This window comes from Stenotrophomonas sp. AS012628 (assembly GCF_010608305.1).
Lineage (GTDB): Bacteria > Pseudomonadota > Gammaproteobacteria > Xanthomonadales > Xanthomonadaceae > Stenotrophomonas > Stenotrophomonas geniculata.
Genome location: NZ_VMBJ01000006.1, coordinates 1 through 57,050 on the forward strand (window position 1 = coordinate 1; position 57,050 = coordinate 57,050).

Annotated in this window: 52 protein-coding genes and 1 pseudogene (1 of these 53 running past the window's edge); 26 read left to right on the forward strand and 27 right to left on the reverse strand. The window is 66.8% G+C overall.

Going from position 1 to position 57,050, the window contains the following annotated elements; all coding sequences use genetic code 11:
• Positions 1-30: 30 nt before the first annotated feature.
• From G5A07_RS04595 to G5A07_RS04605, 3 genes are all read right to left on the reverse strand, one after another.
• Entirely contained in the window at positions 31-1,260 is a 1,230-nt protein-coding gene (locus G5A07_RS04595; RefSeq protein WP_029550672.1) for a DUF819 family protein, read from the reverse strand.
• Positions 1,261-1,401: 141 nt separating this feature from the next.
• Complete coding sequence (locus tag G5A07_RS04600) at positions 1,402-3,480, reverse strand: S9 family peptidase (protein WP_164190770.1); 2,079 nt, start codon at positions 3,478-3,480, stop codon at positions 1,402-1,404.
• A 232-nt stretch (positions 3,481-3,712) separates the two neighbouring features.
• Positions 3,713-5,677 carry an oligopeptide transporter, OPT family gene (locus G5A07_RS04605; RefSeq protein WP_010483387.1) on the reverse strand — a complete coding sequence of 655 codons (1,965 nt, stop codon included), beginning with the start codon at positions 5,675-5,677 and terminating at the stop codon, positions 3,713-3,715.
• Positions 5,678-5,877: 200 nt separating this feature from the next.
• Between G5A07_RS04605 and G5A07_RS04610 the strand changes: the two genes are divergently transcribed.
• Together G5A07_RS04610 and G5A07_RS04615 are read left to right on the forward strand one after the other, a co-directional pair.
• The gene (locus G5A07_RS04610) at positions 5,878-7,050 is read left to right on the forward strand and encodes a heparan-alpha-glucosaminide N-acetyltransferase domain-containing protein (protein WP_049455602.1); all 1,173 of its coding nucleotides are present in this window, start codon (positions 5,878-5,880) and stop codon (positions 7,048-7,050) included.
• Positions 7,051-7,057: 7 nt separating this feature from the next.
• On the forward strand, positions 7,058-8,812 hold the full coding sequence (locus tag G5A07_RS04615; RefSeq protein WP_019336990.1) for an oligopeptide:H+ symporter: 1,755 nt from the start codon (positions 7,058-7,060) through the stop codon (positions 8,810-8,812).
• A 57-nt stretch (positions 8,813-8,869) separates the two neighbouring features.
• Here the strand turns inward: G5A07_RS04615 and G5A07_RS04620 are convergent, their stop codons facing one another.
• Entirely contained in the window at positions 8,870-10,852 is a 1,983-nt protein-coding gene (locus G5A07_RS04620) for a S9 family peptidase (RefSeq protein WP_191862931.1), read from the reverse strand.
• Positions 10,853-11,019: 167 nt separating this feature from the next.
• On the reverse strand, positions 11,020-11,655 hold the full coding sequence (locus tag G5A07_RS04625) for a LysE family transporter (protein ID WP_005408523.1): 636 nt from the start codon (positions 11,653-11,655) through the stop codon (positions 11,020-11,022).
• Positions 11,656-11,793: 138 nt separating this feature from the next.
• Here G5A07_RS04625 and G5A07_RS04630 point away from each other — a divergent pair, with 138 nt between their 5' ends.
• From G5A07_RS04630 to G5A07_RS04690, 13 genes are all read left to right on the forward strand, one after another.
• Complete coding sequence (locus tag G5A07_RS04630; protein WP_008267669.1) at positions 11,794-12,699, forward strand: LysR family transcriptional regulator ArgP; 906 nt, start codon at positions 11,794-11,796, stop codon at positions 12,697-12,699.
• Between the two features lie 169 nt (positions 12,700-12,868).
• Positions 12,869-13,315: a GNAT family N-acetyltransferase gene (locus G5A07_RS04635; protein ID WP_019336987.1), complete on the forward strand. Its 447-nt coding sequence runs from the start codon at positions 12,869-12,871 to the stop codon at positions 13,313-13,315.
• 193 nt (positions 13,316-13,508) lie between these two features.
• Positions 13,509-15,203: a malate dehydrogenase (quinone) gene (mqo, locus tag G5A07_RS04640; protein WP_191862932.1), complete on the forward strand. Its 1,695-nt coding sequence runs from the start codon at positions 13,509-13,511 to the stop codon at positions 15,201-15,203.
• 327 nt (positions 15,204-15,530) lie between these two features.
• Positions 15,531-17,723, forward strand: a complete 2,193-nt coding sequence (locus tag G5A07_RS04645) for a TonB-dependent siderophore receptor (RefSeq protein ID WP_191862933.1) — start codon at positions 15,531-15,533, stop codon at positions 17,721-17,723.
• Between the two features lie 156 nt (positions 17,724-17,879).
• Entirely contained in the window at positions 17,880-19,523 is a 1,644-nt protein-coding gene (mdcA, locus tag G5A07_RS04650; protein WP_191862934.1) for a malonate decarboxylase subunit alpha, read from the forward strand.
• Positions 19,524-19,533: 10 nt separating this feature from the next.
• On the forward strand, positions 19,534-19,854 hold the full coding sequence (gene mdcC / locus G5A07_RS04655; protein ID WP_010483411.1) for a malonate decarboxylase acyl carrier protein: 321 nt from the start codon (positions 19,534-19,536) through the stop codon (positions 19,852-19,854).
• A gap of 5 nt (positions 19,855-19,859) precedes the next feature.
• A complete protein-coding gene (locus tag G5A07_RS04660) occupies positions 19,860-20,759 on the forward strand; it encodes a biotin-independent malonate decarboxylase subunit beta (protein WP_177178889.1) in 900 nt (299 codons plus the stop codon).
• Between the two features lie 2 nt (positions 20,760-20,761).
• Positions 20,762-21,466, forward strand: a complete 705-nt coding sequence (mdcE, locus tag G5A07_RS04665; protein ID WP_071305714.1) for a biotin-independent malonate decarboxylase subunit gamma — start codon at positions 20,762-20,764, stop codon at positions 21,464-21,466.
• A complete protein-coding gene (mdcG, locus tag G5A07_RS04670) occupies positions 21,459-22,109 on the forward strand; it encodes a malonate decarboxylase holo-[acyl-carrier-protein] synthase (RefSeq protein WP_191862935.1) in 651 nt (216 codons plus the stop codon). The genes mdcE and mdcG overlap by 8 nt, the downstream gene beginning before the upstream one ends.
• Positions 22,106-22,963, forward strand: coding sequence for a triphosphoribosyl-dephospho-CoA synthase MdcB (gene mdcB, locus G5A07_RS04675; protein ID WP_071305651.1), 858 nt, complete (start codon positions 22,106-22,108; stop codon positions 22,961-22,963). The genes mdcG and mdcB overlap by 4 nt, the downstream gene beginning before the upstream one ends.
• Positions 22,960-23,880 carry a malonate decarboxylase subunit epsilon gene (mdcH, locus tag G5A07_RS04680; protein ID WP_191862936.1) on the forward strand — a complete coding sequence of 307 codons (921 nt, stop codon included), beginning with the start codon at positions 22,960-22,962 and terminating at the stop codon, positions 23,878-23,880. The genes mdcB and mdcH overlap by 4 nt, the downstream gene beginning before the upstream one ends.
• A 117-nt stretch (positions 23,881-23,997) precedes the next feature.
• Positions 23,998-25,365, forward strand: coding sequence for an SLC13 family permease (locus G5A07_RS04685; protein WP_071305649.1), 1,368 nt, complete (start codon positions 23,998-24,000; stop codon positions 25,363-25,365).
• 105 nt (positions 25,366-25,470) lie between these two features.
• Complete coding sequence (locus G5A07_RS04690; protein ID WP_071305648.1) at positions 25,471-26,190, forward strand: GntR family transcriptional regulator; 720 nt, start codon at positions 25,471-25,473, stop codon at positions 26,188-26,190.
• Positions 26,191-26,326: 136 nt separating this feature from the next.
• Here G5A07_RS04690 and G5A07_RS04695 read toward each other — a convergent pair whose 3' ends face one another.
• Both G5A07_RS04695 and G5A07_RS04700 read right to left on the reverse strand, forming a co-directional pair.
• Positions 26,327-26,665, reverse strand: coding sequence for a hypothetical protein (locus G5A07_RS04695; RefSeq protein ID WP_071305647.1), 339 nt, complete (start codon positions 26,663-26,665; stop codon positions 26,327-26,329).
• A 25-nt stretch (positions 26,666-26,690) separates the two neighbouring features.
• On the reverse strand, positions 26,691-27,308 hold the full coding sequence (locus tag G5A07_RS04700; protein ID WP_071305646.1) for a hypothetical protein: 618 nt from the start codon (positions 27,306-27,308) through the stop codon (positions 26,691-26,693).
• Between G5A07_RS04700 and G5A07_RS04705 the strand changes: the two genes are divergently transcribed.
• The gene (locus G5A07_RS04705) at positions 27,307-28,254 is read left to right on the forward strand and encodes a nucleoside hydrolase (protein ID WP_191862937.1); all 948 of its coding nucleotides are present in this window, start codon (positions 27,307-27,309) and stop codon (positions 28,252-28,254) included. The two genes, G5A07_RS04700 and G5A07_RS04705, sit on opposite strands and share 2 nt — an antisense overlap.
• Positions 28,255-28,258: 4 nt before the next feature.
• On the opposite strand, the gene G5A07_RS04710 is transcribed toward G5A07_RS04705, so the two are convergent.
• The 5 genes from G5A07_RS04710 to G5A07_RS04730 all read right to left on the reverse strand — a co-directional run bounded on the left by G5A07_RS04710 (position 28,259) and on the right by G5A07_RS04730 (position 33,154).
• The gene (locus G5A07_RS04710) at positions 28,259-29,518 is read right to left on the reverse strand and encodes an MFS transporter (RefSeq protein WP_019336973.1); all 1,260 of its coding nucleotides are present in this window, start codon (positions 29,516-29,518) and stop codon (positions 28,259-28,261) included.
• Positions 29,519-29,702: 184 nt separating this feature from the next.
• Positions 29,703-31,016, reverse strand: a complete 1,314-nt coding sequence (locus G5A07_RS04715; protein ID WP_053442656.1) for a HAMP domain-containing sensor histidine kinase — start codon at positions 31,014-31,016, stop codon at positions 29,703-29,705.
• Positions 31,013-31,753 (reverse strand): response regulator transcription factor, encoded by a 741-nt coding sequence (locus G5A07_RS04720; protein WP_010483437.1) that lies wholly within the window; start codon positions 31,751-31,753, stop codon positions 31,013-31,015. Before G5A07_RS04720 ends, G5A07_RS04715 begins: the two co-directional genes overlap by 4 nt.
• Positions 31,754-31,810: 57 nt before the next feature.
• Positions 31,811-32,356, reverse strand: a complete 546-nt coding sequence (locus G5A07_RS04725; RefSeq protein WP_019336971.1) for a redoxin family protein — start codon at positions 32,354-32,356, stop codon at positions 31,811-31,813.
• Positions 32,357-32,359: 3 nt separating this feature from the next.
• On the reverse strand, positions 32,360-33,154 hold the full coding sequence (locus G5A07_RS04730) for an alpha/beta hydrolase (protein ID WP_010483441.1): 795 nt from the start codon (positions 33,152-33,154) through the stop codon (positions 32,360-32,362).
• Between the two features lie 294 nt (positions 33,155-33,448).
• Here G5A07_RS04730 and G5A07_RS04735 point away from each other — a divergent pair, with 294 nt between their 5' ends.
• The 5 genes and pseudogenes from G5A07_RS04735 (at position 33,449) to G5A07_RS04755 (ending at position 37,020) form a co-directional block, all read left to right on the forward strand.
• Positions 33,449-34,093, forward strand: a complete 645-nt coding sequence (locus tag G5A07_RS04735; RefSeq protein WP_019336970.1) for a DoxX family protein — start codon at positions 33,449-33,451, stop codon at positions 34,091-34,093.
• A gap of 99 nt (positions 34,094-34,192) precedes the next feature.
• The gene (locus G5A07_RS04740) at positions 34,193-34,669 is read left to right on the forward strand and encodes an EF-hand domain-containing protein (protein WP_019336969.1); all 477 of its coding nucleotides are present in this window, start codon (positions 34,193-34,195) and stop codon (positions 34,667-34,669) included.
• Positions 34,670-34,724: 55 nt separating this feature from the next.
• Positions 34,725-35,567 (forward strand): annotated as a pseudogene (locus tag G5A07_RS04745) (DUF692 domain-containing protein); the annotation flags it as partial.
• Positions 35,567-36,298: a putative DNA-binding domain-containing protein gene (locus G5A07_RS04750; RefSeq protein WP_316248767.1), complete on the forward strand. Its 732-nt coding sequence runs from the start codon at positions 35,567-35,569 to the stop codon at positions 36,296-36,298. The pseudogene G5A07_RS04745 and the gene G5A07_RS04750, both read left to right, overlap by 1 nt.
• 83 nt (positions 36,299-36,381) lie before the next feature.
• Positions 36,382-37,020 (forward strand): ferric reductase-like transmembrane domain-containing protein, encoded by a 639-nt coding sequence (locus G5A07_RS04755; RefSeq protein ID WP_126560824.1) that lies wholly within the window; start codon positions 36,382-36,384, stop codon positions 37,018-37,020.
• A gap of 136 nt (positions 37,021-37,156) precedes the next feature.
• Here the strand turns inward: G5A07_RS04755 and G5A07_RS04760 are convergent, their stop codons facing one another.
• The 10 genes from G5A07_RS04760 to G5A07_RS04805 all read right to left on the reverse strand — a co-directional run bounded on the left by G5A07_RS04760 (position 37,157) and on the right by G5A07_RS04805 (position 47,470).
• Positions 37,157-38,293: a metallophosphoesterase gene (locus G5A07_RS04760; protein ID WP_032952464.1), complete on the reverse strand. Its 1,137-nt coding sequence runs from the start codon at positions 38,291-38,293 to the stop codon at positions 37,157-37,159.
• A 121-nt stretch (positions 38,294-38,414) separates the two neighbouring features.
• Positions 38,415-39,956 (reverse strand): TerC family protein, encoded by a 1,542-nt coding sequence (locus tag G5A07_RS04765; protein ID WP_029379871.1) that lies wholly within the window; start codon positions 39,954-39,956, stop codon positions 38,415-38,417.
• 43 nt (positions 39,957-39,999) lie between these two features.
• Entirely contained in the window at positions 40,000-40,224 is a 225-nt protein-coding gene (locus G5A07_RS04770) for a helix-turn-helix transcriptional regulator (protein ID WP_191862939.1), read from the reverse strand.
• Entirely contained in the window at positions 40,224-40,691 is a 468-nt protein-coding gene (locus G5A07_RS04775; RefSeq protein WP_010483460.1) for a DUF2975 domain-containing protein, read from the reverse strand. Before G5A07_RS04775 ends, G5A07_RS04770 begins: the two co-directional genes overlap by 1 nt.
• Before the next feature lie 184 nt (positions 40,692-40,875).
• Positions 40,876-41,460 carry a hypothetical protein gene (locus G5A07_RS04780; RefSeq protein WP_049413497.1) on the reverse strand — a complete coding sequence of 195 codons (585 nt, stop codon included), beginning with the start codon at positions 41,458-41,460 and terminating at the stop codon, positions 40,876-40,878.
• A 94-nt stretch (positions 41,461-41,554) separates the two neighbouring features.
• Positions 41,555-41,986 (reverse strand): pyridoxamine 5'-phosphate oxidase family protein, encoded by a 432-nt coding sequence (locus G5A07_RS04785; RefSeq protein WP_029379872.1) that lies wholly within the window; start codon positions 41,984-41,986, stop codon positions 41,555-41,557.
• A 229-nt stretch (positions 41,987-42,215) separates the two neighbouring features.
• Entirely contained in the window at positions 42,216-43,958 is a 1,743-nt protein-coding gene (locus G5A07_RS04790) for a GGDEF domain-containing protein (RefSeq protein WP_043396815.1), read from the reverse strand.
• A 162-nt stretch (positions 43,959-44,120) separates the two neighbouring features.
• Positions 44,121-45,146, reverse strand: a complete 1,026-nt coding sequence (locus G5A07_RS04795; protein WP_019337057.1) for an AI-2E family transporter — start codon at positions 45,144-45,146, stop codon at positions 44,121-44,123.
• Positions 45,147-45,264: 118 nt separating this feature from the next.
• Positions 45,265-46,317 (reverse strand): sensor domain-containing diguanylate cyclase, encoded by a 1,053-nt coding sequence (locus tag G5A07_RS04800; RefSeq protein WP_049480136.1) that lies wholly within the window; start codon positions 46,315-46,317, stop codon positions 45,265-45,267.
• A gap of 145 nt (positions 46,318-46,462) precedes the next feature.
• Entirely contained in the window at positions 46,463-47,470 is a 1,008-nt protein-coding gene (locus tag G5A07_RS04805) for a LacI family DNA-binding transcriptional regulator (RefSeq protein WP_143994044.1), read from the reverse strand.
• Positions 47,471-47,565: 95 nt separating this feature from the next.
• On the opposite strand from G5A07_RS04805, the gene G5A07_RS04810 reads away from it, so the two are divergent.
• From G5A07_RS04810 to G5A07_RS04830, 5 genes are all read left to right on the forward strand, one after another.
• Complete coding sequence (locus G5A07_RS04810) at positions 47,566-48,618, forward strand: sugar phosphate isomerase/epimerase family protein (protein WP_010483474.1); 1,053 nt, start codon at positions 47,566-47,568, stop codon at positions 48,616-48,618.
• A gap of 27 nt (positions 48,619-48,645) precedes the next feature.
• Complete coding sequence (locus G5A07_RS04815) at positions 48,646-49,863, forward strand: MFS transporter (RefSeq protein WP_019337061.1); 1,218 nt, start codon at positions 48,646-48,648, stop codon at positions 49,861-49,863.
• Between the two features lie 12 nt (positions 49,864-49,875).
• Complete coding sequence (locus tag G5A07_RS04820; protein ID WP_191862940.1) at positions 49,876-51,000, forward strand: Gfo/Idh/MocA family oxidoreductase; 1,125 nt, start codon at positions 49,876-49,878, stop codon at positions 50,998-51,000.
• 19 nt (positions 51,001-51,019) lie between these two features.
• Positions 51,020-51,883, forward strand: a complete 864-nt coding sequence (locus G5A07_RS04825; RefSeq protein ID WP_049480139.1) for a sugar phosphate isomerase/epimerase — start codon at positions 51,020-51,022, stop codon at positions 51,881-51,883.
• A 70-nt stretch (positions 51,884-51,953) separates the two neighbouring features.
• On the forward strand, positions 51,954-52,208 hold the full coding sequence (locus G5A07_RS04830) for a cytochrome c (protein WP_049480174.1): 255 nt from the start codon (positions 51,954-51,956) through the stop codon (positions 52,206-52,208).
• A 10-nt stretch (positions 52,209-52,218) separates the two neighbouring features.
• Here the strand turns inward: G5A07_RS04830 and G5A07_RS04835 are convergent, their stop codons facing one another.
• The 5 genes from G5A07_RS04835 to G5A07_RS04855 form a co-directional block, all read right to left on the reverse strand.
• On the reverse strand, positions 52,219-52,977 hold the full coding sequence (locus G5A07_RS04835; protein ID WP_043396888.1) for a DUF1080 domain-containing protein: 759 nt from the start codon (positions 52,975-52,977) through the stop codon (positions 52,219-52,221).
• On the reverse strand, positions 52,977-53,552 hold the full coding sequence (locus G5A07_RS04840) for a gluconate 2-dehydrogenase subunit 3 family protein (RefSeq protein WP_191862941.1): 576 nt from the start codon (positions 53,550-53,552) through the stop codon (positions 52,977-52,979). Before G5A07_RS04840 ends, G5A07_RS04835 begins: the two co-directional genes overlap by 1 nt.
• A complete protein-coding gene (locus G5A07_RS04845; RefSeq protein ID WP_049413477.1) occupies positions 53,552-55,237 on the reverse strand; it encodes a GMC family oxidoreductase in 1,686 nt (561 codons plus the stop codon). Before G5A07_RS04845 ends, G5A07_RS04840 begins: the two co-directional genes overlap by 1 nt.
• A 27-nt stretch (positions 55,238-55,264) precedes the next feature.
• Positions 55,265-56,170: a TIM barrel protein gene (locus G5A07_RS04850; protein WP_071305641.1), complete on the reverse strand. Its 906-nt coding sequence runs from the start codon at positions 56,168-56,170 to the stop codon at positions 55,265-55,267.
• 211 nt (positions 56,171-56,381) lie between these two features.
• Positions 56,382-57,050: the 3' portion of an SDR family oxidoreductase gene (locus G5A07_RS04855; RefSeq protein WP_010483490.1), read on the reverse strand. 114 nt of this gene lie beyond the right edge of the window; 669 of the gene's 783 nt are visible here — the last part of the coding sequence; its start codon lies off the right edge, out of view; its stop codon occupies positions 56,382-56,384.

Genomic DNA, 57,050 nt, shown 5'->3' on the forward strand with positions numbered 1-57,050 from the left:
GCAGCCGAGCATGGGCTCGGCTCTACAGGATCAACCCTGCCCGGCCAGCGCGCGCAGGGTAATGCCGACGATGTAGGCCAGGTACGTGCCGGTCGCATAGCCCATCGTGCCCAGCAGCACGCCCACCGGCGCCAGCGCCGGATGGAACGCGGCCGCCACTACCGGCGCCGAGGCCGGGCCACCGATGTTCGATTGCGAACCGATCGCGAAATAGAAGAACGGCACCTTCAGCAGCTTGCCCAGGCACCACAGCAGCACGATGTGCACGGCAATCCAGATCAGGCCGAGCAGGAACAGCCACGGGCGATCCAGCAGCGCCAGCAGATCCATCTGCATGCCGATGCAGGCGATCAGGAAATACAGCAGCAGCGAGCCCAGCCGCGAGGCGCCCGCCCCTTCCAGGGTACGTGCACGGGTGAAGCTCAGGCTCAGGCCCAGCGAGGTCGACAGCACCACCACCCACACGAACGGCGCATCCAGGCTGAACTGCGAAGCCCAGCTGACGTTGGCCTTGAACCACGCCGCCAGCGGCGCGCCGATGGCGTGCGACAGGCCCACGCCACCGAAGGCCACCGCCACGATCAGCATCAGGTCGGTAAGGCTGGGAATGCGCTCGTGCTCGGCCTGGAAGCGCGCGATGCGCTCCTTCAGTTCATCGATGGCCGACGTATCGGCGCCGCTGCGTGCATCAATCTTCGCGGCGCGCCCGGCCAGGAAGATCAGTGCCGCCATCCATACATAACCCACGCCGACATCGACCACCGCGAACTGGCCGAAGGTGGTCGCGTTGACGTCGAACACTTCACGCATGGCCAGCATGTTGGCGCCGCCACCGATCCAGCTGCCCGCCAACGCGGCCATGCCGGCCCAGGTGTCACCGGCCACGGTTTCCGGATGCACCGCGCGCATCAGCAGGAAGGCCACCACCGCGCCGAGCATGATGCTGGCCGACGCGCCCAGGTACATCAGCACCAGCTTCGGGCCCAGCCGCAGGATGCCCTTGATGTCCACCGCCAGCGTCAGCAGGATCAGCGCCGCCGGCAGCAGGATGTCGCGTGCGATCGGGTTGTAGAGCTTGGTGTTCTGGCCATCGATGAGGCCGACGGTGTTGTAGATGCCGGGAATCAGGTAGCACAGCAGCAGCGCCGGCACGAACGTGTAGAAGCGCTTCCACAGGCCCTGCTCGCGCGAGGCGGTCCAGAACACGGCGCCGAGGGTGGCGGCGATCAAGCCGAAGACGACGATGTCGTTCTGGATCATGCAGGGGCTCTTGTAGAGCCGAGCCATGCTCGGCTGCTGTTGGCGAAGGTGTGCCGACCAACGGTCGGCACCCACCGGCGGGAACATCGGCACCCACCGTCGAAAACAAAAGCGCCGCCCCGAAGGGCGGCGCTGCAACCATCAGTTGCCGATGTGCTGCTTCAGCCAGGCATTGACGGTGTCATGCCACAGGATGCTGTTGTTCGGCTTCAACACCCAGTGGTTCTCGTCCGGGAAGTACAGGAACTTCGATTCGATGCCCTGGCGCTGTGCAGCGGTGAACGCAGCCAGGCCCTGCTCGACCGGAATGCGGAAGTCCTGCTGGCCGTGGATGACCAGGATCGGCTTCTTCCAGTCCGCCACGTGGTTGACCGGGTTGAACTTCTCGTAGTTCGCGGCCTTCTGGTACGGGGTACCGCCCTGCTCCCACTCGGTGAACCACAGCTCTTCGGTGGCGTAGCCCATCATGCGCTGGTCGAACACGCCGTCATGGTTGACCAGGCACTTGAACGGGCTGTTCCAGTTGCCGGCGATCCAGTTGACCATGAAGCCACCGTAGCTCGCGCCCAGCGCACAGGCCTTGTCACCGTTGAGGAAGGAATACTTCTTCAGCGCCGCGTCCCAGCCCTTCTGCAGGTCTTCCAGCGGGCGGTCGCCCCAGTGCTGGCTGATCGCATCGGTGAAGGCCTGGCCATAGCCGGTGGAACCGTGGAAATCGATCATCACCACCGCGTAGCCCTGGCCCGCGTAGGTCTGCGGGTTCCAGCGGTAGCTCCAGCCGTTGCCGAAGCTGCCCTGCGGACCGCCGTGGATCAGGAACGCGACCGGGTACGACTTGCCTTCCTGGTAGTTGTGCGGCTTGACCACGTAGCCGTGCACGGTGTCGTTGTTCCAGCCCTTGAACTCGAACTGTTCGTAGTCACCGAAGGTCACGTCCTTCAGTACGTCGCCAGCAGCCGGGGTCAGCGCGCGCAGTTCGCCGATGGCTTCGCCCGCGGCCGGCAGCAGGCCGACCAGTACCTGGTCGTTGCTCTTCAGGCTGTTGCGGGTGATGGCCACGCTGTTGCCGGCCACGTCGACAGCAGTAACGCTGCCATCGCCAACCAGCTTGGTGGCCTTGCCGCTGGCCACGTCGATCTGGAACAGCGGGTGTTCGCCGAGGTCATCGGCAGTGGTGTAGATGCTGGCACCGTCGGCGGACAGGGCGATGCCGCCAGCCGAACGATCCCACTGCGGGGCGATCTCGCGCGTCTTGCCGCTGGCAACGTCCATCGCCATCAGGCCAAAGCGATCGGCTTCGAAGCCCGGGCGCTTCATCGCACGGTAGAACAGGGTTTTGCCGTCGGCGCTGAACACCGGGCCGGCATCCCAGGCCGGGTTGGACGCGGTCAGGTTGACCGGTGCCTGCTTGCCCGCGGCGTCGAAGCGGTACAGGTCGAAGTTGGTCGACCACGGCTCCTGCTTGCCGGCCACACGGATGCTGGCCACCACGCTGGCACCATCCGGCGACCACGCGAAATCATCGTTGCCACCGAACGGCTTGGACGGCGCGTCGCCATCGATGGTCGCGCTCAGTGCAGAAGCGCCCTTGACCGCGCCGGCCTTGGCCGACGGCAGCGGCGCCACGAACAGGGTATTGCGGCGGCCGTCGTTCCAGGTATCCCAGTGGCGCACGAACAGCGAATCGAAGACCTTGCCGCTGGCCTTGGCGCCGGCCACGTCCTTCAGCTTCTTCTCGGTGCACGCCAGATCCGAGGCGCAAGCCTGGAACACGCCAGCGCTGAACAACACGCGGTCGTCCTGCGGCGACACGTGGTAGCTGTCCACGTCCACCGGGAAGTCGGTCAGCTGGCGCGGAGCACCGCCGCTGATCGGCTGCGCGTACAGCTGCTGGCTGCCGTTCTTGGCGCTGAGGAAGTACACGGTCTGGCCATCGGCCGACAGCGAAGCGGAATTGACACTCCAGCCAGCCGGGGTGATCTGCTTCGGCGGCGCCGCATCGCGGGTGCGCAGGTTGCGTGCGAACAGCGCGGTGGAGGCCTTCAGGTTGGCGTCGACGCTGCGCTTGGCGAACACCACGGTGCCGCCGTCAGCGGTCAGTACCGGCGCGGAGACGCGGTCCATGGCCACCATGTCGCGGACTTCCAGGCCACGGGCAGCGGCAACGCTGGGCAGGGCGGCCAGCAGGCTCAGTGGCAGCAGGGCATGACGCAGTTTCATCGGGGTCTCCGCAGGACGGCAAAAAACCGATGTTAGGCCCGTGCGGCCGGGGCTGCCAAGGCCATCGGTCATGCCTGCGGGCGGCAATCGCCAGAAACAGCAAACCGCGCCGTAGCGCGGTTTGTGGGGACACGGGGGTCGGATCCGATTCCGGCGGAATCGGCTCTGATCCCAGACGCTGTCAGCGTGGGGTCAGAGCCCTTCCCTCCGGGAAGGGATCCGACCCCCTGCATTACGCCTTGGCGTACTTGCCAGTGCGGTAGATCAGCCAGCCGACCAGGAACAGCACGGCCAGGCCGATCCACTGTGCGCCCGGCAGGTGGAACGGCACGGCCAGCACGTCTGCGCGGCTGCTGACCACGATCGGAATCGCGATGGCGATGCCCATCAGCGCCTCGCCGGTGATCAGGCCGGCAGCGAACAGCACGCCCGGCTTGTGCACGCGGTCGCGGCCTTCTTCGTCATCGGCGCGCACCTTGTGGAAGCGCTCCACCAGGTGGGCAATCAGGCCACCGAGGAAGATCGGCACCATCAGTTCCAGCGGCAGGTAGATACCGATGGCGGCGGCCAGCACCGGCACGCGGAAGCGTGCGTTGCGCGACTTCAACCAGCTGTCGAAGGCGATGATGGCGGCGCCGACCACGGCACCGATGCCGATGAAGGTCCACGGCAGTTCGCCACCGAACAGGCCCTTGGCCACCGAGGCCATCAGGTTGGCCTGCGGTGCAGCCAGCGCGTTCGGGTGCAGCTCGGACTTCACGCCGATGCCGTAGGCGGTTGCCAGCAGGTTCAGCACCGGGGCCATGATCAGTGCGCACGAGAACGCGCCGATACCCAGCATCAACTGCTGCTTCCACGGGGTGGCGCCGACGATGTAGCCGGCCTTGAGGTCCTGCAGGTTGTCACCGCCGACCGCCGCAGCGCAGCACACCACCGCGCCGATCATGATCGCAGCCACCGCACCCAGCGGCGCACCGCCGGCACCGACCGGCTTGAGGCCATCGGCGCCCAGCAGCACCACCAGCACGGCCGAGGCGAACAGGATGGTGGAGATGGTGATGCCCGAGACCGGGTTGTTGGACGAACCGATCAGGCCGGCCAGGTAGGCCGAGACCGACACGAACAGGAAGCCGGCGACGATCATGATGAGGGTCATCGGGATCGACACGTGCCACTGGCCGACGATGGCCTGGTACAGGGCCAGCAGCGGCAGCACGAAGACCACCAGGGCCACCAGCATCCACTTCATCGGCAGGTCGCGCTCGGTGTGCGCCAGCACCGGGCCGCCGCTCTTGCGGGCGGCTGCAAAGCCGCTCTTGACGCCGTTGAGCAGCGACTTGCGCAGCGAGATCAGGGTCCAGATGCCACCGATCAGCATCGCGCCGACGCCCAGGTAGCGCATCTTCGCGCCCCAGATGGCGAACGCGGCTTCGGTGGACGAAGCGGTGGCGACCGACGCGGCCAGTGCCGGATCGGTGTTCATGAAGAACGCCTGGTAGATCGGAATGGCGATGTGCCAGGTCAGGATCGAGCCGGACACCACCACGATGCCGACGTTGAGGCCGACGATGTAGCCCACGCCCAGCAGTGCCGGCGACAGGTTGGTGCCGATGAAGGCGGTGACCTTGGAGCTGCCGACGTAGGCCGAAGTGGCCCAGGCATCGGGAATCAGGCGCATGCCGCTTTCCGCGGCCAACTTGACGAAGGCGCCGATCACCGCCGACAGGCCGAGGATCTTCAGGCCCGGGCCCGGGTTCTCACCGGCCTTGAGCACTTCGGCCGCCGCCTTGCCCTCCGGGAACGGAAGCGGGTCTTCGACGATCATCGAACGGCGCAGCGGCACCGAGAACAGCACACCCAGCAGGCCGCCAAGGCCGGCGATGCCCAGCACCCACCAGTACTTGAAGTCCGGCCAGTAGCCCATGATCACCAGCGCCGGAATGGTGAAGATCACACCGGCGGCGATTGACGAGCCGGCCGAGGCGCCGGTCTGCACGATGTTGTTTTCGAGGATGGAGCCACCGCCCAGCAGGCGCAGCACGCCCATGGAAATCACCGCGGCGGGAATGGCGGTGGCGATGGTCAGGCCTGCGAACAGACCGAGGTAGGCGTTTGCGGCCGACAGCACCACCGCCAGCACGATGGCCAGGGCCACTGCGCGGAAGGTGAGCTGCTTGGGCGCAGCGTCGTGGTTCATGGAAGCCCCTGCTGGCAAAAAATCCCTGCCACGCTAGCGTTCAGGACAGATCAAGTCCAGCGTGCCAAAGGATGGGGGCGTGTGCTGCAGCGCAATGGGCCAGTACGTGGACCGGCAATCGACCGACCCGGCAAAGTCCGGTTGGGCACACAGTAAATGATATGTTATATCTTAATGCTACCTTGTTGTTACTGCATCGCATGCCCCCTTCCCCCTCCCCTCGCCTGGCCTCCATCGACCAGCTGCGCGGCACCGTGATGCTGTTGATGTTGCTGGACCACGTGCGCGAGACCTTCTTCCTGCAGCACCAGGTGAGCGACCCGATGGACGCGGCGACGGTCTCCCCTGCGCTGTTCGCCTGCCGTCTGCTGGCCCACCTGTGCGCGCCCGTGTTCGTCCTGTTGACCGGTCTTTCGGCCTGGCTGTACGGCCAGCGCCAGGCGGATCCGCGCCGGGCCACGTCCGCCTTCCTGCTCAAGCGCGGCCTGTTCCTGGTCGTGCTGGAACTGACCCTGGTGAACTTCGCCTGGACCTTCCAGCTGCCGCCGGACACGCTGTACCTGCAGGTGATCTGGGCCATCGGCCTGAGCATGATCGCGCTGGGCGGCCTGTTGTGGCTGCCCCGTCCCGTCCTGCTGGTGGCCGCGGTCGCGGTGGTGGCCGGGCACAACGTGTTGGATGGTGTGCGGACGGAAGGCAACGGGCCGCTGCCGGTGCTGTGGAAAGTGCTGCATCAGCGCGACTGGATCGAGGCCGGTGCGCTGCGCCTGCGCACGTCCTATCCGCTGCTGCCCTGGATCGGGGTGATTGCGCTGGGCTACCTGATGGGGCCGTGGTTCGGTCGCGAGCGCGCGCCAGAGCAGCGCCAGCGATGGCTGCTGTGGGCAGGCATCGGCGCACTGGCCCTGTTCGCACTGCTGCGATTCGCCAACCAGTACGGGGATGCACCGTGGCAGTACCAAAGCAGCACGCTGCGCACATGGATGAGCGTGTTCAACATCACCAAGTACCCGCCGTCGCTGCAGTTCCTGCTGTTGACCCTGGGCGTGGGGCTGTTGCTGCTGCGCCTGTACGAATGGCCACCCCTGGCGCGTGCGCTGCGCCCGCTGGCCGATATCGGCGCCGCGCCGATGTTCTTCTACCTGCTGCACCTGTATGTGCTGAAGGGGCTGTACCTGGCCGCGCTGGCAATCTGGGGACCGACGCACGGTGACCTGTACGCGCTGGATTCGGTGGCCGGCCTGCTGCTGGTGGCCTGTGCGCTGGCGGTGGTGCTGTACCCGCCGACGCGGGCCTTCGCGCGGTTCAAGGCGCGAAGGCGTGACCTGGCTTGGCTGCGCTACCCGGTGCGTGCCTGCGGCACGCGCCTATAATTCCGCGATGAATTCCACTGCTATCGCTTCCGACGACTTCCTGGGCCATCCCAAGGGCGTCTACGTCTGCTTCTTCACTGAAATGTGGGAGCGCTTCTCCTTCTACGGCATGAAGGCGCTGCTGCTGCTGTACCTGACCAAATACCACCTGTTCGGCGACAAGGCCGGCCTGGACCTGCTCGGTGCCTACGGCGGCCTGGTGTACTGCATCCCGGTATTCGGCGGCATGCTGGCCGACCGCTGGCTGGGCATGCGCCGGGCGGTGCTGTTCGGCGGTATCCTGCTGGTGCTCGGCCACCTTGGCATGGCCTTCGAAGGCCACGCCGCGTACCGGGTGAACGGCGAAGTGGTGCGCGACACCTCGGCACTGGCGGTGACCTACCTGTCGCTGGCACTGATCATCATGGGCGTCGGCTTCCTCAAGCCGAACATCTCCACCATCGTCGGCAAGCTGTACGCCAAGGACGATCCGCGCCGCGATTCGGGCTTCTCGCTGTTCTACGCCGGCATCAACCTCGGCGCGCTGTTCTCCTCGCTGGTGTGCGGCTTCCTCGGCGAGGCCTATGGCTGGAAGTACGGTTTCGGAGCAGCCGGTATCGGCATGCTGGCCGGCCTGGCGATGTTCCTGTGGGGCCAGAAGTACCTGCAGGGCCATGCCGAACCGCCGCAACCGGCGGCACTGAAGCAGAAGGTGCTGGGCCTGCCGCGCGAATGGCTCATCTATCTGTGCGCGGTGCTCGGTGTGCTGCCGGTGGCGTGGCTGATGTGGGCCGCCGGCAATGGCGCATTCGCGCTGGGCGGTGAAATCAGCCTGGCGCTGATGCTGATGCTGGTGGTGCTGGGCGGCGTGCTGGTCTGGTTCGCCTGGTTCACCGGCAGCAAGTGCACGCCGGTGCAGCGCCAGCAGATGATCGCGCTGATGGTGCTGATCTTCATGGCGCTGGTGTTCTTCACGATGTACGAGCAGTCCTACGGCTCGTGGGTGACCTTCACCGACCGCCTGCTGACCAAGGACATCGTGCCCTCGCTGGTGATCACCGGCGGTACGCCGCTGCCGTGGTCGATCATCTCGCTGCTGCTGGCACCGCTGGGCTTCGTGGTCAGCGCGCGCCTGTCCGAACGGCGCCCGGGTTCGGCTGCGCCGCGCACGTTCTTCGCCGCCATCGTCGTGCTGATGCTGGTGCTGCTGGTGCGCGACTGCCTGGTGATCCCGCAGACCGCAGGCTCGCTGACCTACCTGGGCGGCCTGTTCCTGGTGCTGCTGGCACCGGCCTTCGCCGCACTGTGGACGTGGATGGACCGCCGCGGCTGGGAACCGGGCAAGCCGGTCAAATCGGCCTGGGGTCTGGTGATCGGCGCGCTGTCGTTCGTGCCGCTGGCACTGGCCGCACAGCAGGTCGGCGCTACCGGCGAGATGGCCAGTGTGTGGTGGCTGGTGCTGGCCTACTTCCTGCTGGCCAGTGGCGAGATGTGCCTGTCGCCGGTCGGCCTGTCGGCGGTCACCCAGTTGGCCGTGCCGCGGGTGATGAGCCTGATGATGGGCACCTGGTTCCTGGCCACCGCATTCTCGGAGACGCTGGCCGCGCTGTTCGGCAAGCTGGCCGCGATCGAGGTGCCGGAAGGCGAATCGCTGGACATGGTGGCCGCCGCCGGCGCCTATGCGCACCTGTTCTGGCTGCTGATGTGGATCGGCCTGGGCTGTGCGCTGGCCGCCTTCATTGCCGCGCCGCTGCTGAAGAAGATGATGCACGGGGTCAAGTAAGCCCGCTGCAGGCGAAATCCGGGGCGGCGGATCGATCATCCGCCGCCCCCGGCTTGTTCAGGGCGCGCTGCTCTTTTCCGCCGGCGTGGCCTGCGCGGCCACCTGTCCCCCCAGGCTGCGCGAGAGGAAGGCCAGCAACCTGCTGTAGTACGTGCGTTGATTGGCAGGAGAATAGAAACCATGCCCTTCGTTCTTGACGAACAGGGTTTCCACCGGCGAGCCGGCCTTCTTCAACGCAGCTTCCATGCGTTCACTGTGCACGATCGGCGCACGCTGGTCCTGCCCTCCTGCGGCCAGGAATACCGGTACCCGCACCTGCGCGGCCAGATTCACCGGGGAACGCTCTGCCAGATCCTTGGGCGATCCCAGCCAGTTGCGCAGATAGGCCAGGCCTGACTCATCACTCTGGATGTCTCCACGGGCGTACATCAACGGCAGGTCGTAGATGCCGACGTAGCCTGCCGCGCACTGGTAGAGGCCCGGCTCGCGCACCGCCCCCATCATTGCCGCATAGGCCCCGTAACTGGCCCCGTAGATGCAGATGCGGTTCTTGTCGGCCACGCCCTGTTCGATCGCCCAGCGCGTGGCATCGGTGACGTCATCCTGCATCGACAGTCCCCATTGCTTGCGCGCGGCCTGCATGTGGGCCCGGCCATAACCGGAAGAGCCGCGGAAATTCACCTGCAATACCGCGTAACCTGCCGCCGCCAGCATCTGCGCCTCGGCGTCATAGGCGCCGTCGTCGGCAACACCGATCGGACCTCCGTGCGGCACCACCACCATCGGCAGCGCACGGGCCTCGCGGCCGTGCGGGACGGTAAGGAAGCCATGCAGCGGACGCCCATCGCGCGCCTTCAGGCTGATCGGACGCACCTCCGCCGCCAGCGCGGGGTCGATCCAGTCGCTGCGGCTGATCAGGTGCCGTGCACTCTTGCCAACCGTGTCATAGAGATAGAAATCGCCCGGATTGCTGCCTGACCAGGTTTCCACCAGCACCGTCCTGCCATCGCGCGTGCTGGAGGTGATGTAGGCCGCTCCGCCCAGGCCCGCTTCGAGGCTGCGGTAAAGGCGGGCTTCGTTCGAGGCGTCATCGAAGAATGCCGTTCGCGGCGCACTGCCAAGGAACAGTGCCCCGACCGGCACGCGGCTGCCGGGGCGCCGGATGATGCGCGCCGGGTCGGCGCTCTCATCGCGCAGCACGGTGCGTCGTTCATTGCTCTGGGGGTCCCAGCTGACAATGGCATCGGGTCCGTCTGCCTGCTCGACCTGCAGGTACGCCAGGCGACCGTCGGCCGAGAAGCCGAGGGGCAGCTCGATGCGCTTGCTCAGGGATTCATCGTTGAGCAGGATCCAGTCGCTGTTGCTGCCTGTGCGGTAGTAGAGCTTCTGCGTGCCATCGGTAACGACAGCGCGCGCGAAACGCACCTTACCCTGCTCATCGATCGTGAAGTCCGCATCGGGGATGGGAGCCCGTGCCACCGCGTTGCGGCGACCGGTGATCACATCCATGCGCTCGACCTGGGCATGCGAACTGCCGACCAGCGGGATCACCGTCACCAGTGCGTTGCGATCGTCATCCTTGAGTTCGTCGCTGAGGTACGCGGCCACCAGGCCTGCCGGTTTGACCTTGATGTTGGTGCCCAGGCTCTGGTCGGCAACCCGGTAACCCACCAGCAGCTCGCCGCCCTTGCCGTTGGCATTGATACCGAACAGTTCGCCGGTCGGCGTCGGCCGGTCCAGCACGCCGAACTTCTGTGCCATGCCCACCAGCAGCCGCTCGTTGCTGACCCAGTCGAAGGTGTGGGCGTGATCGTTGCGGGGCGGGCGGAAGCTGCCGACCATCTTCATGTCGGCAATGCGATAGATCGCCAAGGCGGTTCCCGCCTCCAGCGGAACCGTCGCGGCGATGTACTCGCCCCCCGGCGAAATCTTGATGTCGGTAAACGACTCCTGCCGCAGATAGCGATCCAGGTCCAGCGCTGCGGCCGATGCCCCACCCACAACCGCTCCCAACAGTACAGCCAGCACAATCCTGCGCATCCTTCCCCCATGGAAAACCGGACACCCTGTCCGGATGCACGATTCTAGGCACGTGACCGATTGCCGCGCCACATCGGCAGAAAAAACGACGGCACCGTTGCCGGTGCCGTCGTTACCACTACCTTGGAGAGAGAGTCAGGACGTGGGTTCGGGGGGCGTGCGCCGGGTCAGTGGACCCCGCGCACCGCCAACGTGAGGGCCAGGATGCTGAGGATCACGGCAATGGTGCCGTCGAGCACGCGCCAGGTACTGGGCTTGGTGAACAGCGGCGCCAGCAGGCGTGCACCCAGGCCCTGCGCGGTCAACCACAGGCAGCTGGCGGTGACCACGCCAGCGGCGAAGGCCATGCGGGCGTTGCCGAAGTTCTCGGCGATCGAACCGATCACCATCATGTCCAGCCAGAAGTGCGGGTTGATCAGCGAGAAGCCGACCGCAGCCATCAGCACCGCGCGGCGGCTGCCGTCGTCACTGTCGGCCTCGCCCATGCCACCGCCACCGGCGATCGCACGGCGTGCCGACTTCATTGCGTACCAGGCCAGGAACGCGACACCCGTCCACAGCACGGCGGTGGTCAGCCACGGCAGTGCCGAGGTGAGCGTGCGCAGGCCGGCCACGCTGGCGAAGATGAAGATCGCATCGATGGCCGCACAGGTGGCAACCACCGGCACGATGTGCTTGCGCAGGATGCCCTGGCGCAGAATGAAGGCGCTCTGGGCCCCGACCACGGCGAACAGGCCGATGCCGGTAGCTGCACCAGAGAACCAGGCACCGAGGCCGGTGCTGGCGGAGATGACCGAGAACATGGGATTCACTGCCTTTACTTGCTTGGGGGGACGGTGCCTCGCGAAGGCGGACAGCACCGGAACGGGCGCCATTGTCGCGCCGCAACATGAAAAAGACGAGCTAAACTTCCTAAACCAACATTAGCGGAACTTAATTCGATGCGTATCGACCATGCCCAGCTGCGCGCCCTGGCCGCGGTGATCCGCGAAGGCAGCTTCGACCGCGCCGCACAGTCGTTGAATGTCACGCCCTCGGCCATCTCGCAGCGGGTCAAGGCGCTGGAGGACCGGGTCGGCCGCCTGCTGGTCAAGCGCGGCACTCCGGCCACCGCCACCGCCGAGGGCCAGGTGCTGGTGCAGCTGGCCGAGCAGACCGCCCTGCTCGAACACGATGCCCTGCACCGTATGGGCCTGGCCGACGAGGACCTGCCCCAGGCAAGCATCCCGGTGGCGGTGAACCACGACAGCCTGGAGACCTGGTTCCCGCAGGCCGCCTCGCAGTTTGCGCAGAGCACCGGCACCACACTGGACCTGCGCGTGGAAGACCAGGACCACACCGTCGAACTGCTGCGCCAGGGCACGGTGCTGGGCGCGGTGACCACCCTGGATGAGCCGGTGCAGGGCTGCCAGATCCACGCGCTGGGCAGCATCCGCTACGCGGCGACCTGTACCCCCGAGTTCCGCGAGCGCCATTTCGCCAAGGGCGTAACCGCGCAGGCGCTGGCGCAGGCCCCGGTGCTGGTATTCAACCGCAAGGACGACATGCAGTCGCGCTTCGCCCGGCGCATGGCGGGCGACGACCTGCCCAGCACCGCGCCGACCTGGTGGATTCCGTCCACCCGCGCCTTCGTGCAGGCCAACCTGGGCGGCATGGGCTGGACCATGAACCCCCTGCCCTTGGTCAAGCGGCATCTGGACGCCGGGCGACTGGTCTACGTGCGCCAGCGCGCGTGGGAAGACGTGCCGCTGTACTGGCAGCATTGGAAGGGCGACGTGCAGACCATGGCCCTGCTGACCCGCGCGGTGCTGGACGCCTCCTCCGCGCTGATCCGGCGCAAGCGCTGAAAAGGGGACGGAGGGGATTAAGTCGTTCAAGAACCAAACGACATATCGGGCAAAGACGACTTAATCCCCTCCGTCCCCTTTTTGCTCCATCCAATCTCCACGCAACCTCCACACCGGGTCCATGCGTGATGCGGATACTGGTCGGCCGATCACTGCAAGGATGCCCTGCATGCCTGTATTCGTCCGCGATGCGCGCCCCGAAGATGCCGCCGCCTGCATCGACCTGCGCGGGCGCACCCGCGAGAACGCCTTCAGTGCCGCCCAACTGGCGGAACTGGGCATCACCGAGGACAGCTGGGCGGCCGGCATCGCCCAAGGCGATTCGATCGGCCGCGTCGCCTGGGAGGGCGAGCGCATGGCCGGTTACTGCTTCGCCGACCGCGACAGCGGCGAGGTGCTGGTGCTGGCCCTGCTGCCGGACTACGAAGGCCGCGGCATCGGCCGCCAACTGCTGCAGGACGTGGTGAGCCTGACCCGCGATGCCGGCCACCGGCGGCTGTTCCTGGCCTGCTCGGCCGACCCGCGATCGCGCTCGCACGGCTTCTACCGCCGCCTGGGCTGGCGCCCGACCGGCGAGATCGACGACGCCGGAGACGAGATTCTGGAGCTGGTCTGATTGAAGGCGTCGCCAGGCATGACCTGGCGCTATGGGTGACGGGGCCGCGAAAGGTCGGATGCTGCGTTGCATCAAAAAAGGACCGGAACCGGTTAGAATCGCGCCAGGATGTTGCAAGGCGTTGTTTCTTCACGCCCTTTCCCTGCTTCATGCGCATCCTGACCTCCTCCCCTCCGCCAACGATCCCGCCCCCATGAAGAAATTTGGCAAGGCCCTGCTCGCCCTGCTCGTGCTGCTGTTGCTGGCCGCCGCGCTGTTCCTGTACTGGCCGCTGACCCAGCGCTCGGTGCCCGCCGCCAGCAACGACAAGCCCGTCGACGTTGTGCTGGTCGGCGCCGGCATCATGAGCATCACCCTGGCCACCTACCTGCAGGAACTGCAGCCGGACTGGAACATCCAGGTCTACGAACGCCTCGACGGCGTCGCCGGTGAAAGCTCCGATGGCTGGAACAACGCCGGCACCGGCCACTCGGCGTTCGCCGAACTGAACTACACCCCGGAACTGCCCGACGGCAGCATCGAGACCAAGCGCGCGGTCGGCATCGCCGAATCGTTCGAGGTCTCGCGCCAGTTCTGGTCGCACCAGGTCAAGCAAGGCCGGCTGAGCCAGCCCAGCGACTTCATCAACCCGACCCCGCACATGAGCTTCGTCTGGGGCGATGACAACATCGCCTACCTGCACAAGCGCCAGCAGGCCCTGGTGAAGAATCCGCTGTTCTACGGCATGCAGTACTCGGAAGATCCGGCGCAGATCAAGCAGTGGGCCCCGCTGCTGATGGAAGGCCGTGACCCGAAGCAGAAGGTTGCCGCGACCTGGATGCCGCTCGGCACCGACGTCAACTTCGGCGTGATCACCCGCCAGCTGACCACCGGCCTGCAGCGCAGCCCGAACTTCAGCCTGCATCTGAACCATGAAGTGAGCGCGCTGCGGCAGAACGCCGACAAGAGCTGGAACGTGACGGTGAAGGACCTCAAGGCCGGCACCGAATCCACCACCCACGCCCGCTTCGTGTTCATCGGTGCCGGTGGCGCCGCGCTCAAGCTGCTGCAGATGTCCGGCATTCCGGAATCGAAGGACTACGCCGGCTTCCCGGTCGGTGGCCAGTTCCTCGCCTTCCAGGGCCAGGACGTGACCTCGCGCCATGGCGTGAAGGCCTACGGCATGGCCGAGACCGGTTCGCCGCCGATGTCGGTGCCGCACCTGGATGCGCGCAAGCTGGACGGCAAGCCGGTGGTGCTGTTCGGGCCGTTCGCGCTGTACAGCACCAAGTTCCTCAAGCACGGCTCGTGGTGGGACCTGTATTCCTCGGTCACCCACAACAACGTCGGCCCGATGCTGGAAGTGGGCAAGGACAACCTGGACCTGGTGCAGTACCTGATGGGCCAGGCACGCCTGAACGATGCCGACCGCCAGGCCGAGCTGGTCAAGTACTTCCCCAATGCCAAGCCGGGTGACTGGAAGCTGATCACCGCCGGCCAGCGCGTGCAGATCATCAAGCGCGATCCGCTGAAGGGCCCGGTGCTGCAGTTCGGTACCGAGATCGTGACCGACAAGGACCACACCCTCGCGGCCCTGCTCGGCGCCTCGCCGGGTGCGTCGACCTCGCCGCCGATCATGCTGGACCTGATGGCCAAGGCCTTCCCGGACCAGATGAAGGCCGGTTGGGAAGCGCGCCTGCGCGAGATCGTGCCGTCGTACGGGCGTAAGCTCAACGACAGCGCCGCGCTGGTCAACGAGATCCGCACGCTGACCAGCCAGACCCTGCACCTTCCCTACCTGGAAGTGCCGGTGGATGCCAACGCGGCAGCACCTGCACCGGCCGCAATTCCGGCTCCGGCGCCGGCCAAGGAAAAGCGAAACGCCAACGAGGAACTGCAGGCGCTGTAAGCCTGCGCGTTCCTTGCGATGCAGACGGACGGCCACCTTCGGGTGGCCGTTCGTTTTTTGGGGCGGCTCCCTGCTGTAGAGCCGAGCCCATGCTCGGCTCCAGCAAAAAAGCAGCCGAGCATGGGCTCGGCTCTACAGAAGGCGATGCCTGGTGCCGGAAAGCCGATGCACGATGACGCGAATTGTAATGTTGTTAAGAATTATTTACATTTGCGTCCTACGCAGTGACCGCGCCCCTCCCAGATGGACCTGATGTGCCCGAAGCCGCCGCCCCGGGTACTGGACGACTGCTGCCGCCCTTCCCCGCTTCCAAGCCTCGAGCCCACCATGTCCCTGACCCTGCGTAACCGCCTGCCCCGCCGCGCGCTGCTGCCGGCTGCCCTGCTTTCGTCGTTGTCCCTGCTGGCCGCGCCCAGCGCGTTCGCCGCCGCCGATGGTGCTGCCGATGCCAAGACCCTGGACCGGGTCAGTGTGCGTGCCGAGCAGTCCGCTCCGCCATCCAGCACCACCCGCCTGCCGATCACCCTGCAGGAAACCCCGCAGTCGGCCACGGCGATCAGCCTCAAGCGCCTGCAGGACGAATCACTGTTCAGCATCAACGATGTGATGCGCAACGTCACCGGCGTCAGCGTGTCCTTCTATGACACCCAGCGCCCGCTGTACTACGCGCGTGGCTTTGCCATCACCGACTTCCAGGTCGATGGCATTCCCACCTACAGCGGCTCCACCAACCAGGAATACGACACCGCCTTCTACGACCGCATCGAAGTGATCCGCGGCGCCAACGGCCTGCTCAGCGGCGCCGGCGTGCCGTCGGCCACGGTCAACCTGCTGCGCAAGCGTCCGGGCAAGGAATTCGACGCATCGTTCTCGGTCAGTGCCGGCAGTTGGGACTACCGCCGAATGGAAGCCGACGTGACCGCACCGCTGACCGCCGACGGCCGTTTCCGCAGCCGCGTGGTCGCCGCCTACACCGATCGGGGCCTGTATTACGACCGCTACGACGAGAACAAGATGGCCGGCATGGCGGTGCTGGAAGGCGACGTCACCAACAGCACCACGATCACCCTCGGTTACCAGAGCCAGGACAACAACCCCACCGGTTCAACCTGGGGCACCGTGCCGTTCTTCGACAACCAGGGCAACTTCGCCCACCTGCCGCGTTCGACCAACCTGTCGCCGAAGTGGAGCTACTGGAAGCGCGAGAGCAACACCGCGTTCGCCAACCTGGAACAGCGCTTCGGTGACAACTGGCTGCTGAAGATCAACACCGCCTACACCCGTGGCAACGTGCAGAACGTGCGCCTGTACGGCACCGGCAACCCGGACCCGGTGACCGGCTCGGGCATCTTCCTGCGCGCGGCCGCCGGCGATTCCAAGGACACCCGTCGCAATGTCGATGCCTACCTGTCCGGCAGCTTCGACCTGTTCGGTCGCGAGCACGACCTCACCGTTGGCGCGCAGTGGTCGGACCTGGAAGGCACGACGAATACCCTCGCGCTGAACTACCCGACCGACTGGGCGCGCTGTGGCAGCGAACGCTGCTACTACATCCCCAATGTGTACAGCTGGAACGGCGACATCTCCGAAGTGACCTACCGCCGCACCGGCGCGCGCCGCGTGGCCAAGACCACGCAGAGTGGTGTCTACCTGGCCACCCGTCTGCGCCTGGCCGATCCGCTGTCGCTGATTGCAGGCGCGCGCCTGAGCCGCTGGGAAACCCTCAGCCGCTCGTACAACGCCGCAGGCGCCTACACCGGCACCAGCGGTGCGTACAAGGTGAGCGATGAAGTCACCCCCTACGTGGGCCTGGTCTACGACATCACCCCGAACGTGTCGGCCTATGCCAGCTACACCGAGATCTTCAACCCGCAGAACTTCAAGGACCGCAACGAGAACCTGCTGGCACCGGTGCAGGGCTCGAACCTGGAAGCAGGCATCAAGACCCAGTGGCTGGATGGCCGCCTGACCGCCAATGCCGCCGTGTTCGAGGCCAAGCAGGACAACTACGCGGTGCGCGACATGGGCGTGCCGGAGGGTTCGCTCAGCGATGGCACCTCCGCCTACGTCGGCGTCAACGGCACCAAGGCGCGCGGCTGGGAGATGGACGTCAACGGCGAGATCCTGCCGGGCTGGACGGTCAATGCCGGCTACACCCACGTCAAGGTCACCCGCGCGGCTACCGACCTGCTGTACGCCAATCCGCCGAAGGATCTGTTGCAGCTCAACACCCAGCTGCAGCTGCGCGGCGCCCTGGAACGCCTGAGCGTTGGCGGCGGCCTGCAGTGGCAGAGCAAGGTGCAGGGCTACAACATCGCCTACCCGCTGGGCGGCACGGTCACGGTGAACCAGCCGGCCTACATGCTGGTGCACTTCAATGCCAACTACCGCATCAGCGACAGCTGGACCGCAACGCTGAGCGTGCGCAACGCACTGGACAAGACCTACTGGGCGAATCTGGACTACAACAACTACGGCGAACCGCGCTTCGTGTCGGCCAGCCTGCGCTGGAAGTTCTGAGCCACCCGCAAACCGGTGGGTGCTGACGGTTGGTCGGCACACCGCAATCCTGGATGGGCCCGCCTTCGCGCGGGCCCTTCTTTTTGCTGCACTGCAGGTTGCACCCCTCGTCGTAATTATGCCGTAATTACATCGACACCAATCGGAAGCCGGTCGATGAACCCGAGCTGGGATACGTTGGAACGCAGCCGCCAGGCCCGCCTGGAACGTGCCGCGCCGTGGGCCCGGGGACGCGAGGTCGCCGCCACCGATGTGGGCGAGCTGCTGCACGCACTGCTGGAGCCAGGCGACAAAGTCTGCCTGGAGGGCAACAACCAGAAGCAGGCCGACTTCCTCGCCCAGGCCCTGGCCGACCTCGACCCGGCACGGGTGCACGACCTGCACATGGTGCAGTCGGTGCTGTCGCTGCCCTCGCACCTGGATGTATTCGAGCGTGGTATCGCTTCGAAACTGGACTTCTCGTTCTCTGGCCCGCAGTCGGTGCGGTTGGCCAACCTGGTGGCTGAAGGGCGCATCCAGATCGGTGCCATCCACACCTACCTGGAACTGTTCGGCCGCTACTTCATCGACCTGACCCCGCGCGTGGCCCTGGTCGCCGCGCAGGCCGCAGACCGCCACGGCAACCTCTACACCGGCCCGAACACCGAAGACACGCCGGTGATCGTCGAAGCCACCGCCTTCGGTGGCGGCATCGTCATTGCCCAGGTCAACGAAATCGTCGACACCCTCCCCCGCGTCGACATTCCCGCTGACTGGGTCAACTTCGTGGTACAGGCACCGAAGCCGAACCATATCGAACCGCTGTTCACCCGCGACCCGGCGCAGATCTCCGAGATCCAGGTGTTGATGGCGATGATGGCCATCAAGGGCATCTATGCCGAGTACGGCGTCAACCGCCTCAACCATGGCATCGGCTTCGATACGGCGGCCATCGAACTGCTGCTCCCCACCTACGCCGAATCGCTCGGCCTGAAGGAAAAGATCTGCCAGCACTGGGCACTGAACCCGCATCCGGCGCTGATTCCGGCCATTGAATCGGGCTTCGTGAAGTCGGTGCACTCATTCGGTTCGGAACTGGGCATGGAGAAATACATCGCTGCGCGAGGCGATGTGTTCTTCACCGGCGCCGATGGCTCGATGCGTTCCAACCGCGCGTTCTCGCAGACCGCCGGCCTGTATGCCTGCGACATGTTCATCGGTTCCACACTGCAGATAGACCTGCAGGGCAACAGCTCCACCGCCACCCGCGACCGCATCGCCGGGTTTGGCGGTGCACCGAACATGGGCTCGGATGCGCGCGGTCGTCGCCACGCCAGCGATGCCTGGATCAAGGCCGGGCAGCAGGCCGCGCGCCCGGGCGAGATGCCGCGCGGGCGCAAGCTGGTGGTGCAGATGGTGGAGACCTTCCGCGAGCACATGGCGCCGGCCTTCGTCGAACGCCTCGATGCGTGGGAACTGGCCGAACGCGCGGACATGCCACTGCCGCCGGTGATGATCTACGGCGACGATGTCAGCCATGTACTGACCGAGGAAGGCATCGCCAACCTGCTGCTGTGCCGCACGCCGGAGGAGCGCGAACAGGCGATCCGTGGCGTGGCCGGCTATACCGCCGTGGGCATGGGCCGCGACCGCGCGATGGTGGAGAACCTGCGCGACCGCGGCGTGATCCGCCGTCCCGATGACCTGGGCATCTCCGTGCGCGATGCCAGCCGTGACCTGCTGGCGGCGCGTTCGGTGAAGGACCTGGTGCGCTGGTCCGGCGGACTGTACGACCCGCCCAAGCGCTTCCGCAACTGGTAAAGGGCTGAGCATGGAAACCCTCGACTATCGATTCGAAGGACACACTGCGGTGCAGTTTCCGCGCGATGCGGTGCTGGTCGGCGTACTGGCCTCGGGCAACCTGGAAATCCTGCTGGAGCCGGCGGCGCAGGACGGCGCGATGACGGTACGCATCATCACCGCCGCACAGGGCTTCGGGAACGTGTGGCAAGCGGTGATCAGCGACTTCGCAGAGCGTCATCCGCTGCGCGATGTACGCATCTCGATCAACGATGCGGGTGCAACTCCGGCGGTGGTCAGCCTGCGACTGGACCAGGCCGTGGAAACCCTGCTGGCCGGAGGCACGCCATGAGCCACGTGCAACGCCACAGCTATTACGAAGCCGATGCACGCGAACGCATCGCCGGCCTGGTCGATGCCGGTTCGTTCCGCGAATTCCTCGGCCCCGCACGGCGCGTGATGAGCCCGCACCTGGCCCAGCTCGACCAGCCGGCTGCCTTCGACGATGGCATCGTCGTCGGCGAAGCCACGCTGCAGGGAAGACGCGTGCTGCTGGCCGCACAGCAGGGTGAATTCATGGGCGGCGGCGTGGGCGAGGTGCATGGCGCCAAGTTGACCGGGCTGCTGCGCCGTGCGGCGGCAACCCGCCCTGACGGTGTGCTGCTCCTGCTCGACACCGGCGGCGTGCGCCTGCACGAAGCCAATGCAGGGCTCATCGCCATTTCCGAGATCATGCGCGCCACCCTGGACGCGCGTGCAGCGGGCGTGCCGGTGATCGCGCTGATCGGCAGCGGTAACGGCGCCTTCGGCGGCATGGGCATCGTGGCCCGCTGCTGCAGCACGGTCATCATGTCCGAAGAAGGACGCCTGTCGCTGTCCGGGCCGGAAGTGATCGAGACCGTGCGTGGCGTGGAAGAGTTCGATTCCCGCGACCGCGCACTGGTCTGGCGCGTGACCGGTGGCAAGCACCGCTACCTGATCGACCAGGCACAGGTGCTGGTGCCCGATGCGATCGGCGCGTTTGCGCAGGCGGCCTTTGATGCGCTGCAGCCAGACACCGCAAGCACCGACACCGACGCGGCGCTGGCCGCGTTGCAGGCACGCCACGCCGCATTGAAAGCGCGCGTGGACGCATGGGGCGACTGCAACGATGGCCTGCAGATCTGGGCACGCCAGGGCATAGCGGACCCAGAACGCCTGGCGCTGCTGGAAACCGATGCCTTCCTTGCTGCCACCGCTCACCGGAGCCTGCCATGAGCATGCCATTGACTACACTGCTGGACGCGCTGTTCCCGCGTGGCCACGCAATCGCGGTGAACGATTCGGTACTGACCGGAACGGCAACCACCGACGACGGCGAAGTGACGGTGATCGGCACCACCGACAAGATCGAAGTGGGCGTGGACCATGCCCTGGTGCTGGCCGACACCGTGCTGGCCAGCACCGCTGCACATCCGCAGCGTCCGATCGTGATGCTGGTCGATACCGCAGGCCAGCGGCTGGCGCGCCGCGACGAACTGCTGGGCATCAACGGCTACTTCGCCCACCTCGCACAGACCCTGGACCTGGCCCGCCGTCGTGGTTCGCGCCTGGTCACGCTGGTCTATGGCGAATCGGTCAGCGGTGGCTTCCTGTCGTTCGGGCTGATGGCCGACCACATCCATGCCCTTCCCGATGCGCAGGTGCGGGTGATGGACCTGCGCGCGATGGCACGGGTGACCAAGCAGCCGCTGGAAAAACTGCAGGCACTGAGCCTGACCTCGCCGGTGTTCGCGCCGGGCGTGGAGAACTATGTAGCGATGGGCGCAGTGCAATCGCTGTGGGATGGCGACCTGGCGCGTCACCTGCTGGATGCACTGCGCGCACCCGCCGACGGTGACCATCGCGCGGCGCTGGGCGCCGAACGCGGTGGCCGCACATTGGCTGCGCAGGTGGCCGCTGCCGTGAGCCAGGGCAATGCCTGAGCGGCCTGCCCGGCACACGCTGGTCTGGCTGTCGGCCGATGCCGATTGGCGGGCCGACGTGCCCACGCACGAGCCGCGCCTTGCCGCATGGCTGGCGCAGGGCTTGCCTGCGGTGGTGGCGCGTCGTGCAGCGGATGATCCCGATCCGCGCCTGCGACTGGGCATTCCATTGCCACCGGCCGAAGGCAAGCAGCGCCTGTCGTTGCGCGTACCGCTGCACGACGTCGCTCGCATGCACGCGCCGCCGGCATTGAGTGAGCTGCTGGCAGCGGGCGACGCCGTTGTTCCGCAGGCGTGGCAGGAATCACTTCACGACCTGCAGTCACTGGCCCCGGCCCGGGTGTTCGGCGCCTTCGCCTGGCAATGGCTGACCGCCCTGCCCTACGTGCATGAGCGTTCGGACATCGACCTGCTATGGCAGGTGACCGATGCCGCGCAGGCCGAGGCGCTGACAGCGCAGTTGCTGGCATGGGAGACCCGCCATCCGCATCGTCTCGATGGCGAGCTGTGCCTGCCCGATGGCGGCGCGGTGAACTGGCGCGAACTTGCCGGCCGCAGTCGCCAGGTGCTGGTGAAACGTCTGGACGGAGCCGCATTGGAGGCGCGCGATGCGCTGTTCGCCCCGTGCGAGGCGATCGCATGATTGCCGCCCGCAAGCAGATTCCTGCACTCGGTATGGTGGTCGACAGCGCACGCCTGGGACGGCTGGCCATTGCCAGCCTGCACACCGAGCTGGCCTGCGCCCCGAAACCGGGCCTGATCACGCCGTTCAACAGCGGCAGCCATGACGACATGGATGCCAGCACCTTCCTGCGCAGCCTGTTTGCCCTGCGCCACTACTTCACTGCGGTGGCCAGGGCCGGTGCCGCGGGTGCCCCCTTCACGGTGCTGCGCGATCACGGCATTGCGGCCGAAACGGCCATGCTGGCCGCCACCGGCGGCATCAACACCCATCGCGGTGCGATCTTCAGCCTTGGCCTGCTGGTGGCTGCCGCTGCAGAGCGCAGGCGCGTGCATGGCCATGCAGTACCCGCCGCGCAGGTGTGTCTGGCGGTCCAGCAGTGGAAGGACGCGCTCATCGCGGCGCCACTGGACCCGCACAGCCCGGGACAGCGCGCGCGCGCACGCCATGGGGTCAGCGGTGTGCGCGAGCAGGCTGCCGCCGGCTACCCGGTGCTGCGCGAGCTGGCCCTGCCCACCCTGCGCCACGCGCTGGACAGCGGCCTGCCGCGCGATGCCGCGCTGTGCCACACGCTGATGCAGCTGGTGGCACAGGTGGACGATCTGAACCTGCTGCACCGTGGTGGCGCCGAGGGCCTGTGTTGGGCGCAGCAACAAGCGAGCGCATTCCTTTCCTCGGGTGGCGCCTTCGCGCCGGACTGGCGCATGCGCCTGCAGTCCATGGGCGATGCCTTCGTGATGCGCCGGCTCAGCCCGGGCGGCAGTGCCGATCTGCTGGCCTGCGCGTGGTTCCTGCTGCAGCAGGAGGATGCATGAGCCTGGCCCTGCTCTGCCCCGGACAAGGTGCGCAGCATCCGGCGATGTTCGACCGCGTGCGTGGCATCGCCGCTGCACGCGCGGTACTGGATGCGGCGGGCGATGTGCTGGAACGCAACGTGTTCGCTGCCGCAGCCGCCGACGACCGCTTCGACAACGCGCAGGCGCAACCGCTGCTGTGCGCCGCCAGCATTGCGCAATGGCATGTAATGCGCGACACCCTGCCGAGCCCGATCGTGCTGGCCGGGTACAGCATCGGCGAACTGGCAGCACACGCCATCGCCGGCAGTTTCGATGCCACCACCTGCCTTTCGCTGTCGGCCCAGCGCGCGCGTTTGATGGATGCTGCCAGTCCCGCCGGTGCGGGCATGCAGGCGATCCTCGGCCTGGATCGACAGACGCTGCAGCCACTGTGTGACACACACGGCGCGTATGTAGCCATCGCCAACGGCGCAGATCATTTCATCGTTGGCGGCACGCAACAGGCACTGAATGCGCTGGCCGCTGCCACGCATGTGCAGGGCGCGGAGGTGCGCCTGCTGCCGGTGCATGTGCCGGCGCACACGCCCCTGCTGTCGGCGGCAGTCGAGCTGTTTGCCGCAGCGCTGCAGGCGACCACACTGCATGCTCCTCGCCTGCCACTGCTGGCCGGCATCGATGCACGGCCAGTACGCGACACTGCGACGACGGTGCATACGCTGTCCGCGCAGCTGGCGCAGACCATCGAATGGGCGCAGGTGATGCGCCAGGCCTTCGAGCGCGGCGCGCGTGTGTTCCTGCAGCTGGGCCCGGGCAACGCGCTGGCACGCATGATCGCGCCGGCCTATCCGTGCTGCGAGGTGCGCGCGATCGAGGAATTCCAGAGCCTGGACGGCGCGGCGGCGTGGGTCCGCAGCGCGCTGCAGCGGCTGCAGTAACGGGTTTGAGCAGTAGCGGGTTTGAGCAGTACGTAACGCGCAGTACGTAACAGGCCATACCCCGGGATGGCGGGCTTCCATCCGTGCAGTACGCGAATCAGGTGTCTGGGAGGGCGCATGACTCCACAAATTGCAACGATCATCGGTCTGGTGATCATGTTCATCGTCGCCACCGCGATGCCGATCAACATGGGTGCCGTCGCCTTCGCGCTGGCCTTCATCGTCGGCGGTCTCTGGGTCGACATGGGAGGCAAGGAAGTCCTCGCCGGCTTCCCGGGTGACCTGTTCCTGACCCTGGTCGGCATCACCTACCTGTTCGCCATCGCGCAGAAGAACGGCACCATCGACCTGCTGGTGCACTGGGCGGTGAAAGCGGTACGCGGCCATATCGTGGCCATTCCGTGGGTGATGTTCGTGATCACCGCCGTGCTGACCGCCTTCGGCGCGCTCGGCCCGGCCGCGGTGGCGATCATCGGACCAGTCGCGCTGCGCTTTGCCAAGCAGTACAACATCAACCCGCTGATGATGGGCCTGCTGGTGATCCACGGCGCGCAGGCCGGCGGCTTCTCGCCGATCAGCGTGTACGGCAGCATCACCAACGGCGTGGTGCAGAAGGCCGGGCTGGAAGTCACCGAAATGGCGGTGTTCCTGACCAGCCTCGGCTTCAACTTCATGATGGCCACGATCTGCTTCTTCGCCTTCGGCGGCATCGCGCTGCTGCGTCGCGGTTCGATCACTGCGGCAGGCACGGTCGGCACCGCGGAACTGGCGATGGCCGGTGGTCCGCAGGCCTCGTCGCGGCAGTTCGCCATTGAAGGCCACGGTGCGCTGGTCGCGGCCGGTGGTGGCACCCTGTCCAACGATCCGGTGGCACTGGATGCGGTGGGCCTGACCCGCGAACGGCTGTTCACCCTGATCGGCCTGCTCGGCCTGGGCGTGGCCGCGCTGATCTACAACCTCAACGTCGGCCTGGTCTCGATCACCGTTGCGGTGGTGCTGGCACTGCTGTCGCCGCAGAGCCAGAAGGGTGCGGTGGATGGCATCAGCTGGTCCACCGTGCTGCTGATCTGCGGCGTGGTCACCTACATCGGCGTGCTGGAACATGCCGGTGCGGTGGACTTCATCGGCCACGGTGTCTCCAGCATCGGCATCCCGCTGCTGGGCGCGCTGTTGGTCTGCTACGTGGGCGGCATCGTCTCCGCGTTCGCCTCGTCGGCAGCAGTGCTGGGTGCCACCATTCCGCTGGCGGTGCCGTTCCTGATGCAAGGCCATCTCAGCGCCGCCGGCGTGATCTGCGCGTTGGCCGTGTCCTCCACCATCGTCGATGTCAGTCCGTTCTCGACCAACGGCGCACTGGTGGTGGCCTCTGCCGCGAAGGAAGAACGCGAAACGCTGTTCCGCCGCTTCCTGGTCTACAGCGGCCTGGTGGTGGCATTCGGCCCGCTGCTGGCCTGGCTGGTGTTCGTGGTGCCGGGCTGGATGTAACCAGCCAACGGTAGCGCCGGCCGCTGGCCGGCAACCCATGATCGCTGGATGGCTTCATGAGGTTGCCGGCCAGCGGCCGGCACTACCTGGCGTTACACTTTGTGCATGGCCATCGCTCCCGCTCCGCGTACTCCGAAGAAGCGCGCTCCTCTGTACGAAGAGGTGGCCGAACACGTGCGCGAGCGGATCTACGACTACCGCCTGCCACCGGGCGAGTGGATCGACGAACCGGCGCTGTGCGAGGAACTGGGCATCAGCCGCACGCCGCTGCGCGAGGCGCTGAAGCTGCTTGCTGCCGAAGGCCTGGTGCAGATCGATGCGGGTCGTGGCAGCAGGGTCACGCGACTGACGCTGGAAGACCTCAACCAGCTGTTCCCGGTGATGGCGATGCTGGAAGGCCGCTGTGCGCATGAAGCGGTCAAGCACATCGACGACGCCGGCGTGCAGCAACTGGAAGACCTGCACGCGGCAATGGAAACGGCGGCCGCAGACGGCAACATCGCCGAGTACTACCGCAACAACTACCTCATCCACGAAACGGTGCAGCATTACGCCGGCAACCCGTGGCTGATCCGCATCACCCACGACCTGCACCGCATCCTGAAGATGCATCGCGGTCGCCAGCTGCTGGCCCCGGGGCGCACCGCGCAGTCGCTGGCCGAACACCGGGAACTGATGGAGTGCTTCCGCCAGCGCGATGCGGCCGGCGCCGAACGCACGATGGAGCGGCATCTGCTCAGCCAGGGCCAGGCCTTGGCCGCGTACGTGGCGAGCGGCGGATTGTTGAACGTGCCTGCGCCGTTGCCGACCGAAGGCGGAAGCTGAGTTCATGGGGTTGCCGGCCAGCGGCCGGCACTACCAGGGCGAGGCCAGGTCACGGTAGTGCCGGCCGCTGGCCGGCAACCTCGATAGGTCACGTCCGGGTAGTGCCGGCCGCTGGCCGGCAACCTGGAAGGTCTCCTCAATCGCCGCCGCCGCAACTGCCGCCGTCACCGCCTCCACCGCTGTCGCCGCTGCCGCAGTCCGAGCTGCTGTAGCTGTGGTGGCTGTTGCTGTCTCCGGAATAGCCGCCGGAGAAATCGGCGGGCCCACTGCCACTACCATCGGCGCGCGCTGGTGAGCCATCGGCAGTAGCCATTGCCATGCACACGATGGCGCCGACCAGCGGCAGCAGCCACACCACCAGCAGCTGCCCGGCGCGGCTGCTGACGGGAAGGTCGTCGCGCCCCAGCACCACGAAGCTGGCCACGAGGTTCAGCCCCAGCACCAGGGCAATCAGGACGAGGGTCACAGCCAGCATGGCGCAGCTCCTTGCATTGGGATCTTCAGGGTGACGCCATCAGCGCCTGGATCCGGCCGCGTTCCTGCAGCGGCCACTGGAAATCGATCGGGTATACGGGTTGGTGACGATCACGCTTGAGCAGGAAGATCCATTCCCGCCCCATTTCGCGATCGCGGGCCGCCGCCAGCGAATCGTGCCACATGCTCCACAAGGGCACCCGCAGAGTCCCGGGCAGCCCCCCGTTCTCCGGTCGCATGACCTCATTGACCTGAAGCACCAGATGGATCTGGTTGTCCAGACCCGGCCCGGTGAGCGCCTTGACGTCGGTCACTGGCCGGCCAGCACCGTCGACCATCTCCACCGCCAGCACCTTGGCTACAACGATTTCCTCGGCCTCTGCCACCAGCGCCTGCAATGGTCTCGGCGCCGCGGACGTTGCCGACGCCGGTGATGCTCCAGCCAGATACCCCAACGCCAGCCCCCCGACAAGCAACAGCGGTCGTAACGTCATCGGCTCTTTCTCCGTCCCTGGGCCCGCAGACGATACCACCACCGCCAGTTCGCCCTGCCTGTCATGAAGATGGGACAATGTAGGGCGCGCCGGCCTGCCCTCAGGGCCGCCGGCCCCCCGCACCACACGGAAGAAGAAGAACAACAACATGCTGAAAGTCATTTTCGATACCGACCCGGGCGTCGACGACGCCCTGGCCCTGCTGTACCTGCACAAGCACCCGCAGATCGACCTGATCGGCGTCACCACCACCTTCGGCAATGCCTCGGTGGAGTCGACCACGCACAATGCGCTGTACCTGAAGCAGGCCTGGGGCTTTGCCGCCCCGGTCGCGCGCGGTGCCGGTGGCCCGCTGCAGCCGGAAGCCACCCCGGAAGCCTGGCCGGTGCACATCCACGGCCACAACGGCCTGGGCAACCACCCGGTGCCGGCCGAACTGGACGTGACCGCCGACGCGCGCCCCGCCCACCAGCTGATCATCGACCTGGTCCGCGCCCATCCGGGCGAGGTGACCCTGGTCGCCGTGGGCCGCATGACCAACCTGGCCCTGGCCCTGCAGCAGGCACCGGACATCGCCGGCCTGGTGCGCGGCGTGGTGCTCATGGGCGGCGCCTTCCACGTCAACGGCAACATCACCCCGGCCGCCGAGGCCAACATCTGGGGCGATGCCGAAGCAGCCGATGTGGTGTTCACCACCGATTGGCCGGTCACCGCGATCGGCCTGGACGTGACCACCCGCGTGGAAATGGACCGTGACGGCCTGGATAAGCTGGCCGCACTCGGCGGCGCCGACGCCGAGCTGGTCCGTGCACTGTCGCAGGACTACGTGGACTTCTACCTGCAGGCCGGCCACAAGGGCATGGTCGTGCACGACTGCTGCGCCTGCATTGCCCTGACCCGTCCGGAGCTGTTCCAGTTCGAGCGTGCCAGCGTGCGCGTGGCCACCGACGGCGTTGCCCGTGGCATGACCATTCCGAAGCCGGAAGGCATGGGCTTCGGCCCCAGCGTGTGGGATGGCCACGTGCTGCAGTCCGTCGCCATCGGCGTGGATGCGGCCGCGGTACTGGCCGACATCGAGCAGACCCTGAAGGTCTGATCGGCTAGCGTCTGGCCCTGCCTGGGACGGTCTCGGGCAGGGTCCACAGCACCGGAAGCACCAGCACTGCCACCAGCGCGATCATCGCGCCCGGTGCCGCCGCCCAGCCGCTGCGTTCCACCCACCATTGCGCCAGCCAAGGCGTCGCGCCGCCGAACACCGCGGTGGCCATGGTCACACCCAGTGCCAACCCGCTGACCCGGCCTTCGCCCGGGAACTGCTCGGCCGTGGCCGGGGCCGCGACCGCACTGACACCACCGGCCACGCAGGCCAGCAGCACGGCGGCCAGCGCGATGCCCAGCGCCGTCGCCTGCGCCATCCACGCGAACAGGGACAGCGGCAGCAGCGCTGCCAGCACGGTCAGGCCCAGCAGCACCGGCCGTCGTCCGACGCGGTCGGACAATGCGCCGCACAGTGGCGTGATCGCGATCACCGCCACTGCCGCAATCGTCGACAGCCACAGCGCATCGGCTTCGTCATGACCCTGCGCATGCAGGAACGACGGCACGTAGGTGATGCCCACGTAGTAGGTGATCGAGCCCAGCGCCGAGATCGCGAAGGTGCGCGCCACTGCTGCGGGATGGTTGCGGAGCACATGCCGCAGCGGCGTGGCGGGAATGCTGCCCTCGCGCTGCTGGCGCTCGAACTCAGGCGATTCACGCATGCCCGACCGCGCAACCAGGATCACCAGTGCCAGCGCGGCACCGAAGAAGAACGGAATGCGCCAGCCCCAGCTGTCCAGCTGCGCGATGGGTAGCAGCGCGACCGTGAGCGCGGAAATCGCCACCGCCAGCAGCGCCCCCACTTCGCTGGCTGCCGACGCCAGCGAGGTCACCAGGCCTCGTCGCCGCACGGGTGCGCTTTCCAGCAGGTAGGCCACCACGCCGGTGTATTCGCCGCCCACCGAAAACGCCATCACGCAGCGCAGTACCAGCAGCAGCACGCCCGCCGTGGTGCCTGCGGTGGCCGCGGTTGGCAGCAGCGCAGTGGCCAGCATTGCCGCCGCCATCAACGCCATCGAAGCCAGCAGCATCCAGCGCCGGCCCAGGCGGTCGCCCAGGTGGCCGAAGCACAGCGCGCCCAGCGGACGCATCAGGTAGGACACCGCGAAGCCAGCCAAGGTCACCAGCAACGCCTGCTCGCCACCGCCGAAGAACACCCGCGACAGCACCGTGGCGAAGTACAGGTACAGGGTGAAGTCGTACCACTCCACCACCGTGGACAGGCCCGCCACCCACATCGAGCGCTGCCGCGCCGCAGTCATTGCGTGTTCGCCTTCAACAGCCTCGGTCCCGGTTGGGCAGGTTCCGCGCAGCGTGGCATGGACGGGGTGAAATGCCGGTCATCGGCTGTCGACTGCGTGCATGCACTGGGTTTCATGACCGGTGAAGCGCTCACCGCCAGGGCCGAAGCAGAAGCATCCTTGCTGGAACACAAGGCCGGGCAACTCAGCCCGGCAGCTGCAGTTCCGCCCGCAGCCCGCCACCCTCGCGGTTGTGCAACCTCAGCGAACCACCCAGCGACTGCGCCAGCTGCACCGCGATGGCCAGTCCCAGACCGGTCCCTCCGGTATCGCGGTTGCGCGAGCTCTCCAGCCGGTGGAACGGTGCCAGCACTGCCTGCAGCTGGTCCTCGGGAATGCCGGGGCCACGGTCGGAAATGCTGATCCACACCCTTCCGGCCGTATCGCGGCCCGCCTCGATCTCGGCGGCGCCGGCGTAGCGCAATGCGTTGTCGACCAGATTGCCGACCACGCGGCGCAGCGGCTGCGGCCAGGTCTGCACGACCAGTCCAGCGGGCGCACCGCCAGTGACCGGCTTGCCCATGTCCTCGTAGTCGCCGACCACACTGGCGAGGAACGCGCCCAGGTCCATCGACACCGGCGCGCCAGCGGCAACGTGGCTGCTGCGCGCATAGGCCACGCCCTCACGCACCAGCTGCCCAAGGTGATCGAGGTCGGCCAGCAGGCGCTGCTGGGTGCTGTCTTCAGGCAGGGTCTCCACCCGAAGCTTCATGCGCGTGATGGGGGTCTGCAGGTCATGCGAGATCGCGGCCAGGATCTGCAGCCGCTCGCTGACATGGCCACGGATCCGCGCCTGCAGTGCATTGAGCGCGGCTGCGGCCGTGCCCACTTCGGCGGGGCCGTCTTCGGGCAGCATCGGTGCGTCCTTGCCAGGCTGCAGTTGCTCGACGGCGTGCGAGAGCTGCCGCAGCGGGCGCAATGCCAGCCGCACCGCCAGCCAGGCGCATACCAGCAGCAGGGCCAGCTGCACCAGCAGCACGGCCGGCAGCCAGCGCGCCAGCGGCAGGCCCGACGGTGTGACTTCGATGGTCAACGGTGAACCGTCGTGCAGGCGCAGCTCCACTTCAAAACGTTCCGGCAGCCGTGCCACCTGCCGCGCCTGCAGCGGATAGCGGTGTTCCAGACTGTCATCGATGATGGCGGTGACCTGGCGCGCACGATCGGTTTCCAACGCCGGGCCGGCCTGTGCCGGGCGCAACAGGTAACGGTACGTGCGCCGCTCCAACCGCGGCACCCAGGCCTGGCGCTGGTCGGCCGGCAGGTGTTCCAGCAGGGCCACGCTCACTGCTGCATCCTCGTCCAGGTTGCGCAGCATCATGCTGCGGGTGGACTGGTAGCGTTCGTAGAACAACAGGCCGAAGGACAGCGCATGGGCCAGGATCAAACCGCCCAGCAGCACCAGCAGCAGGCGCGCCGACAGCGTGCGCGGCCACGGCAGGCGGCGCGCGCGGGCGTTCATTCCTCCGGCCCCAGCAGCTGCACCGGCACGCTGAACACGTAGCCTTCGCTGCGCACGGTCTTGATGTAGGTGGGCTCACGCGCGTCATCGCCCAGGCGCTGGCGCACGCGGCTGACCAGGAGATCGATGGAACGATCGAACAGTTCTGCATCACGGCCCTGGGTAAGGCTGAGCAGCTGGTCGCGGCTGAGCACACGGTTGGCGTGGTCGAGAAACACGCGCAGCAGTCGGAATTCCGCACCGCTGAGCGGATAGGCGGTGTCCTGCGCATCCAGCAGATGGCGGGCAGTGGTATCCAAGCGCCAGTCGCCGAAGGCCAACTGGCGGCCGGCTTCACTCACCTGCAGGTTCGGCGGCAGCATCTGCGTGCGCCGGATCACCGCATTGATGCGCGCCAGCAGTTCGCGTGAGGAGAACGGCTTGGTCACGTAGTCATCGGCGCCCATTTCAAGGCCGATGATGCGGTCGGTTTCGTCGTCGCGGGCGGTCAGCAGCACCACCGGCACCGCGCGATGCTTGCCGGCACGCAGGTTGCGGCACAGGCTCAACCCGTCCTCGCCGGGCATCATCACGTCCAGCACCACCAGGTCCACCGCGTGGGTGTCCATCAGCGCGCGCATCGCACGGCCGCCATCGGCCTGGCTGACGCGCAGGCCGTTGCGCTGCAGGTAGTCGGCCAGCATCTGGCGGATCTCGCTGTCATCGTCGACGACAAGGATGTGCGGTACGTGGTTCATTGCGTTCTCGATGAAGACGGAGGTCAAGGCCGCGCGGCGCGGCCATGGTAGCGCGGCTCAGGGGCTGGCCAGCAGGCGCTGGATCTCGCTTTCGGTACGTGCGTAATCGCCTTCACCGTAGTGGCGGTAGACCACCCTGCCCTGCCGGTCGACCAGGTAAAGCGCCGGCCAGAAGCGGTTGCCCCAGGCGTTCCAGATCCGGTACTGGTTGTCCTGCACCACCGGCCAGGTGATATCCAGCCGCGCGATGGCCTTGCGCACATTGCCGGGCAGGCCTTCGTAGGCGAACTCCGGAGTATGCACGCCGATCACCTGCAGGCCCTGCCGCGCGTAACGTGCATGCCACTGGTGCACATGCGGTGCCACGTTGAGGCAGTTGCTGCAGGCGTAGGTCCAGAACTCGACCAGCACCACCTGCCCACGCAGTTGATTCAACGCGAGCGGTGGGCTGTTGTGCCAGGGCCCGCCGCCATCGAACCCGGCAGCAGGAGCGGCCTGCGCCGGATGCGCACCGGCCTCCGGGCTGGGCAAGGCCATCAGCAGCGCCGCCCCACCCAGCAGGCCCAGCAGCAACGGCAGTACATACACACGCAGCGCGCCCATCGTTCAGCCTCCCTGCTCGGCCAGCGGCAGTTCGGCCGGCTTCACGCCTGCGGCCTCCAGAATGCTGTCAGCCACCTGAGCCGGGTGCGAGAGCAGCGACACATGGCTGCTGCCGATCGATTGCAGCTGCGCGCCAATGCGCTTTGCGGTGGCCGCCTGCAGTTGCGGCGACAACATGCGGTCGTCACGGCTGAGCACGTACCAGCTCGGCTTGCTGCGCCATGCGGCCACAGTGACGGACTCACCCAGCGCGCTGGCCTTCAATGGCACCTGCGTGCTGTACAACAGTGCAGCGGTCTTCTTCATCACATCCGGTGCGAAGTCCTGGGCGATGGCGTCGGCTGGCAGGGTCAGGTAGCCGTCCTTCTCCTGCAGGCGCGTCAGGCCCGGGCCGACCGGATAGCCCTCGCCCTGCTGTGCCGATGACTGCCCGGCATCCGGTGCGAATGCGGCCACGTACACCAGCGCCTGCACCTTGGGATCGTTGCCCGCTTCGGTGATGACCGTGCCGCCCCAACTGTGGCCGACCAGCACGACCTTGCCCGGTGCGGCGGCAATCGCGCGACGGGTGGCGGCCACATCGTCGGCCAGCGAGGTGAGCGGGTTCTGCACGGCCACCGCAGGCAGTTTCCAGTCATGCAGGGTGGTGATGACCTTGTTCCAGCTGGAGCCATCGGCGAAGGCACCGTGGACCAGGATGACGGTGGGCGCGGCGCCGGCATCGGCCTCGGCGGCGAATGCCGGCGTCGCGACGCCGGCAAGGGCGAGGGCAGCGGCGAGCAGGGTGGTGCGGATCATGGGTGGCACTCCGGTGTTGGGAATGGCCATTTCCGCCTGGGGGTGTATCGGCGCTGTTTCGCTGCGAGGCAGAGTTGTACCGGACTGTAGGGCGGCGGCGGATTTCTACAGTTGGATACATTCGGCCGCTGGGCATGGCCCGGCGAACGCCCGACGCGGCGTCTTTGTATCTGACTGTACGAACCCCCTGACACAGCCACAGTCGCTGACAAAACCCCGGGCAACAGCACACGTTGCCGATACCTGCGTGGCTCGAAATGGCCTCCATCGACCACTGGCCCGCAGGACACTCCCATGATCAGCTCCGCTTCTTCCGTGTATACACCCCGCCTGGACGCCGTCGGCCGCTGGCTCTCGCCATTGGCGCTGCGCGTCCTGCTGGCCTGGGAGTTCTTTGAATCGGGCCGCGAGAAGCTGGGCGGACAGAACTGGTTCGCCGACCTGGAAGGGCGTTTCCCGTTCCCGTTCTCCACCCTGCCTGCATCACTCAACTGGCAGCTGGCCACCTGGCTGGAACTCGTGGGCGCGGTGATGCTGCTGCTAGGCCTGGCCACGCGCTCGGTGGCCTACATCTTCTGGGTGCTGACCCTTGTTGCCATCGCTGCCGTGCACTGGCCGGACCAATGGAACAGCCTGGGTGAGCTGTGGCAGGGCTACGCAATCACCGACCAGGGCTACGGCAACTTCAAGCTGCCGCTGCTGTTCCTGGCCATGCTGCTGCCGCTGATCCTCAACGGCGGCGGTGCACTCAGCCTGGACCGCCTGCTGGCCGGCCCGCAGCGCGCCGCGGCGGGCAACGACGGCCTCGGCTGGGGCGTGAGCCTGATCGCCCTGCTGCTGCCGGTCGCCGCGCTGCTGCCCGGTATCGGTTTCGGTGGCGCACTACTCGGCGGCGCCCTGCTGCTGGGTTACCGACTGCGCCGTCGCCGCAACGCCTGATCCGCTTCACCCCTTCCCGCGCTTCTTCCCTTAGCTTCCGTCGCCTTCAAGCGGCGTCCATCCCGCACGCCCTGCGTGCCCATCCAAGGAGTCATCACCATGTCCGTCTCGACCAAGAACACCGCTGCTTCCTGTCTGCCGCGCATCGGCGCCATCGGCATCGCCCTGGCCGGTGGCCTGCTGCTGGCCGGCCAGGCGGCCGCGATCCAGCCACTGGCCATCGGTGCCGTGACCATGAGCGCCGCCGCCGAAGGCAAGTGCGGTGAAGGCAAGTGCGGCGCCAACAAGGCCGCCACTGGCAAGCCTGCCGCCAAGGCCAAGGTGGCCGAAGGCCAGTGTGGCGAAGGCAAGTGCGGCGACGCTTCGTTTGCCCGCACCGACCGTGACCACGACGGCCGGGTCTCGCGTGCCGAGTTCAACGCCGTGGCGGCCAAGCGCGCCGCTGAATTCGACCGCATCGACACCGACCACGACGGCTACATCAGCGAACAGGAGGCGCACGACTACCTGCGCAGTGTCTACACCGCCAACGGCAAACCGATGCCGAAGGGCCTGTTCTCCCGCGTCAACGACTGATCGTTCCCCCCGGCGCCGCCGCCACGGCGGCGCCACTGCCCTGGAGTACCGTCGCATGCGCTTGCCCCTGCCTTCCGCCAGTGCCGGTCTCGGCCTGCGCCGTGGCCTGATCGATGAACTGCTGGCGATGCCGGCCGATGCCATCGACTTCCTCGAAGTGTCGCCGGACAACTGGATCGGAGTTGGCGGTGCCCACGGCGCCGCGCTGCGCCAGCTGAGTGAGCGCCACCGCCTGACCTGCCACGGCCTGTCGCTGTCGCTGGGAGGGCCGGACCCGCTGGACGGTACCCTGCTGGCGCAGACCCGCGCGTTTCTCGACCTGCACCAGGTGCAGCTGTACAGCGAACACCTGAGCTACTGCGCCGCCGGCGGCCATGTCTATGACCTGCTGCCGCTGCCGTTCACCACTGAGGCCGTGCATCACGTTGCCGGTCGCATCCGCCAGGTGCAGGACACACTGGGCCGGCGCATCGCCGTGGAGAACATCTCCTACTACGCCGTGCCAGGCGCGGACATGAGCGAGATCGACTTCATCACTGCAGTGCTGGCCGAGGCCGACTGCGACCTGCTGCTGGACGTCAACAATGTCTTCGTCAACGCCTGCAACAACGGCTACGACGCCTTCGATTTCCTGGCACGCGTGCCGGCGCATCGCGTCGCCTCGCTGCACGTGGCCGGCCACTTCGACGAAGACGATGGCTTCAAGATCGACACCCACGGCGCGCCGGTGAAGGGCGTGGTCTGGGCGCTGCTGGGGGAGGCCTATGCGCGTGTCGGCGTGCGCCCCACCCTGCTGGAGCGCGATTTCAACTTCCCGCCTTTGGCCGAGCTGCTGGCCGAGGTGGAGCAGATCCGCCACGCGCAGGCCGATGTGCTGCCGCCCGAGGTGGCCCATGGCTGGAGCCGCTGGCCACCCTGCAGCAGCGCTGGGCCGACCATGTACGCGACCCATCGATGCCCGCGCCTGAGGGCATCGATGCACGGCGGATGGCGGTCTACCGCCGCCTCTGCATCGACAGCCTGGACAGCCTGCTGGCAGGCAGCCTGCCGCGCCTGCAGGCGCAACTGGGTGATGCCTGCTGGCGCGACACCGTGGAGCACTACTACGCGCGGCATGCCTGCCATACCCCGCTGTTCCCGCAGATCGCCGGCGAATTCGCCGCGTGGCTGGGCGTGCAGGCAGACCTCGCGCTGCCGGGCTGGGTGGCGGAACTGGCGCATTACGAAAGCACGCAGCAGGCACTGCACATTGAAGCGCGGGACACCGGCCAGCAGCCGTTGCATGCGCCACAGGCAGGCAGCGTGCTGGCGCTGTCTCCACTGGTGCGGGTGCTGGGCTACCAGTGGCCTGTGCATGAGGACGCCGGCCAGAACGGTGCGCCTACCACGATGCCGACGTTGCTGCTGCTGCGACGCCTGGGTGACTTCAGCCTGCAGGTGCAGGAACTTTCACCGCTGGCATATGCGCTGCTGTCGGCGTTCGGCGATGACGGCGCCCGTGCGGAAGACGCGCTGCAGGTACTGGCCGATCTTCATGGCGTGGCCGCCGACGAACTACGCACAGCCTGCATTCCGCTGCTGGGCGAGCTGTGCGCGGCCGGCGTGCTGGTTGTGCCGAACGACTGTTGAAGGCGCCGGCCAGCGGCCGGCACTCCCCATTCCTTGGCCGGCCAGAGGCCGGTGCCACCCATTTCCTGATTCGAGGTTTGATCATGGCTGTTTCCAATACGTCCTCCCTGCACGGCTGGCGCCTGTTCGTGGCCATCGCCGTGGTCCTGATCGCCTTCGCACTGGCGGCGTTCACCCTGCAGCCCGACGTGGTCGAGGGCAGCCGCGCGGCGATCCGGGTGACGGCACGCACATCGTTCCTGCTGTTCCTGGTCGCCTTCACCGCATCCTCGTTCGCCAGCCTGCTGCCCGGCCCGTTCACCCGCTTCCTGCTGCGCGAGCGTCGCATCGTCGGCCTGTCGTTCGCGTTCTCGCACCTGCTGCATGCGGTGGCGATCACCGCCTTCGGCATCCTCAACCCCGCGTTCTGGCCGGCGCGCTCAGCCCTGGCCAACCTGCCGGGCACGATCGGCTATGTAGCCATCCTCGCCCTGGCCATCACCTCGCATCGTGGCATCGCCCGCCGCATGGGTCCCACTGCGTGGCATCGCCTGCACGTGACCGGTATGTGGATCATCGCCGCAGTGTTCACCTATTCGTACTTCAAGCGCGTGCCCGGCAACTTCTGGTACGCGGTGCCCTCCGCGTTGCTCTTCACCGCCGTCGTGGTGCGTGCGATCGCCAAGCGGGCGCAGTCGCTGCGGCGCGATGCGCATGCGCGGCCGCCGCTGCGGAGTTCTTGAGGAGGCGGTTACCTGTAGAGCCGAGCCCATGCTCGGCTGCCTCTGGTTCAGCCGAGCATGGGCTCGGCTCTACAGAGGGATCCCAGCACGAAAGGCAGCGAATTCCCTGCGGAAAGGGATCTGACCCCACTTCAGGTCACGGGGCGCGGCGCAGGGTGATCAGGGTGATCTCCGACGGCACGCCGATGCGCGCGGGGAATCCGGCCCACAGGCCAGCGCCATTGCTCACGTACAGTGTCATCCCGTCCACCTCGTAACGCCCGGAGACATAGCCACCGTTGGCCCGCTTCACCAGCTGGTCCATGCCGATGATCTGGCCGCCGTGGGTATGCCCGGACAACTGCAGCTTCACACCGCGCGCAGCGGCCTCACGCGCATTGCGTGGGCGATGATCGAGCAGGATCACCGGCGCGGAGGGATCGGCGCCAGCCAATGCAGCGTCCATATCCGGCAGCGGCAGGCCGTAGCGTGCCGCCACCGGGTCGGTGACACCGGCGATGGTCAGCGCCGCATCGCCACGCCGCACCTGCATGTGGCTGTTCTCCAGCACCTGCATGTGCAGCGCGCGAAACGCCTGCATCCACGCCTGGTACTGCGCGTAATACTCGTGGTTGCCGGTGATGGCGACGACGCCGTCCGGCGCCCGCAGGTCCACGAGTGGACGCGCGTCGTCACGGCGGGCCTCGACACTGCCGTCGATCAGGTCGCCGGTGATCACGATCAGGTCCGGCGTCAGTGCGTTGCTCTGGTCCACCACCCTGCGCACCCAGTCACCGGTCAGCAGGCGGCTGGCGTGGATGTCGGTCAGCTGCAGCACGCGATAGCCGTCGAACGCGGCCGGCAGATCCTTGATCGCCACGTCGATCTGCCGAGGCTGGGGCACCGCCATGCCCTGGCTGATGCCATAACCACTGACCAGCAGGGCCAGCAAGCCGGCCGCCGGTCGCAGACTCCGCGTGCGCAATGCGGCTACCGCGCGTGGCCAGCGCAGCAGGCGGGAAGCAAGCAGGCTCACGTCCAGCGCCAGCATCAGCAACGCCAGCAGCAACACCGCCGTGGAGCCGGTGGCCAGCGTGGCGATGGCCAGTTTCGGAATCTCGGGCGAGGCCATCGTGCCCCAGAACATGGCGACGATGCGCAGCTGCACGGCAACGCCCACCAACAGCAGTGACAGCACGACTTTCATCCAGGTGGGCATGCGCAGTGGCCAGAACAGGCGCCAGGCCACATACAGGCCCATCAACAAACCGATCGTACTCAGCACTGCAACCATCCATGACAGAAAGCGGGCCCGCCATGGTGACGGTTGCGGGCCGTGTTGTGTAGAGCCGAGCCCATGCTCGGCTTCTCAACATGCAGCCGAGCATGGGCTCGGCTCTACATCAACAGGCGGGTCAGGCCATTCCGTCGAGGCGCTGCACGCGCAGGCGGGCAATGCGACGCTTCTCCATCGCCAGTACGGTGATGCGTACATCCGCGATCTCCACTGCGTCACCGATGTCCGGCAGGCGTCCCAGGCGCTCCAGCACCAGGCCGGAGATGGTCATGTAGTCGGCACTGCGCGGCAGCGATACGCCCGCCAGGCGCTGCAGATCGTCCAGGGTCAGCGCACCGTCGGCCTCCCACTGGCCTTCCCCCTGCATGACCACGCCATAGCGCTCGTCCTGGGTGTCGACCAGGTCACCGGCAATGGCCGCCAACAGGTCGTTGGCGGTCACCAGGCCTTCCACGCTGCCGTACTCGTCCACCGCCACCGCCAGCGGCACCGGGTGCTGGCGGATCAGTTCCAGCGCCTGCAGCGCACTGGCGCTGGACAGCACGTACTGCGGCTCACGCAGGTTGCCTTCCAGCTGCAGCGGCTTGCCCTGCAGCAGGTCGGCCAGCAGGTCGCGGCTCTGCACCACGCCTCGCAGGCTGTCCAGGTCGCCGTCGCCGACCAGCAGGCGGGTGTGCGGCGATGCCACCAGGCGTGCCACCACGTCGTCCTGTCCACGCGCCAGGTCGATCCACTGCACGTCGGCGCGCACAGTCATCACGCTCGACACCGGGCGATCCGCCAGCCCCAGCACGCTGCGGATCATCTCGTGCTCGGCCGGCTGCAGGCGCTCTTCGGCATCGACGTGTTCGTCAGCACTTTCGTCGTCGTGGCCATTGGTCGGGCGCGCGCCCAGCATGCGCAGCACCGCATCCGCAGTACGTTGGCGGAACGGCTGGCGGCGCTCGTTGCGCTCGCGGTTGAAACGTACCCACTGGTTGAATGCCTCGACCAGGATCGAGAAAGCGATGGCCGCGTACAGGTAGCCCTTCGGGATCTTGTAGCCCAGGCCCTCGGCCACCAGGCTGAAACCGATCATCAGCAGGAAGCCCAGGCACAGCACCACCACCGTGGGATGCTTGTTGACGAAGCGGGTCAGCGGCTTGCTGGCCACCAGCATCAATGCCATCGCGATGGTCACCGCGGCGTACATCACGCCCAGGTTGTCGACCATGCCGACCGCAGTGATCACCGAGTCCAGCGAGAACACCGCGTCGAGTACCACGATCTGTGCCACGACCATCGCGAAGCTGGCGTAGACCTTCTTGCCATTGTCCTCGTGCTGGCGGCCTTCCAGCCGCTCATGCAGTTCCATGGTGCCCTTGAACAGCAGGAACAGGCCGCCACCCAGCAGGATCAGGTCGCGTCCGGAGAAACTGTGGTCGAACAGCGTCAACAGCGGCTCGGTCAGCTTCATGATCCAGGCCAGCGCGGCCAGCAGCACCAGCCGCATCAGCAGGGCCAGCGCCAGGCCGATCACCCGCGCGCGGTCACGCTGGTGCGGCGGAAGCTTGTCGGCAAGGATCGCGATGAACACCAGGTTGTCGATGCCGAGAACGATCTCCAGCACGACCAGGGTTGCAAGGCCCATCCATATCGAGGGGTCAGCCAACCATTCCATTTCAGGTCCGTTTCGTCAGTAGGTAGGGAAAAAGGGAAAGCACTCAGTCAGCGTCGTGCGCCTGCGTCGGGTCATGCCCGAGCAGATCACCGGGCGTGCACTGCAGCTCACGGCAGATCGCATCCAGGGTGGAAAAGCGGATGGCACGCGCCTTGCCGGTTTTCAGGATCGACAGATTGGCCAGGGTGATGTCGATGCGCCCGGCCAGCTCGGACAGGGTCATGCCCCGTTCCTGCAGCATGCGGTCCAGGGTGATGACAATCGCCATCAGATGACACCATCGAGGTCATCGCGCATCGCTGCGCCCACGGCGAACACGCGCGCCAGCACGAACAGCATCAGCACCGCCACCAGGCCGGTGATCGACATGCCGCCGCCCACCTCCATCCAAGTGAAGTCGGGCCCCATCCAGGCCGCGTAAGCGCCGATCAGGATCGACAGCAGCTCCATCGCCAGCATCAACCACGCCATGCGTTGCAGGCGCTGCGCGTTGGCGTGGGTGAACGGCCGCTCGCGCGCCGCCGACTTCAGCAGCCGCAGCAGATGGCGCAGGAACAGCAGGCACAGCACCAGCAGCGCGACGATCGCGCCCAGGCCGAGGCAGAAGTGCAGGAACAGGTCGTTGCCGTGCGCGGCAACAGCACCGGCATCATGGACGCTGTCGAGTAGCCAGCGGCGGTCATGGGCGACCAGCGGCACGGCCAGCAGTGCGGCCAGGATGCCCAGCCAGCACATCGCCCGGACGGCCTGTACGGCGGCCTGGGCCAGGGTGAACAGGCCTCGCGCGGGACTGGCGCGGGCGGGACGAGCGGTCAAGCGGCCTCCGGCATTGGGGTGGCCTCGCCGCCCCGGAGTGGATTTATCGATAAACGATATACCACACGCCGCGTGAAAGGCTGAATCGCGCGCGTGGCCCCTGTCAGGGCCCAGGCGCGCCCTGCTCCAGCATCGCTTCGCCCGGGGCCGCCGAGGCCATCGCCTGCACGCCTGCATCGGCCGCCTGCCGCGTGACCAGGCGGAAGCGCACCTGCAGCGTGCCCTGCCCCGGCGTGGCCCAGCCGTACTGGATGGCCACCTGATCGGCCGACAGTGGCCCACGCCCTGGCAGCGATCGCACCTGCAACGGCTTGGGTGCGGCCTGCACCAACCGGGCGAATCCCTTCTGCACGACCGCTGCGTCGGCCTTTTCGGCGTAGACCGTACACGTGCCATCGTCAGCCCAGCTCACCGCATAGCGGCCACTGGCCAGAGGCACCATCCACGCCACGCCCGATTGCCCCTGCAACAGCGTGGCGGCTTCGGCGGGCTGCAGCGGCGACAACCCGTTGGATTCCATCAACGACTGCAACCGCGCCGGCGCACCGATGTGCTGCATGCAGGCGGTGTCGAACAGCTCGCTGAAGGGATCCTGCGCCGGGGCCTTGGCCTTGGGCGTACGCGCGGGTTGCGCCACCGCCAGGGTGGGCAGCAGGGCCAAAGCCAGCCAGAAGAACGCAGGACGCATCGGGATTCCACGCTACGGAAAACAGCAGGGAGGATGGCAAAGGCCTGGCGCGCCGCGCAATGGCCGCGATGGCCACCAGCCTCCCGCTGCCGGGTCAGACTGCCATTTCGCCCTGGTCCTCGCCATCCCAATAGTGGATGCGGCTGGCGCGCACGTGAATCAGTACCAGCCCCGGTGTATCCACGCCCTGCTCGAACCAGCGCTCAAGATCCTTCACCCAGTGCTCGCGCATCACAGCGCGATCGCGCACCAGCGCCGCCCTTCCCTGCACGTGCACGAACAACGGCGGCTTGCCCAGCAGTGACCTGCTGCCGGAAAAACCCAGCGCAACGGCGGGGTCAGCCTCAATCTCGTGCACCATGTCGGTGTCTTCTGTGGTGAAGAACCAGCTGTCACCGTCGTAGTCCACGTCACCGTTGTTGCTCATCGGACGACCGGCAATTTCTCCGCCGGCGCGGGTCTGCAGCATGGTGAAATCGATGTCGGCCATCTTCTTGGCCAGTTCGGGCAGTGTGAGCTGGGTCATGGTGTCGTCCTTCATCAAGTGGAATCCCAGCGTCTGCGCAGAGTGGTGACCGAAGCGTGGAAGGTCAATGTCGGCTTCTTCACAGAAAGCGAGATAGGGCGCGTGGCGCGTGCGTGACGCGCTGCTCACCACCCCACCTGCGTTTGCAGCAGCTGCACGCCCCATCGCGCGCCGGGCGATCCTGCAGACGCTGCGACGGGTGCATGCACGCATTGGCTGACGCGTGCCATCAGCGCGTGATGCGACCGCCCCCCGCCACCCGTACCCGATCGCGCCCCTGCGCCTTGGCCCGGTACATGGCCGCATCGGCGGCACGCAGCAGGGTGCGCCAGCCGAGCGCGTCGGTGCCGCCCTCGGCCACGCCGAAACTGGCGGTCACCCGCAGCACGGTGCCACCGGCCAGCTCGATGTCCATCTGCTGCAGGGCCAATCGCAATGACTCGGCCAGCTGGCGGCCACCGGCCAGATCACCGTCGGCCAGCAGCACCAGGAACTCCTCACCACCATAGCGGGCGATGCTGTCGCTGCGGCGCAGGTGGCGCTGCAGCAACTGCGCCACCTGCACCAGCACTTCGTCGCCGGCTTCATGGCCATGGCCATCGTTGATCGCCTTGAAGCGATCCACATCCAGCAGGATCACCACGGCGCTTGCATCGCCTCCGGCGTGCCTCTGCTGCACCACCTCATCCAGCGCGCGCCGGTTCAACAGTCCGGTCAGCTCGTCGGTGCCGGCGAGCTGGCGCAGCTCGCTGGTCAGTGCCGAGCGCTCGCGCGATTTCTCACGCAGTACTTCGATGGCGTCGAACAGGCGCTGCATCTCGGCCAGCGGATGGGTGACATGCTGCTCCGGGCCAGGTGCATCCGTGGCGAGCTGGATCACCTGCTTCTGCGCCTGCAGCAGTGGCTGCAGGATCTGCAGGTGGGCGATGCGCAGGGCCACGCCCAGCACCACCAGCGTGCCCAGCGCGGTCGCCACCAGCACAGCCAGGCGCATGGCCTCGCGGTTGCGGGTGCGTTCGTAGCGGGCGATGGACACGCTCAGGTAGCCATCACGCAGGGCTTCCAGCGACTGCAGGGTAGGCACGTAGCGCGTGGTGAACTCGGCAGCGGTCCACGGCGGTGGTACACCACGGCGGCCATCCTCGATCAACTGCTCGATCATCGGCAGCGATTCGCCGAAGAACTGCCGTCGTGCCATGTCCCAGTGCCATGACAGTTCCGGGTCGCTGCGGAACACCGACTCATGGCTACCCGCCAACCGCCACAGCTCCAGCAGGCGGCCCTCGGTCTGCAGTGCAGCGCGTACCTGCTCCTCGCGCCATGCCCCCGGTACCGCGACCGGCGCCATCACGTTCGAGGCCAGGCGGCCGCCATGTTCGCGAAGATCGATCAGCACCTGGCCCTGCATCGCCGGAATCGCCGCTTCACGGTCGGCGCTGACCAGCACGTTGATCTGTGCCGAGGTCAGCAGGTGCAGGCGATCAACCACGGCGAACATGCCACTGATCGCACGCTCCACCGCCTCCACCCGGCGCGCATCGTGCGGTTGCGCCACCACCCGGTCCACCGCAGCCCGCGCCGACTGCAGGCGACGTTGCGCGTCGGCCAGCAGGCCACGCTCATCCAGCACGCCCGGGTCGTTCTTGAACACGGTCTCCAGCTGCAGCATGGCGGTGTCGACCCGCTTGCGCGCGGCCGCCAGCTGCGCGGCCAGCCGCGCCTGTTCGGCGGCGTCGGCCGGGTCAGCCCCCAGCAGGCTGTTGGCCGGACCGCGCTCGGCCGAAGCCAGGTTGGCGAGATCGAAGGTCTGCCGCAGCTGGCGCAGGCTGGCCAGGTTGTCTTCGGCGCCGGTGTAGCGCAGCGTGCCCTGGACCAGGGCGATGGCCATCAACGGCAGCGTGCACACCACGAACAGCCCAGCCAGGATCCAGACCCAGGTCCGCAACCTGATGGGCGATGCCTTGCCGGCCATGCAGAATTCCCCTGAAGTGCGGCTCACTGTAGCGAGCGGCTCCGGCGGCGCCAAGCCAGCGCCGTACGATCCGCCGGGGTGGATATAGCGCAGCGCGCGCGAACGCGCCGACAACGCCGGCGCCCCCCGTCCAGCCGGTCAGATGCGACAGGTCACGCCGGGTCAGATCCAGCGCTGGTCGACCAGTTCGCGTTTCACGTAAGCGTAGAACACCGGTGCCGCCACCAGCCCGGGCAGGCCGAACGCCGCTTCCATCACCAGCATGGCCAGCAGCAGCTCCCATGCGCGGGCCTGGATTTCACCGCCGACGATGCGCGCGTTGAGGAAGTATTCCAGTTTGTGGATCACGATCAGGTACAGCAGCGCGGCCACGGCCACGTAGAACGAGACTGACAGCGCGACGATGGTGATGATCGTGTTGGAGATGATGTTGCCCACCACTGGCAGCAGGCCGGCGATGAAGGTGATCAGTACCAGCGTCTTGGACAGCGGCAGATGCACGCCGAACAGCGGCAGCACGCCCAGCAGGAAGATGGCGGTGAACACGGTGTTGAGCAGCGAGATCTTCACCTGCGCGAACACCACCTGGCGGAACGCGGTGGCCAGGCGGCTGGTGCGCCCGATCAGTTCCTGCGCCAGCGGCCCCATTTTCGGCAGCGGAAGTTCGTCGTACAGCGCGATCATCGCCCCCAGCACCATGCCGATCAGTACGCGCACGCCCACCTGCACCACCGACGTGCCGGCCACGCCCAGCTGGCGCTGGTGTTCGGCGGCCCAGTCATTCAGCGCCGCACGCAGCGCCGGCATGTCTTCGGGGATATACGGCTGCAGCAGCGCCGGTACCTGGTGGCGCGACGAATTGAGGATGTCCATCAGCCGCGCCAGCAGCGCGTCCGGCCCGCCGGTCTCGTTGCGGAAGAACGACGCCACGCCAATGCCGGCCAGCACCAGTCCGCTGATGATGATCGCCGACAGCACGATCACCGCGATTGCCCGCGCCCTTCCCGGCGGCAGCCTGCCTTCCACGGTCGACGCCAGCACGTGGGTCAGCTGGAACACCAGCAGCCCCGACAGCAGGGTCACCACCAGGCCCAGCTTCAACGCCAGCCACATGCCCAGCAACATCATCAGCCAGGCCGCGATCCTCGGAACGGGGGGCTTGGGCTGGGCAACGAGGGCGTCTTGCATGGGCGGCGCGTCCGGGCGGGGTGGCCCATGGTAGAGGATTGGCGACGACGATTCCGGGTGCAGGATGAACGGGCATCAGGCCTCGTGCTGCGACAGCACTGCTGCAGCCCGCGCCGACTCATTCGCCATAGCTGGCGTTGTTCTTGCCCTGGCGCTTGGCGTGGTAGAGCGCGCGGTCGGCCAATGCCAGCCAGTCCTCGACGCTGCCGCCCCGCGGCGTGGCAGCAATGCCGATGCTGACGCTGAACTCGATGCCCGGCGTTGCCTGCCGTGCTGCTTCCAGAAGTTGCAGACGAACCCGCTCTGCCACATGCATCGCATCGATGGGCGCACAGTCCTGCAGCAGCACGACGAACTCGTCGCCTCCCAGCCGCGCAGGGGTATCGCCGGGCCGGGCGAAGGCGCGCAAGGTGGAGGCGATATGGCGCAGCACTTCGTCCCCGGCACGATGACCATGCGAGTCATTGATGCGCTTGAAGTCATCCACATCAAGCATCAGCAGGCAGGCGAAACCACCCTGCCCCTGCGCCTTGTCCAGTGCCTGCTGCGCGCGGACGATCAGGAAGCTGCGGTTGGCCAGCTCCACCAGCGGGTCCATCCGGCTCAGCCGCTTCAACTGGCGGTTCTGCGATTTCACCCGCCGCGCCAGCTGCCAGCTGAGGATGCTGAGGCCGATGCCGTAGACGAACAGGAACGGCACACTGAGCACGATCGTGCGCTGCGATGACACCGGCTGATAGGGAAACCCGAGCCCCCACCAGGTGAGCGCGAACCCCACTACCAGTGCCAGTGTGGCCCGTACCGCCAGCTTCACCCCGCCGGCGGCGATCTTGTCGGCGACCAGCAGCGCGGCGAACAACGCACTGGGCACCGCGCTGAGCCCCATGAAGGCGATCCAGCCACCGCCAAAGAAGGAATCGATCACCATGCAGCGGAACTGGACCACCGCGGGCTGCCGCGAGCGATGGGTCAGCACCAGCGCGAGCGCCGGCCAGGCCAGCGCATTGAGCAGCAGCAGGAGCCACGCCAGCGCACCGTCCTGGCGTTCGAGCATGATCGAAGCAATGGGGATCGCCCCCAACCCGTTGCCCACGAAACGCATCCAGCCGATGCGCCGTGCCGCGCCGATGCCTTCGACCGAGACCTCGGTCGAGTCCGTCAAGAACGGCATTGCCGACCCCCTTGAGCGATCGCAGCTGCCACCAAGGCCCTTGCCGGGCTGCCTGCGGTGAGTCTGACAGCTTTGCGTCAATTCGGGATCAAGGTTGCAGAAGCCATCTGGCGACACTCATGAGGCAGCGAGCTCTGCCCTGCCCTCACCCGGCCCTGGGTGCAGCCGTCGAACCCCGCAGCATCAGGCTGAAATCCAGCGTCTGCTGCAGCGGCACATCCACGTGTTCGATGATGGCAAGCAGCAGGTTGACCGCGCGCTCACCAATCTCCCGCATCGGCTGTCTGATCGTCGTCAGTGGCGGCGTGAGGTAGCGCGAGGAGGCCAGGTCGTCAAAGCCGACGATGGACAGATCCTCCGGCACTCGGAGGCCCAGCTCCCGACAGGCCGCCAGGGTGCCCAGCGCCATCTGGTCGCTGAAACAGAAGACCGCAGTCGGTACCGGCGCGGCGGCCAACATCGCCATCGCGGCGGCATGGCCGGACTCCACCGAAAAGTCACCCGGCACGATGCTCAGCTGGCGCAGGCGTCCACGCGCTTTGCCGGCTGCCCGCACCCCTTCCAGCCGTTGCTGGTGCAGCGGATTGTCGGGGGGGCCACCGACCACCGCAATGCGTTCGTGTCCCAGCCCATACAGGTGTTCCATCACCGCGCGCGCGGCGGCGGCATTGTCGATGTGGACGCTGGGGATGCCCAGCGAAGGATCGAACTCGCAGCCGTTGACCACCGGCGCAGCAGCCCCCCTCTGCTGGACAATCTCGCGCGCCGTCGGTGGCAGCCGATGGCCCAGCACGATCATGCCGTCGGCCTCGTTGCGCCGGAGCATCTGCGCATAGCGCTCCTCGCGATCCGGTTGATGCTGGGTATCGCCCAGCAGCACCGCGTAGCCAACGGCCTGCGCGGCGTCCTCCGCACCCTGCAGGATCTGGGCGAAGAACGGATTGGCGATGTCCGGGACGGTGACCAGGATCTTGCCGCTGCGCTGGGTCTTGAGCGTGCGGGCCACCGTGTTGGGCACATAGCCCAGCGCGGCGGCAGCCTGCTCGATACGCGCGCGGGTCGCCGGCAGGACTTTGTCCGGCCGCGAAAGCGCCCGCGACACTGTGCCTGCGGAGACGCCGACGTGCTTTGCGATGTCGTAGATGGTGGCCATGGCGTTAGATCTCCTGCCCGCTGTGCACTGCACAACAGGTCCTGCGTGAGCCCCTGCTAGGATAATGCAATCGATTGCATCGAGGGCGAATCACGTTGAAGACGCTCAAGGGTCCAGCGCTGTTCCTGGCGCAGTTCATCGGCGACACAGCTCCTTTTGATCGGCTGGACACGCTGGCCGGCTGGGCCGCAGGCCTGGGCTATTCTGGCGTACAAGTGCCGACCAGCGCGCCCCACCTGTTCGACCTGGCCGAGGCCGCACGCAGCCAGGCGTACTGCGACGACCTTGCCGGCATGCTGGCCGGGCATGGCGTACAGATCACCGAACTGTCCACCCACCTGCAGGGGCAGCTGGTCGCCGTCCATCCCGCCTATGACAGCCTGTTCGACGGATTCGCACCGCCGGAAAAGCGCGGCGACCCGTCCGCGCGCCAGGCCTGGGCAGTGGAGCAGCTGCTGCTGGCAGCCAAGGCCAGCCAGCGGCTGGGACTGACCGCACACGCCACCTTCTCCGGCGCACTGGCCTGGCCCTACTTCTATCCCTGGCCGCAGCGCCCGCCCGGCCTGGTGGAAGAAGCCTTCGCCGAACTCGGCCGCCGCTGGCGCCCCATCCTCGATGCGTATGACGCCTGCGGCGTGGACCTGTGCTTCGAGATCCACCCGGGGGAGGACCTGCACGACGGTGCGACCTTCGAGCGCTTCCTCGACGTGGTTGATCACCACCCGCGCGCGAAGATCCTGTACGACCCCAGCCACCTGCTGCTGCAGCAGATGGACTATCTGGGGTTCATCGATCGCTACCACGCGCGCATCGGCATCTTCCACGTCAAGGACGCGGAGTACCGCGCCAGCGCCTGCAGTGGCGTGTATGGCGGCTACCAGGACTGGATCGATCGCCCGGGCCGGTTCCGTTCACTCGGCGACGGCCAGATCGACTTCAAGGCGATCTTCTCCAAGTTCGCCCAGTACGACTTCCCCGGATGGGCGGTACTGGAATGGGAGTGCTGCCTGAAGCACCCGGAAGACGGCGCACGCGAGGGCGCCGCCTTCATCCGCGACCACATCATCCGCGTGACCGAGCGCGCCTTCGACGACTTTGCCGACAGCGGCACGGACGCCGGATCACTGCACCGCATGCTGGGAATCTGAGCCGACACCGCCCCGGGAGGGCAAGCCATGACGCACGCCATGTCGCGCTTGGGCGCGATGATGTTTCTACAGTTCTTCATCTGGGGGGCGTGGTTCGTCACCCTGGGTACCTATCTGGTGCAGGGCCCGCTGCAGGCCAGCGCCAGCCAGGTGGCGACGGCGTTCCTCAGCCAGTCCATCGGCGCCATCGTCGCGCCGTTCCTGGTCGGCCTGATCGCGGATCGCTACTTCGCCGCGCAGCGCATCCTGGCGGTGCTGCACCTGGCCGGTGCGGTGCTGCTGTGGCTGGCCTCCACAGCAGACAGCTTCAGCACGTTCTCCGCCTGCGTGATGGGCTACATGCTGCTGTTCATGCCGACGCTGGCACTGGCCAACAGCGTGGCGATGCGGCACATGCAGTCGCCGGAGAAGCAGTTCCCGCTGGTGCGCGTGGCCGGCAGCGTCGGCTGGATCGTGGCCGGTGTGCTGATCGGCTGGCTGGGCTGGGAACAGGCGCATCGGCTTGAACTGACGTTCCGGATGGCGGCGCTGGCATCACTGCTGCTGGGCCTGTATGCCTTCACCCTGCCGCACACGCCGCCGCTGGCGCAGCAGCGCGATGCCGGCCTCGGGCAGATCCTCGGCCTGGATTCGCTGCGGCTGCTGAAGTCGCGCGCCTATCTGGTGTTCTTCCTGGCATCCATCGCCATCTGTATCCCGCTGTCGTTCTATTACAACTTCACCAACCCGTACCTCAACGACCTGGGCGTGCGCGGCGCCGCGGGCCTGCAGTCGCTGGGCCAGGTCTCCGAAGTGCTGCTGATGCTGGCCATGCCGTTCCTGTTCGTCCGGCTGGGGGTGAAGACGATGCTGGCGGTGGGCATGGCCGCGTGGGTGGTGCGCTACGCCATGTTTGCCTTCGGCGATGCGGGCGGCGGTTTCTCCCTGCTGGTGATCGGCATCGTGCTGCACGGCATCTGCTACGACTTCTTCTTCGTCACCGGCCAGATCTACACCGATGCACATGCCGGTCCCGCCGCGCGCAGCAGCGCGCAGGGGTTCATCACCCTGGCCACCTACGGCGTGGGCATGCTGATCGGCACCTTCCTGTCCGGCGCGGTGGTGGAGCACTTCACCACTGCGGCCGGCCCCGACTGGCAGCAGATCTGGCTGTTCCCGGCAGGCGTTGCACTGGTGGTGCTGGTCGCCTTCCTGCTGCTGTTCCGCGACCGGCCGGCGGCCACGGCCGCGCCCTCCACGCCCTGAGGATCCCAGTCGATGCCCAAGCTTGGAATCGCCATCGTCGGCGCCGGCATGATCGGCGCAGTGCATCGTCGTGCGGCACTGCTGGCGGGTGCCGAGGTACGCGGCGTGGCCGCCTCGTCACCGCAGCGTTCACATGAGGCAGCGCAGTCCTGGAATGTCGCGCGTGCCTATCGGGATATCGAGGAGGTCATCGCCGACCCGCAGGTGCAGGTCGTGCACGTGTGCACGCCCAATCACCTGCACCGCGCGATGGCCCAGGCTGCGCTGGAAGCCGGCAAGCACGTGATCTGCGAGAAGCCGCTGGCCACCTCGCTGGAAGATGCACAGGCGTTGGCTGCGCTGGCGGCCTCGCGCGGCCTTGTGGCCACGGTGCCCTTCGTCTACCGCTACCACCCGGTGGTGCGCGAGGCGCGCGCCCGTATCGCCCACGGTGAACTGGGGCCGTTGCACCTCATCCACGGCAGCTACCTGCAGGACTGGTTGTTGGACCCGGCCAGCAACAACTGGCGCGTGGACCCCGCGCTGGGAGGCACTTCGCGTGTGTTCGCCGACATCGGCTCGCACTGGTGCGACCTGGTGGAGTGGATCAGCGGCGAGCGTTTCGCCGAGGTCAGCGCGGCGTTCTCCACGGTAATCGCCGAGCGCGGCGCCGTCAGCGGACAGAGCTTCAGCACGCCAACGGCCGCCAGCACGATGCAGGCCGTCACGAGCGAGGACGTGGCCGCGGCGATGTTCAGGACCGGCGCCGGCACGCTGGCGTCACTGACGGTCAGCCAGGTCTCGGCCGGACGCCACAACCGCCTCTGGTTCGAGATCGATGGCGCAAAGGCCAGCGTGGCCTTCAACCAGGAGGATGCCGAACGGCTGTGGATCGGAAGACCCGACCAGCGCGAGGAGATCTTCGTGCGCGGGCCAGCCGCCGGCAGTGCCGAACAACGCCGCCTTTCCGTGCTGCCGGCCGGGCATGCACAGGGCTACGCCCAGTGCTTCGAGGCGTTTGTCGCCGACACCTATCGCGCCATTGAAGGCGAGCGGCCGCAGGGCCTGCCCACCTTCGAAGACGGCCTGCGCTCGGCGCAGATCGTTGACCGTGTCATTGCATCGGCCAGGTCGCGTGCCTGGACCGTCATCGGTTGAAACCCGGGAGGATCTGTTGATGAAAGCCCTTTTCCGTAGAAGTGCAAGCCTCATCCTGCTGTTCGCTGCCCTGCCGGGTTTCGCAGACGAAGCCGCCAGCACGCAGAAACCGATCGCGGTGCAGATGTATACCCTGCGCAACGCCGGGTCGCTCGACCAGCAGCTGAAGATCGTCCACGACGCGGGCGTCCACGCGGTGGAAACAGTCGGTACGCAGAACACCAGCGCCGCCGAACTCAAGCAGCTGCTGGACCGGTACTCGATCAAGGCCATTTCATCGCATGTGCCGCTGGCCGAGCTGCGCAATGATCTGGACGGCGTGGTGACGTTCAACCGGTCGATCGGCAACACCACGCTGGTGGTGCCGTACCTGGATGCGAAGGATCGGCCGACAGACGCCGCGGGCTGGACCGCACTGGGCCAGGAGCTGGGCAGGATCGCGAAACAGGTACGAGCCAAGGGCATGCGCCTGGCCTATCACAACCACGACTTCGAGCTGGTCGACTTCGATGGCAGCACCGGACTGGAGCTGCTGTTCGCAGCGGCCGGCCCCGACCTGCAGACCGAGCTGGACCTGGCCTGGGTCGCACGTGCGGGCCTGGACCCGGCCGTGATGCTGGGAAAATTCCGTGATCGCGTGTTCGCGGTGCACGCCAAGGACAATGCGCCCAAGGGCCAGGCTGAAGACGAAGGCGGATTCGCCGCCGTCGGCCAGGGCGTACTGGACTGGAACGCGATCCTGCCAGCCGCGGCCGCCGCGGGCGTGCACTGGTACATCATCGAGCACGACCAGCCGCGCAACCCGGCCAAGGTCATCCAGACCGGCGCGGACTACCTGCGTGAACACCTGGCCATCGACCAACCTGCTCGCGCACCGCGCTGATGCGAAGGAGCCTCGCTTGAACACTCGCCTGAAATTGAGCTTCACCCTGACCGCGGTCCTGTGCGGCGCGATGCTTGCGACCACGGCCTGGTGCAAGGACGACCCTGCGGCCGGTGCGAAGCTCTACAGCGCAAACTGCACGGCCTGCCACGGTGCCGATCGCGCTGGCATGCCGGGCGCGTTTCCCGCGCTCACCGACATCAGCAAACGACTGCAGCCGGCGCAGATCAAGGACAAGATCAGGAAGGGCGGCGGATTGATGCCGCCCTTCCCGCAGCTTTCGCAACAGGAAATCGATGACATCGCCAGCTACCTGGCGAAATAGCGGGTGGGCGCTACAGTTCGCGCACCCAGATGTTGCGGTAGCTGACCTTGGAGTCATGCTCCTGCAGATAGAGCGGCGCGCACGCATGGGGCGCGTACGAAGGCGCACCGATGTACTCGGTCTTGCCTGCCAGCACGGTGTCGTCCTGGACCAGCACGCCGTTATGCAGCACGGTGATGCGCGCGGGCGACGTCAGGCCGCCGCCCTGCGAGAACCGCGGCGCCTTCCAGATGATGTCGTAAACCTGCCACTGGCCAGGTGCGCGCGAGGCGTTCACCCGTGGCATGGCCTGCTTGTAGATCGAACCCGCCTGGCCGTTGGCATACGTCGGGTTGTTGTAACTGTCGAGCACCTGCAGTTCATACAGTTCCTGCAGGAAGATACCGCTGTTGCCGCGGTTCTGGCCGTCGAAGCCCTTCGTCTCGGTGGGGGTACGCCATTCGACATGCACCTGGACATCGCAGAAGCGCTGTCGGGTGCGGATGCCTTTGCTGCCCGGCACCACGGTCATCGCGCCATCGGCGACGGTCCAGGGCACGCGCCCGCCCTGCTCTGCCTCCCACGCCGAGACATCCTTGCCATCGAACAGCACGATGGCGTCGGACGGCGCTTTGCCCGCGGGCGTTTCCACGACTGCAGGCACCGGCGTCCACACCTCGGTCTTCTTCGGGTCACGCGCAGCGTCGGCACCGTTCTGCGCGAAGGCAGGTACTGCGGCCAGCAGGCCGGTGGCCATCAACAGAGAGCGGATCATCAGAATATCGTCCATCAGCTGGTTCCCCACGCCGGCGTGCCGGGAACATAGGCAAGGTCGCCGTCGTAACGGCCCGGCACCGCGACGTACTGCAGCACCCCTGTCGCGCCGACCTTGGAGGTGAAGAAGCCGAAGATGGCCAACTGCTTGAGCATCGTGAAGTAGTGCGGCATCGCCTCGCCCTCTTCTGGTGTGCCGGTCTCGGTCACGTCGGCAGGGCGTGCCTTCGCTTCAGCGTCCAGCGTTCGCAGCAACCCGGCGCGGGCTTCCGGTGTGAGCGATACGAAGCGGCCACCTGCGCGTTTGTCGATGTCGGCCAGGCCGGCGCGAAACGCCGCCTGCTGCCGGGCGGTGTAGCAATCGCTGACGAATGTCGCCATGAACAACCCGGCACCGGCGTCCTTCGCGCCAGGTGTCCGGGTCCGCGGCAGGATGGTCTCGGCGATCTCGTCCAGCGTGCCGACATCGGCATCGGAGAAATGGATCTTCGTGGCGCCCGCCGGTGCCTGCCCCTGCACAAGCCCAGGCAATCCAACCATGGCCGCGCCGGTGGCGGCGACGATCATCTTCAGCAGTTCGCGACGATCCATCAGAGGTTCCCCGCTTTCAGTTCGCGTACCGCGTGGTCGGCCGCGCGCGCGGTCAGCGCCATGTAGGTCAGCGAGGGATTCACGCAGGCGCTGGAGGTCATGCAGGCACCGTCGGTCACATAGACGTTGGGAGCATCCCAGACCTGGTTGTGCTGGTTCAGTACCGAGCTCTTGCGATCACGTCCCATGCGCGCGGTCCCCATCTCGTGGATGCCCTTGCCCGGGGCATAGTCGTTGTCGTGCATCTTCACGTCCTTGACGCCGGCCGCCTCCAGCATCTCGGCAGCATCGGCGGCCATGTCCTTGCGCATCGCCAGTTCGTTGGCACGCATGGCAACGTCCATCGCCAGCACCGGCAGCCCCCACTTGTCCTTGCGGTCGTGGTCCAGGCGGATTGTATTGTCGTGGTGCGGCAGCATTTCACCGAACCCGGTCATGCCGATGCGCCAGTCACCCGGCACGGTCAGCGCTTCCTTCAGGTCGGCGCCGATGTTCAGCTCGGCGATCTCGCGCGACCAGCCGTTTCGGCTGGCACCGCCCTGGTAGCCGAACCCGCGCAGGTAGCCACGCTTGTCGGCTGCGACGTTGCGGAAGCGCGGAATGTAGAAACCGCAGGGACGGCGGCCGAAGTAGTACTTGTCTTCGTAGCCCTCGACCCGGCCCGAGGCACCCGCACCGAAATGATGATCCATCACGTTGTGCCCCAACTCACCGGACGAAGAGCCCAGCCCGCCGTCCCATACATCGGTCGCCGAATTCATCAGCAGCCAGGTCGAGTTGAACGACGACGCATTGAGGAAGATCACCTTGGCCGTGTACTGGTAGGTCTGCCCGGTCTCGGCGTCGATGACCTCCACGCCGCGGGCACGCTTGCGATCCTTGTCATAGAGCACTTCCTTGACGATCGAGAACGGACGCAAGGTCAGGTTGCCGGTCTTCATCGCCGCTGGCAGCGTCGCCGCCTGGGTCGAGAAGTAGGCACCGAAGGGACAGCCCAGGATGCACTTGTTGCGGTACTGGCAGTTGACGCGCCCCTGCTCGGGCATCGGTTTGGTGATGTTGGCGGTGCGCGAGTGGATCATGTGGCGCGTTCCGCCAAAGGCCTTCTTGATACGCGCGGCCACATCCTTCTCGACGATGTTCAAGGGAATCGGCGGCAGGAATTCGCCGTCCGGCAGCACGTCCAGTCCTTCGCGCGTGCCGGCGATGCCGGCGAACTTTTCCACGTAGTCGTACCACGGCGCGATGTCGGCGTAGCGGATCGGCCAGTCAGCAGCGATCCCATCCTTGAGGTTCGCCTCGAAATCCAGATCGGAGAAGCGATAACTCTGCCGCCCCCACAGCAGCGAGCGGCCGCCGACGTGGTAGCCACGGAACCAGTCGAAACGTTTGGTCTCGATGTAGGGTGAGTCCTGTTCGTTGGCCCACATTCCTTCCAGATTCTCGGCCAGGCCGTAATCGCGCATCAGCACCGGGAAGTCGGCCTTCATCGCCTGCGTTGGCCGATTGCGATGCGGGAAGTCCCACGCCTCCTTCATCGCGTTGACGTAGTCCTTGACGTGCTCGATGTTACGGCCACGTTCCAGCATCAGGACCTTCAGGCCCTTTTCGGTCAGCTCCTTCGCCGCCCAACCGCCACTGATTCCCGAGCCAACAACAATGGCGTCGTAGTGATTATCTGCCATGGGTTTCTCACCTGGGTGGATATCGTTTCAGACGTCGCAGAGGCGGATCGCCTCGCGCAATGAGGCAACGGGATCGGGCGCTGCAGGCGTGAACTCCTGCGCCAGATACCCCTTGAAACCAGTGTCGCGGATCGCGCGACAGATGGCCGGATAGTGGAGCTCCTGCTGGTCTCCAATCTCGTTCCGGCCTGGCACGCCTGCGGTGTGGTAATGCTTGAAGCAGGCGTGGTGTTTTCCAATGGTGGCGATGATGTCGCCTTCCATGATCTGCATGTGGTAGATGTCGTAGAGCAGGCCGAAGTTGTCCGAGCCGAGCCGCTGGCACAGCTCCACGCCCCAGGCAGAGTGGTCACACAGGTAGTCGTGGTGATCGACCCTGGAGTTGAGCAGCTCCATCACCAGCACCACGCCACGCTTCTCGGCATGCCCGAGGATGCGCTTGAGGCCAGCCTCGGCATTGGCCATGCCTTCGGCGGGGTCCATGCCGTTGCGGTTGCCGGAAAAGCAGATGAGGTTTCGATAGCCGGCATCGGCGACCAGATCGATGTGCCGCGTGTAGCGCTCCACCAACTGGTCATGGAACTGGCGCCCGGCAAAGCCCTTGGTCAGGCCCAGCTCCGCGCCGTTGCACATCGAGCTGTACACGCCATGGGCCTTCAACGTCGGCCAGTCTTCCGGGCCGATCAGGTCGATCGCGGCGAAGCCGATGTCCTTCACCGTCGCGCAGAGCTGGGTGACGGACAGCTGCGGGAAGGTCCAGCGGGCGACGGAGTGCTTCAGGTTGCCTTTGAGCGGCGCGGTGGCGGCGGATGCGGGCAGCGTGCCCGCGATTGTCGCGGCCCCCAGGCCAATGCTGCCGGCAACTGCGATGCGCAGCGCATCGCGCCGCGTGAGCCCCGTCGGCGGGGCCGGTCTGATCGAATGGACGGACATCCACCTGCCGGCCTCCCAACCGGTATCAAACGCAACGATTCACTGCAATGCAATCGATTGCACCATAGGGGAGGAAATTGTCTGTTTGCAAGTCGCGGTGCACGAAAGCTGATGCTGCGGGGCACAACTCCGCAGGAATCGCGGACAAAGGAAAGCCCCGCATGAGCGGGGCTTTCTTTCTGGGCGGTGGCAGCGGGACGACGCCTGTTGGCTACAGGGTCGAGACCGTGCCGCCGTCGATCCGATACTCCGTTCCGGAAATCGAGGCAGACCGGGGAGACGCCAGGAACGTGATCAGATCGGCCACCTCCTGCGGTGCCGCGGGGCGCCCCACCGGGATCCCCCCAAGCCAGTCCATGACCAGCCTCTTGCCCCCTTCATAATCGGTTCCTGCTTCTGCCGCGATCCGTTCTGCAAATTCCCGGGAAGCCTCTGTCTCGATCCAGCCCGGCGCAACGCTCAGCACGCGCACGCCCTTGGCGGTGACCTCTCTTGAAAGCGACTTGCTGTACGTCGTAAGTGCCGCTTTGGCCGCGGCGTACGCGGTGGTGGACTCCGGCAGAGGCAGCATGCGCTGGATCGAACTGACATGGATGATCACGCCAGCGCGCTGCGCGAGCATGGCCGGCAGCAAGGCGCGATCCAGACGAACCGCCGGCATCAGATTGAGGTTCAGCTCGGCAAACCAATGCGCATCACTGATCGCCGCGAAGCCGCCGCCTGGTGTCTTTGATCCCCCAAGCACATTGATCAGGATGTCGGCACCGTCCCACGCCTGCAGAACGGCCTGGGCGAAGATGCCGGTGCCCTCGGCCGTCGACAGATCGGCTGCCACGTACGCGACCCCTTCGACCGGCCGTGCCGGCAAGCTGCGCGCAGA

Coding starts and splice junctions, on each gene's coding strand:
- G5A07_RS04595 (WP_029550672.1), bottom strand. CDS start 1,260: ATGATCCAGAACGACATCGTCGTCTTCGGCTTGATCGCCGCCACCCTC.
- G5A07_RS04600 (WP_164190770.1), bottom strand. CDS start 3,480: ATGAAACTGCGTCATGCCCTGCTGCCACTGAGCCTGCTGGCCGCCCTG.
- G5A07_RS04605 (WP_010483387.1), bottom strand. CDS start 5,677: ATGAACCACGACGCTGCGCCCAAGCAGCTCACCTTCCGCGCAGTGGCC.
- G5A07_RS04610 (WP_049455602.1), top strand. CDS start 5,878: ATGCCCCCTTCCCCCTCCCCTCGCCTGGCCTCCATCGACCAGCTGCGC.
- G5A07_RS04615 (WP_019336990.1), top strand. CDS start 7,058: ATGAATTCCACTGCTATCGCTTCCGACGACTTCCTGGGCCATCCCAAG.
- G5A07_RS04620 (WP_191862931.1), bottom strand. CDS start 10,852: ATGCGCAGGATTGTGCTGGCTGTACTGTTGGGAGCGGTTGTGGGTGGG.
- G5A07_RS04625 (WP_005408523.1), bottom strand. CDS start 11,655: ATGTTCTCGGTCATCTCCGCCAGCACCGGCCTCGGTGCCTGGTTCTCT.
- G5A07_RS04630 (WP_008267669.1), top strand. CDS start 11,794: ATGCGTATCGACCATGCCCAGCTGCGCGCCCTGGCCGCGGTGATCCGC.
- G5A07_RS04635 (WP_019336987.1), top strand. CDS start 12,869: ATGCCTGTATTCGTCCGCGATGCGCGCCCCGAAGATGCCGCCGCCTGC.
- mqo (WP_191862932.1), top strand. CDS start 13,509: ATGAAGAAATTTGGCAAGGCCCTGCTCGCCCTGCTCGTGCTGCTGTTG.
- G5A07_RS04645 (WP_191862933.1), top strand. CDS start 15,531: ATGTCCCTGACCCTGCGTAACCGCCTGCCCCGCCGCGCGCTGCTGCCG.
- mdcA (WP_191862934.1), top strand. CDS start 17,880: ATGAACCCGAGCTGGGATACGTTGGAACGCAGCCGCCAGGCCCGCCTG.
- mdcC (WP_010483411.1), top strand. CDS start 19,534: ATGGAAACCCTCGACTATCGATTCGAAGGACACACTGCGGTGCAGTTT.
- mdcE (WP_071305714.1), top strand. CDS start 20,762: ATGCCATTGACTACACTGCTGGACGCGCTGTTCCCGCGTGGCCACGCA.
- mdcG (WP_191862935.1), top strand. CDS start 21,459: ATGCCTGAGCGGCCTGCCCGGCACACGCTGGTCTGGCTGTCGGCCGAT.
- mdcB (WP_071305651.1), top strand. CDS start 22,106: ATGATTGCCGCCCGCAAGCAGATTCCTGCACTCGGTATGGTGGTCGAC.
- mdcH (WP_191862936.1), top strand. CDS start 22,960: ATGAGCCTGGCCCTGCTCTGCCCCGGACAAGGTGCGCAGCATCCGGCG.
- G5A07_RS04685 (WP_071305649.1), top strand. CDS start 23,998: ATGACTCCACAAATTGCAACGATCATCGGTCTGGTGATCATGTTCATC.
- G5A07_RS04690 (WP_071305648.1), top strand. CDS start 25,471: ATGGCCATCGCTCCCGCTCCGCGTACTCCGAAGAAGCGCGCTCCTCTG.
- G5A07_RS04695 (WP_071305647.1), bottom strand. CDS start 26,665: ATGCTGGCTGTGACCCTCGTCCTGATTGCCCTGGTGCTGGGGCTGAAC.
- G5A07_RS04705 (WP_191862937.1), top strand. CDS start 27,307: ATGCTGAAAGTCATTTTCGATACCGACCCGGGCGTCGACGACGCCCTG.
- G5A07_RS04700 (WP_071305646.1), bottom strand. CDS start 27,308: ATGTTGTTGTTCTTCTTCTTCCGTGTGGTGCGGGGGGCCGGCGGCCCT.
- G5A07_RS04710 (WP_019336973.1), bottom strand. CDS start 29,518: ATGACTGCGGCGCGGCAGCGCTCGATGTGGGTGGCGGGCCTGTCCACG.
- G5A07_RS04715 (WP_053442656.1), bottom strand. CDS start 31,016: ATGAACGCCCGCGCGCGCCGCCTGCCGTGGCCGCGCACGCTGTCGGCG.
- G5A07_RS04720 (WP_010483437.1), bottom strand. CDS start 31,753: ATGAACCACGTACCGCACATCCTTGTCGTCGACGATGACAGCGAGATC.
- G5A07_RS04725 (WP_019336971.1), bottom strand. CDS start 32,356: ATGGGCGCGCTGCGTGTGTATGTACTGCCGTTGCTGCTGGGCCTGCTG.
- G5A07_RS04730 (WP_010483441.1), bottom strand. CDS start 33,154: ATGATCCGCACCACCCTGCTCGCCGCTGCCCTCGCCCTTGCCGGCGTC.
- G5A07_RS04735 (WP_019336970.1), top strand. CDS start 33,449: ATGATCAGCTCCGCTTCTTCCGTGTATACACCCCGCCTGGACGCCGTC.
- G5A07_RS04740 (WP_019336969.1), top strand. CDS start 34,193: ATGTCCGTCTCGACCAAGAACACCGCTGCTTCCTGTCTGCCGCGCATC.
- G5A07_RS04755 (WP_126560824.1), top strand. CDS start 36,382: ATGGCTGTTTCCAATACGTCCTCCCTGCACGGCTGGCGCCTGTTCGTG.
- G5A07_RS04760 (WP_032952464.1), bottom strand. CDS start 38,293: ATGGTTGCAGTGCTGAGTACGATCGGTTTGTTGATGGGCCTGTATGTG.
- G5A07_RS04765 (WP_029379871.1), bottom strand. CDS start 39,956: ATGGAATGGTTGGCTGACCCCTCGATATGGATGGGCCTTGCAACCCTG.
- G5A07_RS04770 (WP_191862939.1), bottom strand. CDS start 40,224: ATGGCGATTGTCATCACCCTGGACCGCATGCTGCAGGAACGGGGCATG.
- G5A07_RS04775 (WP_010483460.1), bottom strand. CDS start 40,691: ATGTGCTGGCTGGGCATCCTGGCCGCACTGCTGGCCGTGCCGCTGGTC.
- G5A07_RS04780 (WP_049413497.1), bottom strand. CDS start 41,460: ATGCGTCCTGCGTTCTTCTGGCTGGCTTTGGCCCTGCTGCCCACCCTG.
- G5A07_RS04785 (WP_029379872.1), bottom strand. CDS start 41,986: ATGACCCAGCTCACACTGCCCGAACTGGCCAAGAAGATGGCCGACATC.
- G5A07_RS04790 (WP_043396815.1), bottom strand. CDS start 43,958: ATGGCCGGCAAGGCATCGCCCATCAGGTTGCGGACCTGGGTCTGGATC.
- G5A07_RS04795 (WP_019337057.1), bottom strand. CDS start 45,146: ATGCAAGACGCCCTCGTTGCCCAGCCCAAGCCCCCCGTTCCGAGGATC.
- G5A07_RS04800 (WP_049480136.1), bottom strand. CDS start 46,317: ATGCCGTTCTTGACGGACTCGACCGAGGTCTCGGTCGAAGGCATCGGC.
- G5A07_RS04805 (WP_143994044.1), bottom strand. CDS start 47,470: ATGGCCACCATCTACGACATCGCAAAGCACGTCGGCGTCTCCGCAGGC.
- G5A07_RS04815 (WP_019337061.1), top strand. CDS start 48,646: ATGACGCACGCCATGTCGCGCTTGGGCGCGATGATGTTTCTACAGTTC.
- G5A07_RS04820 (WP_191862940.1), top strand. CDS start 49,876: ATGCCCAAGCTTGGAATCGCCATCGTCGGCGCCGGCATGATCGGCGCA.
- G5A07_RS04825 (WP_049480139.1), top strand. CDS start 51,020: ATGAAAGCCCTTTTCCGTAGAAGTGCAAGCCTCATCCTGCTGTTCGCT.
- G5A07_RS04830 (WP_049480174.1), top strand. CDS start 51,954: ATGCTTGCGACCACGGCCTGGTGCAAGGACGACCCTGCGGCCGGTGCG.
- G5A07_RS04835 (WP_043396888.1), bottom strand. CDS start 52,977: ATGGACGATATTCTGATGATCCGCTCTCTGTTGATGGCCACCGGCCTG.
- G5A07_RS04840 (WP_191862941.1), bottom strand. CDS start 53,552: ATGGATCGTCGCGAACTGCTGAAGATGATCGTCGCCGCCACCGGCGCG.
- G5A07_RS04845 (WP_049413477.1), bottom strand. CDS start 55,237: ATGGCAGATAATCACTACGACGCCATTGTTGTTGGCTCGGGAATCAGT.
- G5A07_RS04850 (WP_071305641.1), bottom strand. CDS start 56,170: ATGTCCGTCCATTCGATCAGACCGGCCCCGCCGACGGGGCTCACGCGG.